We start from the raw sequence: 41,646 nt of genomic DNA, 5'->3' as shown, positions 1-41,646 counted from the left end.
TACCATCTTTAACAACAGTTGAAGTGGTTTGACCGTTGCCATCTACGATAGTAACTGTGTGTGTACCATTACCGTTGTTAACAACACTTGCTTCAGCGTTTTTACCGTCAGCACCTTTCGCACCGGTATCACCTTTCGCACCTGCTGCACCAGTATCACCTTTCGCACCAGTTGCACCATCTTTAACGATAGTGGTGGTAGTGTTACCGTTACCATCTACGACAGTTAATGTATGTGTACCATTACCGTTGTTTGTAACAGATGCTTCCGCATTTTTACCATCTTTAACAACAGTTGAAGTGGTTTGACCATTGCCGTCTACGATAGTGACTGTGTGTGTACCGTTACCGTTGTTTACAACACTTGCTTCAGCGTTTTTACCGTCAGCACCTTTCGCACCGGTTGCACCATCTTTACCGTCTTTACCGTCTTTACCATCTTTTACGATAGTAGTGGTCACTGAGCCTGTACCTAAATCAGTAATGGTAATAGTGTGAGTACCGTCACCGTTATCTACAACTTCACCTGTAATGCTGTCACCTTTATCACCTTTCTCACCAGTTGCACCAGTGTCACCTTTCGCACCTGCTGCACCGGTATCACCTTTCGCACCTGTTGCACCGGTGTCACCTTTCTCACCTTTTTCACCAGCAGTTGAGCTGATTTCAATGGTTGTGCCGTTACGTTTGATTTCGATGTTTTTACCTGCATTAATGTTTACAGTATTCGATGCTTTAACATCTGCTGCTTCAGTATCACTACCTTCAGTAATTTTACCGTTTGTACCTGTTACCGCAGATGAATTCAAATGCCATGAAACATTATTCACAATATCAGTTACAGTACTTACGTTAGTTAAACGAGAACCATAGTTACCGCCCGTTGCTTTATCACCATCTTTCGCATAGGTTGCAGCACCAACAGGTGTGGTAGAAATAGAACCGGTTTTTGCATCAACATTGTAAGTTGTTACATTGCCTGTAGTAGTATTCGTTACAGTTAATGCATCAGTAGTAGTTGTTGTCACTGCTGCAGTAGTATCTGTACCGCCAGCCACTTTCGCATTGATTTTAACTGAACCATCAGAGTTATAAACTACTTCAGTGTTGTCACCATTTACGATATTTGCGTGGTATTTAACCACTGTTTTTTTGGTTCCAGTACTTTGATCTAACGTTTCATTCGTTACGGTTGCAATCGTACCGTTACCATTTTGGAAATCAACAACACCATTGTTATAAATACTTGTATTGGCATGTTGAGCGCCCGCTGTTTGGTTACCACTTGCAATCCAGTGATGGTTATGAATTTTTTCATCTAATTTACTTGCAACAAAATAAAGTTGTGAACCATTCACTGCATCAGTTGAAGTATTACTTAAACGGCCAGCTGCTACGTTCTGAATTTGACGCTCACTACCTGCTTTACCAACAGAAACAACTGCACCGTCACCTAATGCACTTGTGTTACCCGCAAAACCGCTATAAGTCAATGTACCTACAGTCGCTGTATTGGTTGGAGCAAAACTCGAAGTTGTAGAGTTTGAACCTAATGCGACAGAGTCTTTGATAGAAGCTGTAGCATTTGTACCGATAGAAACGGCATTATCAGCAGTCGCTTTAGCCGCAGTACCTGCTTTATTACCTAAAGTACCATCTTGTGCTCCACCAATCGCCACAGAGTTTTCACCTGTTGCTTGAGCAGACGCACCACCTGCGAATGAACCTGCACCAGTAGCTTTCGTTAACACACCAATCGCTGTCGCACGTGCAGCAGTTGATTCAGCATAAGCACCGATACCAATTGCGTTATCACCTCTAGCTTCTGTTTTAGTACCAACAGCAATAGCGTTATTGTTAGCTGCAGTCGCAGTTTGACCTACTGCAACAGAGTTTGATTCAGCTGCAGTCGCATTAGAACCCATAGCAATCGCTGCTTCTTTATTTGCTTGAGCATATGGACCAACTGCAATAGTTAATTTATCTTCAGCTTTAGTATAAGAACCAACAGTAACCGATTGATAACCTGAAGCAGTTGTATTTGAACCTATAGCTACTGCATGATCTTTTGTTGCGTTAGTATCTTTACCGATAGCAATTGTGTTAGTCCATGCTGCATTAGCGCTATGACCAATAGCAATCGCATCTTGATGTTGAGCAGATGCAGCTGGACCAATTGACACTGCGTGTCGACCTGCTTGAGCACTTGGCACATTAGTTGGCCAAATATTAACCGCATCATTAGTATTCATATCCGATGCAGCCATTGCTGATTGAGATACCGCCAATGAACCAATTACAGCACCAGCAAGTGCAGTCAATTTCACGATTTTTTTAGATTTGGTTTTACCTTTAGCATGCCCAAGTTCAGAAACAGCTGTCCACGTTTGTGTCGCATGATTCCAAATAACTTTAAACACTTTGTTCATATAAATTTATTCCTTTTATTAGGATGATAAAGAAGCTGTCACTGATGCAACAGCGCCGAAAAATTCAACGTCAGAAAGGCGACGACCACAAATTTTGACAACAGTTCCCCCTTCCTTTCTGTTCGGAACAGCTTATTCTAAGCGAACTTTGTACAAAAAGGAAGCATAATAAAAAGGATTTACCAAAAATTACAATTAATTAAGATAAAACTTAAGTTATGTAAATATATGTAAAGATTTCTGGATTTTTTTACAAAAAATTTAAAAATATGTAAGTTTTTGTATGAAAAATAAGCAAAACCGCATACTAAAATCATTATACTGCCCTTCTTTTTTCTTTACGAAAGTGCTGAATTAGATCAAACTAACGCCATCAAATAAGATAAGGAAAAGTACATGGCAATTTGGAAAAAAACGTTCACCCTTGAGCAGCTTAATGAAATGGGGAAACATTGCGCTGTTGGGCATTTAGGGATTGAAATCTCAGCTTATGGTGAAAACTGGATTGAGGCAAGAATGCCGGTTGATCATCGCACCACTCAGCCTTTCGGCTTATTGCATGGTGGCGTGTCTGTGGCGTTGGCTGAAACCATTGGTTCATTGGCTGGATTTCTCTGTATAGAAGAAGGCCAAGTTGCCTTGGGATTAGATATCAACGCCAATCATCTTCGCCCAGTGAAACAAGGTTTTGTTACCGCAAAGGCAACGCCAATTGCTTTAAGTCAAAATAACCATGTTTGGCAAATTGACATTCGCGATGAACAAGATAAACTTTGCTGCGTTTCTCGATTAACGCTTTCTATCAAACATTTATGAATACAACAAAAAAAATCGGCATCATTTTAGCGAATCTTGGTACGCCAGATGCCCCTCAACCCGCAGCGATCTCTCGTTATTTGTGGGAATTTTTAATGGATCCTCGTGTGGTCGATTTACCTCGTTGGAAATGGTATCCCCTTTTAAAAGCTATTATTTTACCTATGCGTTCTAAACGCATTGCACGAAATTACCAATCTATTTGGACTGAACAAGGCTCTCCCCTACTTGCCATTACAAAACAACAACAAGCCGGCTTACAAGCGTATTTAAATGAACAAGGCATCAATGCCCAAGTAGAAATTGCCATGACCTATGGCAATCCTTCAATGCAAAGTGCGGTCAAAAATTTACTCAAAAATGATGTAGAACGCATGATTGTGTTGCCACTTTATCCACAATATTCCAGCACAACAACAGGCGCATTAATTGATGCCTTCAATCGAGCCATTGCACAAGAACGCAATATTGTGCCTTTTGAGTTTATTCATTCTTATCATCTTGATGAAAACTACATTAATGCCTTAGTGGATTCGATTAAAGTGCGGTTAAAACCCGATGAGTTTTTGCTTTTTTCTTATCATGGCATTCCATTGCGTTATGAGAATATGGGCGATTATTATCGTCAGCACTGTAAACAAACCACCATTGCCATCGTGGATAAATTAGGTTTAACGGAAAACCAATGGAATATGACTTTCCAATCTCGTTTTGGTCGTGAAGAATGGTTACAACCTTATACGGATCACTTTTTAGAAGAAGCGACTTCTCAAGGCATTCAAAAAATAGCGGTGATTTGCCCAGGTTTTTCGGTAGATTGCTTAGAAACCTTAGAAGAAATTGAGGTTGAAAACAAAGAGACGTTCTTAAATCACGGTGGTGTGTCTTATCACTATATCCCTGCATTGAATGCTGAAAAAGCCCATATTGAAATGATGGGGAAATTGGTTTTGGATAGATTGAAATAATCTCCTTTAATTAAATCTCCCCCTAGCCCCCTCTTTACGAAAGAGGGGGTATTTTATTGGCAAATAAATGCTCTCTGCTCTTAGCCCTCTCAAATACTCCCATAAAACATTAAAAGTAACTCATAAAAAAAGCCCCTCTTTCGTAAAGAGGGGTTGGGGAGATTTAAAAAGATAAACAAAAAGGCGAACCTTTCGATTCGCCTTTTTAGATCTTATCTAATCAAAGATTAGAAGAATACACGCATACCTACACCGATAGCTCTGTCTTTAACTTTACCATCGTAAGCATCGTTAGTATATTTTTTAGCTGTTACGTATTTACCTTCTACGAATAATACAACTTGTTTATGAAGTTTGTAGTCTGCACCAAGTAAGAAACCGTGAGTTTTCACTTTATCAGATTCACCTTTCGCGCGTTCATATAGGTAGTTACCATATACTTTAGACGCTGGAACAACTTGATATGCAAAACCTGGAGATACATAGAATTTATTTACTTTTGCATCGTCAAGTTTTTCATGGCCATAACCGAAGTCACCTGTTAATGTGAAATCACCAAATTTATAACCTAATGATGCTAAAACACCATCTAAACGGTGAGCGTATGATGCACCAGTTTCAAAGTTTGTGTGACCATAAGCTAAACGCGCATCTAAATCACCCACTGTATATAATGCACCTACAGCGTAAGCATTTTTGATACCTGGTTTAAGTGGATTGCCTTTTTCGTCATTTGTTTGACCAAAGTTATAGTTTGCACTTAATTGTAAACCTTCGATACCTTTATAGTCATAACGAACTACACCTGTACCTGCAGTAGGAATATATTCACTTTTTGGAATGAAACCATATTCATAGTCAACTGCTTGGCTTAAATCATCAGCGATAGTTAATTGACGACCGAATGTGATGTCACCAGTCGCTTTGCTACCTAAACCTACATAAGCACGTTTAGCATAAAGTCTACCAAATTTATCACGAGAAGTTGTGTCATCAAAACGGAATTCTAAACGACCTAATGCATAGAAATCGTTATCTAAGTTATGTTTTACAGTGATGCCGAAACGTGAGCCTGCATTACGTAAAGCAGAGTTAGCTTTTTTAGTTGATTGGTTAGCGGCGTTGTACACTTTTTTATCCGCTTTTTCCATGATTAAACGAAGAGAACCGTTTAATTCAACTTTAGTACCTTCGTTGTCATAAACTACTGCTGCGTTTGCTGCTGAAGCGGCAAATGCAGTAACGATTAATGCTGCTAGTGTCTTTTTCATAATTGTTATTCCTTTTGGTTGTTACCTATGATTTTTGATTGAAGCAATTTTTCATAAAAAGTTCAATCACCGAAATAGACGTCGCAAATATTACAAAATAAACCTATAGTGTCAATGGGAGGATCTCTTCCAATTTTCTAAAATTGGATCAAGATCACATTTTTTATACAAAAAAGGATGTTTTTTAATCAAAAACATCCTTTCACATCGAACTTTTCAGAATTTTGTCTATACAATGATCGCTCTATTTTGAGCAATTTATTTTTCTTTTTTTATTTATTCCAGAAGGAATAATGAATATTTTTTAAACAAACTAAGCACATTCCACCGAAAATGAAATCACTTCTTTAATACTTTCTGCACCTAATGCAATCATAATTAAACGATCCACACCTAAAGCCACACCAGAGGTATTTGGAATGCCTGCTTGTAAAGCTCCTAGAAAACGATAGTCAATTTCACGCTGTGGCAAGCCTGCTTTCTCCCGTAGGCGATTGTCTTTTTCAAAGCGGTATTGTTGTTCTCGTGCATCGGTGAGCTCATGGAAACCGTTGGCTAACTCTAAGCCTTTATAATAGAACTCAAAACGTTCTGCCACACGGCTATCTTCTGGGCTAAGTTGTGCAAGTGCGGCTTGGGAAGAAGGGAAATGATAAACCGCAACAGGGGCCTCTTGCCCAATTTTAGGCTCCACCACTTCACTGAATAGAAATTGTAATAAGGTATCACGATCTTCATCTTCATCTGCCATGAAGTTGTGTTTACGTGCTGCTTCCACCAGCTCTTGACGAGTGGCTGATAATGGATCTAATCCTACATATTCTTGGAAAACAAACTGATAACTTAAGGTTTCTGCGGGTTTACAATCGAGGATCTGTTGTAATAAATCATCTACTTCATTCATTAGACGATACATATCAAAGTGTGGTCGATACCATTCAAGCATGGTGAATTCCGGATTATGGCGATTCCCCGCTTCTTCATTACGAAATACTTTGCCAATTTGAAAAATTGGTCCACTGCCTGCCGCCAGTAAACGCTTCATATGATATTCGGGACTTGTAGAAAGCCAGAGCGTTTTCGAGAGTTCATCAAAAGGGGCAACAAATTCTGTATTAAAGGTGGAAAGGTGAAGATCCGTTACGCCAAATTCACTTAAAACAGGGGTTTCCACTTCTAATAATCCACGTTCAGTAAAAAACTGGCGGATATCCGCAATGATTTTGGCACGCGCCAATAGATTTTTAATTGATGCGGAAGGTTGCCATTCTGTTTTTTTATCGCTAAGTGCGGTCATTTTTTTCTCCGTTTTCACCTTTAAAATGAATTAGGCTATTGTAAACAAGAGTGATTTTTAACTCAATAATCCGACTAAATCATTCTTAAACGCAAACGGTTATCATCTATAAATATATAAAAAACTAACTTTTTTGAGTTAGATCACACTTTTGGTATTTTGTCCGTTTATTCCAGAAAAAAAGTTACTAATTTGTAAACAAAAATGGCAGAATGACAACATGCCCCTATTAATTTAGGGCGTTTTATTTTTTTACTTTCTATTGATTGGAGGATATCGTGCAAACGGTTAATGTCGATATTGCTATTGTTGGCGCTGGTGGCGGCGGTTTACGTGCAGCAATTGCAGCAGCAGAAGCAAACCCTAACTTAAAGATCGCATTAGTTTCTAAGGTTTATCCTATGCGTAGCCATACGGTTGCAGCAGAAGGTGGTGCGGCCGCAGTAATTAAAGAGGAAGATTCCTACGATAAACACTTCCACGATACCGTTGCCGGTGGTGACTGGTTATGTGAACAAGATGTGGTGGAATACTTCGTTGAACATTCTCCAGTGGAAATGACTCAACTTGAACGTTGGGGCTGCCCTTGGAGCCGTAAAGCAGATGGCGATGTAAACGTGCGTCGTTTCGGTGGGATGAAAATCGAGCGTACTTGGTTCGCGGCAGATAAAACCGGTTTCCACTTATTACATACTCTTTTCCAAACATCCATTCAATATCCACAAATTCAACGCTTTGACGAGCACTTCGTTTTAGACATCTTAGTTGATGATGGCCATGCTCGCGGTATGGTGGCGATGAATATGATGGAAGGTTCACTTGTTCAAATCAACGCAAATGCAGTTGTGATTGCAACGGGCGGTGGTTGTCGTGCATTTAAATTCAATACCAACGGAGGTATCGTAACAGGTGATGGCTTATCAATGGCATATCGTCATGGTGTTCCTCTTCGTGATATGGAATTCGTCCAATACCACCCAACCGGCTTACCGAACACCGGTATCTTAATGACTGAAGGTTGTCGTGGTGAAGGCGGTATCTTAGTGAATAAAAACGGCTACCGTTATTTACAAGATTATGGTCTAGGTCCTGAAACCCCAATCGGTAAACCTGAAAACAAATATATGGAACTTGGTCCACGTGATAAAGTTTCACAAGCGTTCTGGCAAGAATGGAAAAAAGGTAACACCTTAAAAACTGCAAAAGGTGTTGATGTGGTTCACCTTGACTTACGTCACTTAGGTGAAAAATATTTACATGAGCGTCTTCCATTCATTTGTGAATTAGCAAGTGCTTATGAAGGGGTAAACCCAGTTAATGAACCAATTCCAGTTCGTCCAGTTGTTCACTACACCATGGGTGGTATCGAAGTAGATTTCAACAGCGAAACTCGCATTAAAGGATTATTTGCTGTGGGTGAATGTGCGTCTTCTGGTTTACACGGTGCAAACCGTTTAGGTTCTAACTCGCTTGCAGAATTAGTGGTTTTAGGCCGTGTTGCAGGTGAATATGCCGCACAACGTGCAGCAGAAGCACAACCAGCAAACCGTGCAGCAGTTGATGCACAAGCACAAGATGTTGTGGCTCGCCTTGAAGCACTTTATAACCAAGAAGGTAATGAATCTTGGTCTGAAATCCGTGACGAAATGGGTACCGTAATGGAAGAAGGTTGTGGTATCTACCGTGACCAAGAAAGCATGCAAAAAGCAGTAGATAAAATTGCTGAGCTTAAAGAACGTTATAAACGTATTCGTGTTGCAGACCGTTCAAGCGTATTCAATACCGATGTGCTTTATACCGTAGAATTAGGTTACATCCTTGATGTCGCACAATCTATTGCAAACTCTGCAATTGAACGTAAAGAGTCTCGTGGTGCACACCAACGCTTAGACTACACTGAACGTGATGATGTGAATTATTTAAAACACACCCTTGCTTACTACAATGGCGATGATGCACCGCGTATTGAATACAGCCCGGTGAAAATCACTAAATCTCAACCAGCAAAACGTGTTTATGGTGCTGAAGCAGAAGCGGCAGAAGCGGCTGCGAAAGCTAAGGAGCAAGCAAATGGCTAATTCACCAGTAATGACTGTAGAAGTATTACGCTACAACCCAGAAAATGATCAAGAGCCACATTTAAGCTCTTATCAAGTACCTTATGATAACCAAACTTCTCTTTTAGATGCGTTAGGTTACATTAAAGATAAACTTGAACCGTCTCTTTCTTATCGCTGGTCTTGCCGTATGGCGATCTGCGGTTCTTGTGGGATGATGGTGAATAACAAACCTAAATTGGCTTGTAAAACGTTCTTACGTGATTACAGCGGCCATATGCGTATTGAACCATTAGCAAACTTCCCTATTGAACGCGACTTAGTGGTTGATTTAAGCCACTTTATCGAAAGTTTAGAGGCAATTAAACCTTATATTATTGGTAACGAAGCACCAGCATTAGATGGTAAACCACATCCATCAAAAGAATTGCAAGTCAGCCGTACTAAACAAACGCCGGCACAACTTGAAAAATATCGTCAATTCTCAATGTGTATCAACTGTGGTTTATGCTATGCGGCTTGTCCACAATTTGGTTTAAACCCTGAATTCTTAGGCCCTGCAGCGATTACAATGGCACACCGTTACAACCTTGATAACCGTGACCATGGTAAAGCACAACGTATGCCATTATTAAATGGTAAAAACGGTGTTTGGAGCTGTACTTTCGTTGGTTATTGTTCTGAAGTGTGTCCAAAACACGTGGATCCAGCTTCTGCAATCAACCAAGGCAAAGTGGAAAGTGCCAAAGATTATGTTATCTCAATGCTAAAACCAAAAGGCTAAGGGGAAGAATATGTCAGTAACAGTAAGTAAACGCAAAAAATATGTTCGCCCAATGACGGCTACTTGGTGGCAAAAATTGGATTTCTATAAAGCTTATATGGTACGTGAAGCAACTTCTATCTTTGCTGTGTGGTTCTGTATCGTATTGCTTTACGGTGTACTTTGCCTTGCAAGCAATCCTGTACCAGGTCTAGGCATTATTGATTTCATTAGCTTCTTAAGAAATCCAATTGTAGTGATCTTAAATATCATTACATTAATTGCGACTTTATATCACACTGCAACTTATTTCGTGATGACACCAAAAGTGATGAACATCATTGTTAAAAATGAACGTTTACCACATCACGTGTTAAGAAATGCACTTTGGGCAGTTACCGCTGTGATTAGTGTTATCGCATTAATTTTAGTTTATATGTAGGGAGAGAAAAAATGGTCGATCAAAATCCAAAACGCTCTGGTGAACCACCAGTATGGTTGATGTTTGGTGCTGGCGGGACTGTCAGTGCGATTTTCTTCCCTGTTGTGATCTTAATCCTTGGTCTATTGTTACCATTTGGATTAATTGATCCACATAACCTAATTACATTCGCTTATTCTTGGATCGGAAAATTAGTTATCTTAGTTTTAACCATTTTCCCTATGTGGTGTGGTTTACACCGTATCCATCATGCGATGCACGATCTTAAAATCCACGTGCCAGCAGGCGGATTTATCTTTTACGGCTTAGCCATGATTTACACAATCTGGGTATTATTTGCTGTATTAGGTTTGTAATTTAAAACACTAAATTGATAATAAAAGTGCGGTCAAAAATGACCGCACTTTTTTATTCTCAACGAATAACCAAAATATTTTCTTAATCTAGAAAAACAAAAAACCCGACATTACGTCGGGTTTTCTTTTATCAAAAACTTTGATAATTATTCTGCAACAACGATAACATCTAATGTTGCAAATACCTCGCCGTGAAGTTGGAAACGAACATCGTGGTCACCAAGAGTACGGATTGGACCGTTTGGTAAACGAACTTCGCTTTTCGCAATTTCAACGCCTGCTGCAGTTACTGCTTCTGCTACATCACGAGTAGTGATTGCACCGAATAAACGGCCTTCCTCACCAGCTTTAGATGCGATAGTTACAGAACCTAATGCAGTCACTTGTGCTGCACGAGCTTGAGCTGCTGCTAAACTTGCTGCTGCCGCTGCTTCTAACTCTGCACGACGAGTTTCAAAGTGTTCAATGTTAGCTTTAGTTGCCATAACCGCTTTACCTTGTGGGATTAAGAAGTTACGAGCGAAACCAGATTTAACATTAACTTGATCACCTACGTTACCTAGGTGAACGATTTTATCTAAAAGAATTACTTGCATTTCCTAACTCCTTCTTAATTGTGATGAGAATCAGAGTAAGGTAATAACGCTAAATAACGAGCGCGTTTGATTGCGCGTGCTAATTGGCGTTGGTACTTCGCACGAGTACCGGTAATGCGGCTTGGTACAATTTTGCCGCTTTCAGAAATGTAGTTCTTTAATGTAGCGATATCTTTGTAATCGATTTCAACAACATTTTCCGCTGTGAAACGGCAGAACTTACGACGACGGAAATAACGTGCCATTTGGCTGTCTCCTAATCTATAAATTCGATTTGCTCGGCATGCAATACTAACTGTGTTAAACCATTTGAGGTTTTATGTGAAGTTATAAACCCCACCACAAGAAGTTTACTGCCGACCGTAATGCTTTGAGTTTTTTCTATTAACTGATTGCCACTGACTTGAACTGGCATCTTTAACCACGCTTGGCGTGATAAACCACTTTCGACTTGTTCGGAACGATGTTCCAGCCAAAACTGGCAATGCGCAATCCCGTTAGGGCTTTTGCTTCGTTTAGGTAATTGACACACTGTGCCGATTAACGAGAAGCGATTATCAAGTTTTGAATTACTCTTCAGCATCCTCAAAATCGTTGTTTTCAACTTCAGCTAAAGGTTTACGTTCTTCTTTAGCCGCTTTCATTGGGGACGCTTCGGTTACGGCGTGCTTAGTATGGATAACAAGACTGCGTAATACAGCATCGTTATAACGGAAAGTCGTTTCTAGCTCGTCGATGACTTGTTGAGGCGCTTCTACATTCATAAGCACATAGTGTGCTTTGTGTAATTTGTTAATTGGGTACGCTAATTGACGACGACCCCAATCTTCTAGGCGATGAACTTGACCACCAGCTTCTTTAACAGAACCTGTGTAACGTTCGATCATACCTGGTACTTGCTCGCTTTGGTCCGGATGAACCATAAACACGATTTCGTAGTGACGCATTACTGCTCCTTACGGGTTAATCAGCCTTTGACGTAGATTAGCCACCAATCTGCAAAGGCAAGGAACGAAAAAATGAACGTGGCTAAGGGCGCTGATTATACAGATTTTTTTCCAGACTTCAAATAATTTGTACGCTTTTCAAACAAAAAAAGCCGATATCAACATATCGGCTTTTCTTTTATTTCTAAATTAACGGCTACGGAAAATGATACGACCTTTGCTTAAATCATAAGGTGTCATTTCTACTGTTACTTTATCGCCTGTTAAGATACGAATATAGTTTTTACGCATTTTGCCAGAAATATGTGCAGTCACCACGTGACCATTTTCTAACTCAACACGGAACATGGTATTTGGTAAGGTTTCCAAAATTGTGCCTTGCATTTCAATGCAATCTTCTTTTGCCATTTTATCCTCTAAAATTATGATTTTTTTGACCGCACTTCTTACGGTTATAAATGAAAAACGGGCGAATTATAGCCGTTTTTAATGTTAGACGAAAGATTAAAATGGTATTTTGTTTAAATGCACATTATTTTTTTAATAATTCGATTATAATGTTCCACTAAAGTCGATTAGATAAAGAATTTAATTTAGCATACGAGGCCAAGATGTAGCCTTATGCGGTATTACCTTTCCCAAGGTGGCACCCTACCTACTAAAAAGCTAAAGCAAACTTTACTATAATGTTCGTTAATCTGCATGTAAAACAATAACTTCAACCCAAGGGTTATTTATGGCTATACCTAAAATAATTGTAATTAGTTTAAAACATTCAACAAGAAGAGAAAATATTGCTAAGCGCCTTTCTGGTTTGGGGTTAGACTTTAGTTTTTTTGATGCGACAGATGGGAAAAAACTTCCTGCCTCCGTATTAGAATCTGTCGATTATGATTTCTATCCGAAACACTATTTATCACCTAAGGCCTTAACGCTCGGCGAAATTGGCTGTGCAATAAGCCATATTAAAGTTTATGAGCACATGGTAGAAAACAATATTAAAAGTGCCATTATTCTTGAAGACGATGCGATCGTTTCACAGCACTTTAAGGAAATTATTGAGGATACGCTCAATAAAATTAATAAAAATCATGAGCTGATCTTTTTTGATCACGGAAAAGTTAAATCCCATTTCTTTAAGAAACGGATTGTGGAAGGATATAGACTTGCACATTACAAGTCACCTTCAAAAAATTCAAGAAGATGTATTATCTATGCAACCGCTTATTTAATTACATTATCGGGCGCTAAAAAATTACTTAACTACGCTTATCCAATAAGACTGCCTGCTGATTATCTGACGGGATTAATCCAAAAAACACGTGTTGATGCCTATGGCATTGAACCACCATGTGTATTTAGAGGATTAAACAGTGACTCAGAAATAGACAAAATTGAACATCGATATGAATAAGCTAAAAGCACTAAGGTTAAAAATAGGGAAATGGATACTCGATAAATCATCAAGATCAGCCAATCCCCAAAGTTTAAAACATCCTAAGAGTTTCTTATTTTTGCGACAAGATGGGAAAATTGGCGACTATATCGTTAGTTCTTTTGTTTTTCGGGAAATAAAGAAATTTAACCCGTTGATAAAAATCGGTGTCATCTGCACGAAACAGAACGCTTATCTGTTTCAAAGAAACCATCACATTGATGAGATTTATCTTGTAAAGAAAAGAAACATTCTCGACTACATCAAGACGGCACTGTTTATTAGAAAAGAAAGATACGATGTTGTCATTGATCCAACTCTTGTACTTAGAAACCGAGACTTGTTGCTATTGAGAATACTCAATGCCCGTAATTATATCGGCTATAGAAAAGCAGATTATAATATTTTTAATATAAATATTACTAAAGACGGCCATTTTTCAGAAATTTACAAAGAAGCTTTAGCTCAGTCAAATATCAGTCTAAGTGATGATCGCTATGACATTCCGCAAGATGACTTAATTAAAGAAGAAATTCTTAAGTTTATTACGGACAACAAGTTAAATAACTTTATTACAATTAACTTCTATGGAAATGGCAAAAATAGAAAGTTTGATGACTCTCACATTGTAGATTATTTAACATATATTAGAGACTCGAATAAACATCAGCTAATCTTACTTGCAACACCTGATACTTATGAGCATTTAAGTAGAATCGCTAATCAATTTAATGATGTATTTGTTTATCCAAATCCTCACACAACGATCTATCATACAATTGAGTTGATTAGAAACTGTGCTCTACTTATTTCGGTTGATACATCAACGGTTCATATCGCTTCGGGGTTAAATAAACCTATGATTTGTTTTTACTCGCAAGACAAAGAAAATTTTACGCACTGGCATCCCAATTCTAAGAATGTATGCCATATTATTCATTACTACGATAATGTTAATGAGATCTCCCCGAGAGAAATAAAACCAGAATGGCTAGATATTTAAAGATGCCTGCCACAAACTTTATCATTTATTAGATTATTTTTATGAATTCAAAAAAACACTTAGGTCATACAGCCCGTAAACGCTTCGGACAAAACTTTTTACATGATACCTCCGTCATTCAAGGGATCGTGTCGGCAATTCACCCACAACCCAATCAATTCTTAGTAGAAATTGGCCCAGGGCTTGGTGCATTAACGGAGCCTGTTGGAGAGCTTGTCGATCATCTTACGGTGATCGAGCTTGACCGAGATCTTGCCGAACGTTTACGTCATCATCCATTTTTACATCAAAAGCTCACCGTCATTGAAACGGATGCGATGCAATTTGATTTTGGTGAGCTTTATACAAAAGAGAATTTAGCAGAAAAAGGTCAGAAGTTACGCGTATTTGGTAACTTGCCTTACAACATTTCTACCCCATTGATGTTCCACTTATTTAAGTATCACGATGTGATTCAAGACATGCACTTCATGCTACAAAAAGAAGTGGTAAAACGCTTATGCGCAGGCCCAAATAGCAAAGCTTACGGGCGTTTAACCATCATGGCGCAATATTTCTGCCAAGTGATGCCTGTACTTGAAGTGCCACCTTCGGCCTTCAAACCTGCACCGAAAGTAGATTCAGCTGTTGTGCGTTTAATTCCACATAAAGAATTGCCGCACCCTGTAAAAGATTTATATTGGCTGAACCGTGTTTGTTCTCAAGCTTTCAACCAACGCCGTAAAACATTGCGTAATGCGCTTTCAACATTATTTTCAGCCGAAGATCTGACCGCACTTGGTATTGATTTAAATGCACGCGCAGAAAATTTGGCTATTGCAGATTATGCGCGCTTAGCGAACTGGCTGGCGGATAACCCACCCGAAAATGATGAAAATAATCTTTTTGAATCAACTGAGCTATAAATTGCCCAGTACATATTAATTAACTTAAGGATTCATAATGAAAAAAATAAAAGTTGGTTTGATTATAGATGAGTTTTTTGGCGGTGCTGGAACTGCTTATGGTGGATATGGGTTTCTTGCTCGCCGGCTTATTGCTAAGTATATTCCCAATGATCTAATCCAGATTGATGTATTATTAGGCCGTAGCAATAAAAATCGTTATTTTGCAGAAAAAATAAAAGTTGATGATGTTAATGTTTATAAGCTCCCTAAAAGAAAACTATTTTCTAAATTGTGGCTTAAAAAGCAAAATTACGATGTTTACCTCTCGATTGAATTAACTTACGATTGGGTTCTAAAACATGAGTTAGATATAAATAAGAAACTTATTCTGTGGATTCAAGATCCAAGACCAGCTTACGAGTGGGATGAAATTAATACAGTTAAGCTTTTTCCTGAAACATCTTATTATAATCAAGATATTTATGATCTTGTTCATTCTATGTATAAACAAAATCGAGTGAAATTTATTTCACAAGGGTATTTTTTAAATAGAAAGGCAAAAGATCTTTATTCTCTAGATAATGATGTTAGTATCCAATATTTACCAAACCCAGTAGAAATAGATAATAAATTTGATTTTGATAAACATAATAAGAAGAATAATATCATTTTTCTTGGTCGTATTGAATCAGTAAAAAGAGGTTGGCTTTTCTGTGAAATTGCATCAAAGTTACCTGAATATCAATTTTATGTGTTAGGTCAAACCTTTCGTGAGTCTGATAAAAATACTAAAATTATAAATAAATATTTAAATATTAATAATTTACATTTTGTTGGGCATGTTGATGGTATAGAAAAAAATAATTTTATTCGAGATGCAAAAATCTTAGTGAACACATCAATTCATGAGGCACTCCCAATTTCTTTTTTAGAAGCACTTTCTTATGGAACCGTTCTTGTTAGTAACAGAAATCCTGAGGATTTAACCTCTAAATTTGGCATACATGTTGGTGATGTATTAGGAGATGGTTTTGACAAAGTTGAGCTTTATGTAGAAGCAATTCAAAAACTCATGCAAAATGATTCTATAAGAGAGGAAAAGGCTAAAGCTGGAATGGCTTATGTCAAAAATATTCATAATATAGCTGACTTCACAACAAACCTTAGAAAAATAATAATCGATACAGTTAAGGAAGACTAATATGAATGTCGCGTTTTCATCTGATAATAACTATGCACCATATTTAGCCGTCAGCATATTAAGTGTATTAAAAAATAATTCTGAATCTGAAATTTGTTTCTATATTTTGGATTTTGGCATTGATAATAACAATAAAGAAATTATAGCAAATATCGTTTACAATCATGGGAAAAGTATCAAGTTTATAAGTGTGGATAAAGATGAATTTGCTAACTTTCCCATTACAATAAATTATATTTCTTTAGCAACCTATGCCAGATTAAATATAACTCAATATATCCCTGATGTAGATAAGTTACTTTATATTGATGTTGATACGCTAACAAATGGCTCATTAGATGATTTATGGAATACTGATATCGAACAGTATTCACTTGCCGCATGTAAGGATTTTTTTATTGAAATTGAGCAAGCCGATTACAAGGCAAAAATTGGCTTAGAAAATCATCATTATTTTAACGCCGGAGTGCTTCTTATCAATATGCGAAGATGGCGAGAATTGAATGTGCTAGAGATGAGTCTGACGTGGTTAAATAAATATAAGGACGTTATAAAGTATCAGGATCAGGATATCTTAAATGGTATTTTCAAAGACGATGTTAAATTTATAAATACAAGATTTAACTTCACACCATCTGAATCTGGCTATATAAAATATCGAAAAGAACGAGAAATTCAATTTCCTGCAGTTATTTACCATTATCCTGGACCTGATAAGTTTTGGTCTAGCCGAAGCTCTCACTTAAAAGCTAATTTAGGGTATTCACTATTTAAGGAAATCTGCAATAGTTATCCTGCTTTTAAGGCTGATTTTGATGTTGTTGACTTTAGAACAAAAGTAAGAAGGCTCATTAGAGAAATTAAGTATAAATTTGTCTATCACATCTTTTAATTTTCTAAAATAACAACCTACTTCATTGATATTTAGCGTCTCATTACTTTGATTTTACGTGTTAACTGTTTTTACGAATAGGCTTAAGAGATTAAGCCTATACAACGTATTTCATCAACTTATCTACATAAAACGAACAATTTCTTTACCTTGCATTTCTTTCAGGCGCTGTTGTTCTTTCCATTTTTCTTTATTTAGCGCTCGTATAATATTTTCCTTCACCCGAATTAAACGCTGTTTCAATGTTTTCTTGGTGTGCACTGCCGTATTTTTTTTACGCTCTTGCTGCAAGTCACTTACCAATAAGCTATTCTCTTGATTTAATTGCAATTCTTGAACACAAATGGCAGGATTAAGTTGATATACTTGATAGACACCGACATTAATCTGTTCATTAAACATGATCTCATCAATTGCTTTGACTTCATCTACCGCGAGGTTTTGAAATAAATTAATGAGGTATTTCGCTGCGCCATTAGAGATAATATAACCAGCTGTACCAAAATGCTTTGATTTTAAAATATCAATGTTTCTTTCTTGGAAAGGTAAAATTTGTTGCTGATGTTCCAGCTGAACAGGCATTAAAAATGTTTCTAAACGCAAAACAAAAATCTCTTGAAAATTGAACCGCACTTTTAGCCATTCATCATTTGCAAGAAATTGTTTTGCATTCTCACCAAGCAGAATATCATCCTCAAAAATAGAAATATAATCTAAATTATCGTCAACACACTTTTTCCATAACATAAAGTGACTCACCAAACAGCCCTTTTCTCCTGCCGTGAGCTTTGATGTGTTTTCAACATTTGGAAGATAACGCTGTAAATGAGCATCAAGTCGATCAGAAGGTGTGAATGCATCAAAAAATTCAAAGGGAATTTGTTTCTGACCGAATTGATCGATAATGTGATTTCGACGTTTATCCGCCGTTGAAATACTAATCACTACATTTTTATGTTCAATAGAATACATAGAAAAACATCATATCTGCCTTAAATTGCAGGCTATCTTACTATTTTAAGATCATGAAATGAATAGTATCTTCACAAAAAATCTATGCTAGAATTTATGGTAAATTTTTAGCATAAAGACTGCCAAAACCTAATAACCACAACTGGAGCATTGTAGAAAGAATGGCAACCTATTTCGTTGGTGATTTACAAGGCTGTTATGATGAATTACAGCTTTTATTAGCGCGTGTAGATTTCAATCCTACGCAAGATAAACTTTATCTTGTGGGGGATCTTGTGGCGCGTGGGGATAAATCACTTGAATGTCTTCGTTTCGTAAAATCACTTGGTAATGCCGCGCAAACCGTGCTAGGAAATCACGATTTACACTTAATTGCGACCGCACTGGGTATTAAAAAAGTAAAACCGCGTGATCGTGTTAATGCCATTTTTAATGCGCCCGATTTTGATGAGCTGATTCATTGGTTACGCCATCAGCCCTTACTTGTGCATAATGAAGAATTAAACTTCCTGATGGCACACGCAGGCATTTCGCCTGATTGGGATTTAGAAACTGCGAAATCTTGTGCGGCTGAAGTGGAACAGATTTTACAAAATGGGGATTTTCATTATCTCATTGAAAATATGTATTCTGAACAGCCTGATCGCTGGTCGCCAGATTTGCAGGGCTTAGCGCGTCATCGTTACATTATTAATGCTTTCACTCGAATGCGTTTTTGTTATTTAGATCATCGTTTTGATTTTGCCTGTAAATCCCCTTTAAAAGATGCACCAGCTGAACTCACGCCTTGGTTTAATTTAGATAATCCACTTTATAAACAAATTCCCATTGTATTTGGACATTGGGCAAGTTTAGTGGATGAGCCTACTCCACCAGGTATTTATGCCTTGGATACCGGTTGTGTGTGGAATAATCGAATGACCCTATTGCGTTGGGAAGACAAACAGCTCTTCACACAAAGTGCGGTCAAAAATTACAGTGATTTTTAAGGAAACACTATGCTCTCGCTTACGGCTGAATCTTGCGAACTGTTCAATATTCCTTTCTATCAATTCGCCCAAATGAAAAAATTCTGTCCAGAAGAGATTCCGGCAATTAAAGCTGATTACAAATTACACTGGGATAACTGGAAAGCGATTATTCAAGAAGTCGCAAAGCAACTTGGCATGCCTTTTGCGAAACCGCATATTGAAAGTTGGACCAATGGCTGGCAGGTACGCGCGCATTTCTTTGCTTATTTTAAATACGAGTTCAACCAAAATTCTGCAGCAATCTTTTCTGTGCTATTAAATCGTCGCCGACTAAGAGTGTGTTTAGATTGGCATTGCTATCGTGCAGATCGCTCACAAATTAATCTGCAACAATATAATCAATGGCTTGATCAATTTGATTTCAAACAATTTGCCGATTTTGATATTTGGCGAGAAGATGAAAGCGAATATGATGATTTTCGCCAAGTGAAAACTATTTCTGAAAAAGATCTTCTCTTGCGTTCAGAGGACGATTTTTGGTGTATTGGGAAAAGTATTGAAAAAGATCAACTAAGCCAAATTGATCCTGTTTTATTTATCACGCAAACCATTCAACAATTACAACCGCTTTACGATTGCTGCCATCAATAAAGTGCGGTCATTTCCATTAAATTTTTTCGTCTTGTTTATTTGTTATGCTATCATTACATTAGTTTAACATTTTTAACAATTTTGCTTTTAGGAGTACTTTATGAAAAACGTCGTGATCGTTGGCGGGGGCGCCGGCGGCATTGAATTAGCGACATTTTTAGGCGACAAATTAGGTCGCCAAAAACAGGCTAAAGTGACGCTTGTGGATCGCAATGCGACCCACTTGTGGAAACCCTTATTACATGAAATTGCAACAGGTGTAATGGATGATGGCACAGATTCTCTGAGCTACCGTGCACACGGTAAAAACCACCATTTCAGTTTTGAGCAAGGTTCGATCACACGCATTAATCGAGAGCAAAAATATGTTGAACTTGCCCCTGTTTATGGGCAAGAAGGCGACATGCTCGTGGTTGCGCGTCGTATTCCTTATGATTACTTAGTAATTGCGATTGGCAGTAAATCGAATGATTTCAATACAAAAGGCGTCGCTGATAATTGCATTTTCTTAGACAGCTCTGATCAAGCTCTTCGCTTCCAACAAAGAATGTTGGAATTATTCCTTAAATTCTCTGAAAACCGTGTATTAGACGATATTGGTGAAGAAGAATTTAAACAGAAATTAGTGGATGAGAGTAAAGTCAACATTGCGATTGTTGGCGGTGGTGCTACTGGTGTGGAATTGACCGCTGAGCTTTATCATGCGACTGAAGACTTATCTTCTTACGGTTACGGTAAAATTGATAATTCTTGCTTACAAGTCACTTTAGTTGAAGCAGGTCCTCGCTTATTACCTGCTCTACCTGAAAATTTATCTGCAGCGGTATTAGAGGAATTGCAAGAGATGGGTGCAAACGTGAAATTAAATACAATGATCACGGAAGCCCAACCAAATACACTTATCACCAAAGATGGCGAAGAAATCAAAGCTGATCTGATTGTATGGGCGGCTGGTGTTCGCACCTCAACGGTGACACAGCAATTCGATGGATTAGAGCTTAATCGCATCAATCAATTAGTGGTAAAAGACACTCTTCAAACCACGGTGGATGATAGTATTTTTGCCATTGGTGACTGTGCAGCATTAATGCAACCAAACGGTAAATTAGTTCCACCAAGAGCGCAAGCAGCACATCAAATGGCAAAAGCCTGTGCAAAAAATATCTTTGCACTTTTTGAGCAAAAACCATTAAAAGCATTTAAATACAACGATAAAGGAACCTTGGTTTCTCTTTCAAGCTTTACCGCATTGGGTAGCATTTCAAATAAATTTGGGAAAAACCCACTGACTGTTCAAGGTAAATTTGCTCAGTTTGCGTATGTGTCTTTATATCGTATGCATCAACATGCTTTACATGGATGTATTAAGATTGGCTTGATTATTTTAGTGGATAAACTTAACCACTATTTAAAACCAAGATTGAAATTACATTAATACAAAAAGTGCGGTCAAATTTAACCGCACTTTTTTCATTCCTTAAACTAATTGATTGTTATGCTCATAAGCATAAAGAGTATTAAACATCAGCATGGCAACTGTCATTGGCCCTACTCCACCTGGTACTGGCGTAATATAAGCCGCTTTTTGTATCGCCACATCATATTCCACATCGCCCACTAATTTGCCATTGATACGGTTAATCCCCACATCAATGACTGTTGCCCCTTCTTTAATCCAATCGCCTGGAATAAACCGAGGTTTGCCCACAGCTACAACTAAAACATCCGCCTGACGAATATGATGCTCTAAATCTTTGGTAAAACGGTGTGTCACCGTGACAGTTGCACCTGCTAGCAATAATTCAAGCGACATCGGGCGACCTACAATATTTGATGCACCAACGATCACGGCATGTTTACCGTGTAAATCGATACCTGTGGTTTCTAATAATTTCATCACGCCATAAGGGGTGCAGGCGCGTAAAGTTGGAATACGCTGACATAAACGCCCCACATTATAAGGATGGAAACCATCCACATCTTTTTCAGGGCTAATACGCTCAATCACTGATGTACTATTAATTTGTTCAGGTAATGGAAACTGCACGAGAATACCATCAATGGTTTCATCTGCATTCAATTGATCTATCAGTTGCAATAGTTCTGTTTCCGAAGTGGTTTCAGGTAAATCATAAGATTTTGAAACCATCCCGATTTCCTCACAACTTTTTCGTTTACTGCCTACATAGACTTGAGAAGCGGGATCTGCCCCCACCAAAATTACCGCAAGTCCTGGGGCACGTTTACCTTGAGCACGATAATGTTCAATTTTATTGGCAACATCCGATTTGATTTTTTTTGATAGTTCAGTACCTGAAATAATTTGAGCAGTCATGCGTTTTTTCCTCAAGATGGCATTAAGTAAACGTTTGCTATTTTAACTGACAACGCCTTATTTTACAAAGACAACAAAAGTGCGGTTGAAAAACTGGAATAATTTTGAGCAATTGAAAGAGGAATCTAAAAAATTAATTGACTGAAAAGAAAAGCTCACTATAATTGTGCTCAATCGTCGGCGAGTAGCGCAGCTTGGTAGCGCAACTGGTTTGGGACCAGTGGGTCGTAGGTTCAAATCCTATCTCGCCGACCACTTCTTTTATATTTCCCTCGAAATTCCATACAAAAGATGTAACCCTTAAAATGCGCCCTTAGCTCAGCTGGATAGAGCAACGCCCTTCTAAGGCGTGGGTCAAAGGTTCGAATCCTTTAGGGCGTGCCATTATATACTTTCTCAAGCAAAGCATAAAACTTTACAAAACCATAAGTCATTGTTTTACAATGTAAATGTTTGTAAATTTTCAAGTCAAAATATTTACCAAATTATTTCATACAAGTATTATTCATTTCGTTTCATACCAAATGAAACTTTTATTATATTTCGGATATTTTTTATTTAAAGGAATTAAACCTAATGAAAAAAACACTATTATTTGTATGTTTATTTGGAAGTACATCTCTTGCTTTTGCAGAAGATACCGCTACAAAAACTGAAGTTTATGCTCAGGTAGGAAGACTCGACGATCGTATTACTGAAACTCGTTCAGTTCTTGATAATCGAATTACAAATGAGCGTAAAGAACTTGACGAGCGCATCACAGGTGTCGATGTTCGACTAAATCAAACGGACAAAAATTTAAACGATCGTATTAATGAAACAGATAAAAATCTCAACAACCGCATTAATGACGAAGTGGGGCGTCTTGATGATCGTATCACCAACGCTCAGAAAGATTTAAATAATCGTATTACTGGCGTTGACGAACGTTTAAACCAAACCGATAAAAACTTAAATGATCGCATTAATGAAACAGATGAAAATCTAAATAATCGCATCAATGATGAAGTGGGTCGTTTAGATGGTCGAATTACTGAAGATCGTCGAGCGCTCGATGAACGAATTACCGAAAATCGCAAAGATTTAGATAACCGTATTACGGAAAACCGTAAAGATTTAGATGAACGAATTACGGAGAATCGTAAGGATTTAGATAATCGAATCACCGGTGTAGAAGAACGTGTTACTGATACACAGAAAAATCTAAATAACCTAGATAACCAAGTAAAAAATAACACAAACAATATTCAAACAAACAAAACCGATATTGATGATCTAAAAAATAGAATCAGCCACAATTCTGCAAACAATACTCAGAACACCAAAGCTCTTGCTGATAAAGTAAACAATAATGTGCAAAATATTGCGAATAACGCTTCACGCTTGGATCACATGTCAAATCAAGTTTTGACAAATACGAAAGAGATTTCTGATTTACGTTCTGAAATGACACGTTCCACTGAATCATTACGCTCTGATTTAAAACACAACGTGAAAAAATTACGCGCAGGCATTTCAAGTGCCATTGCATTAACACAAGTCCCCCAAGCAATTACTTCTGGGGAAAGCGTGCTTGGTGTGGGGGCGGGAACTTTCCGCAATGAAAGTGCGCTAGCTGTCGGTTATTCTCGTGCATCTGATAATGGTAAACTGCTATTTAAAATAGGCGGTACTGCAAGTAGCCGTGGTGATTTTGGTGCGGGTGCAGGTGTTGGGATACGTTGGCGCTAACTAAATACTCGTATAAATAACAAAAGCACGCTTAAGGCGTGCTTTTTTATATCCATAAAATATCGAGAATCTATGATTAAAAAAATGATCGGATATTTATAAAGGATTGTAATTTGAATGGCGGTGAGAGGGGGATTCGAACCCCCGATGCACTTTCGCACATACACGCTTTCCAGGCGTGCTCCTTCAACCACTCGGACATCTCACCGTTTTGAAGTGCGTGAAATATAAAGATTTATCCAAGATTAGTCAAGTTTTTTGAGCTAGAACATAAAAAATCCTTTTCCTTTTAGCTAAAATATAAACTATCTTTTTTCTATCATCGTATTTTTATGCATATCAAATCACTCTTTTCTAAAAATGTGTTTTTGGCCGTAAAACCATTTAGCGCATTGAAAGAATCTTTCCGTGAAGGTTACGGAAAACAAAAATTGATTAAAGATATTATCGCGGGTCTCACCGTGGGCGTCATTGCGATTCCACTTTCCATGGCTTTAGCCATTGCTAGCGGTGTGCCACCACAACACGGTCTTTATACCGCTATCATAGCGGGGATCGTAATTGCGTTAACCGGTGGATCGCGTTTTAATATTTCAGGTCCAACCGCCGCATTTGTCGTGATTTTATATCCCGTCACCCAACAATTTGGGCTCAGCGGGTTACTTATGGCAACGCTACTTTCGGGAATTATTTTAGTCATCATGGCGTTGTCTCGATTGGGACGACTAATTGAGTACATTCCTCTCCCCGTTACACTTGGCTTTACCTGCGGGATTGGGATCACCATCGGCACCTTGCAAATCAAAGATTTTTTAGGTTTAGACATTGCCCAGATGCCACCTCACTATATTGAAAAAGTGCAAGCTATTTTGACCGCACTTCCGACGATTAACTGGGCAGACACTGCGGTTGGCGTGATCACCTTATTTGTACTCACCCAATGGCATAAACTTCGTTTACCCGTGCCGGGCCATTTACCTGCGGTCATTATTGGGACACTCATGGCATTAGCCTTAGGACAATTTGGCTTCTCGGTTGAAACCATTGGTACAGCATTCCAATATACCTTATCTGACGGTACAACAGGACATGGTATCCCTAATGTCCTGCCTGAATTTGCCTTACCTTGGAATATTCCTAATGCACAAGGTGAAGTCATCAATTGGAATTTTGATCGCATACAAGATATCTTGCCTGCCGCCTTTTCAATGGCTGTATTAGGCGCGATTGAATCGCTACTTTGTGCGGTCATTTTAGATAATATGACGGATACCAAACATCATTCCAATAATGAATTACTCGCCCAAGGTTTAGGTAATATTATTTCACCATTCTTAGGCGGCATTACGGCAACTGCAGCAATTGCACGTTCTGCAGCCAACGTTAAATCTGGAGCAGTATCGCCAATAGCCAGTGTCATTCATGCACTCTTGGTTTTATTCTCGCTATTATTCTTTGCGAATGCCCTGTCTTATTTGCCACTCTCTTCTATGGCTGCATTGCTATTAATGGTAGCTTGGCATATGGCAAATGTACCTGAAATTATTCGTTTGGCGCGTCGCTCCACAAAAAACGAAATTGCTGTGTTGTTCACTTGCTTAATTCTCACTGTGTTATTTGATATGGTAATTGCCATCTCTGTCGGCGTATTATTAGCGAGTCTCTTATTTATCCGCACCATTGCAGAAATGACAAAAGCGATTGAACAACCTGCACCAGAAGATTTAAATGATGTATTAGCTTATCGTATCAGCGGTCCACTATTCTTTGCTGCGGCGGATAAACTCTTTGCGGATTTGCATGATAAAACCGTCCATACGGATCACGAGATCAAACATATCGTGTTGCAATGCGATGCCGTGACTGTGCTGGATACCGGCGGTATTCATGCACTCACTCATTTTGTACAGCATATGTTGCCACATCAACAAATCTACTTGTGCAATATGCAATTCCAACCACTCAGAATGTTAGTAAAATCTAACTCTGTGCCTGAATTGCAAAAAATTAACTATGGTACAGATTTACAAGATGTGTTTAATAAAATTCGTGAGTTTGAACAAGCAAATCCATAAAACACTAAAAAGCGTGCTAAAATAAGCACGCTTTTTTATCAATAAAATAAAGGAATTCAGAATGCGTCCAAATAATCGTGAAAATCATCAGCCTCGTCCAATTAAAATCACCCGTAATTACACGAAACATGCTGAAGGCTCAGTATTAGTGGAATTTGGTGATACTAAAGTTTTATGTACGGCGAGTGTTGATGAAAACGTACCGCGTTTCTTAAAAGGACAAAATCAAGGTTGGGTGACAGCAGAATATGGCATGTTACCTCGCTCTACACACAGCCGTATGCAACGTGAAGCGGCAAAAGGCAAACAAGGTGGACGCACCATGGAAATTCAACGCTTAATCGCTCGCTCATTACGTGCTATGGTTGACTTAGAGGCTCTTGGCGAACGTTCTATTACCTTAGACTGTGATGTGATTCAAGCGGATGGCGGTACAAGAACAGCCTCCATCACGGGTGCTGCAGTAGCATTATGTGATGCTATCAATGGTTTGATTGCAAATGGCACATTAAAAACCAATCCAATCAAAGGTCTGATTGCTGCAATTTCGGTTGGGATTGTTGAAGGTGAAGCTGTGTGTGATTTGGAATATGTGGAAGATTCAGCCGCCGAAACAGATATGAACGTTGTGATGATGGAAGATGGTCGTATGATCGAAGTACAAGGTACTGCAGAAGGCGAACCATTCAGCCACGAAGAATTACTCACCTTATTGGGCTTAGCAAAACAAGGCTGCGAACAAATCTTCGCTGCACAACGTGAAGCATTAGGTTTATAGGAACAAAAAATGGAAAGCTACAAAATCGAATTTATTAAATTCGCCTTGAGCCGTAACGTGCTTAAATTTGGCGAGTTTGAGCTAAAATCAGGTCGAAAAAGCCCTTATTTTTTTAACGCAGGATTATTTAGCACGGGTGCAGATCTTGCTCGCTTAGGTGAATTCTATGCGAAAGCGATTCAATCAAGTGCGGTCGATTTTGATGTCATTTTTGGTCCTGCCTATAAAGGCATTCCGATTGCGACGAGCGTTTCCATTGCACTATTCAATCAATTTAACCGTGATACACCTGTTTGCTTTAATCGCAAAGAAGCCAAAGATCACGGTGAAGGCGGTAATTTGATCGGTAGCCCATTAACCGGCAATGTGTTGTTAGTCGATGATGTCATTACAGCTGGCACAGCCATTCGTGAGTCCATGGCACTTCTTGAAGCCAATAACGCGAGATTAGCGGCTGTCTTTATTGCATTAAATCGTCAGGAAAAAGGAAAAGGGGAACTTTCTGCCATCCAAGAAGTAGAACGAGACTATCAATGCCAAGTGCTTTCCATTATTGATTTGGATGATTTAATGCAATTTATTGAAAAAGAACCCGATTATCAGCAATATTTACCTGTGATGCGGGCTTATCGTGAAAGTTATGGTGTGTAATTTATTACTTGAAAAATAAGAATAAAGCCATATTAATGTAAGGGCAGACATTAGCGTCTGCCCATTATTGTCAAAAGACCTTTTGACCGCACTTTAGGGGAAAAGAATGTATTTTTTTGGAAAGATTATCGGCGTTTTTCTCGGTTTTAAATGGGGGGGCTTTTTCGGCGCTATCGCTGGACTTATTTTAGGCTCTATCGCAGATAAAAAACTCTATGAGCTTGGTTCGGTTAACTCTAGCTTTTTTAAGAAAAAAACGACCCGACAAGCACTCTTTATGCAAACTACTTTTGCGGTACTTGGGCATTTAAGTAAATCCAAAGGTCGTGTGACGGAAGAAGATATTCAACTGGCGAATCAGTTGATGAACCAGATGCAATTAGATGAGAGCCATCGCAAACTCGCTCAAGAGGCCTTTCGTCGCGGTAAAGAAGCCGATTTCCCTTTACGCCAGGTGATTCGTGAATTCCGCATTGGATGTGGACAACGTGCTGACTTACTGAGAATGTTCTTACACGTGCAAGTGCAGGCTGCCTTTGCTGATTCTCAATTACATGAGTCAGAAAAAGAAGTGCTTTATGTGGTAGCCGAAGAACTTGGTCTTTCCCGTATGCAGTTTGAGCAAATGCTGGCAATGGAAATTGCGGCTCGTCAATTTACCCAAGGTGGATTCTATCGCCAATACCAACAAGGCGGCTATCAACAGCAAGGTGGTTACCAATACCAACAACAAGGCGGATACCAACAATCTTCAGGCCCTACATTAAGCGATGCTTATAAAGTATTGGGCGTGAGTGAAAGTGATGATCGCAATGCGGTAAAACGTGCATATCGTCGTTTAATGAATGAACATCACCCGGATAAATTAGTCGCGAAAGGCTTACCGCCAGAAATGATGGAAATGGCTAAAGAAAAAGCGCAACAAATCCAAGCCGCTTATGATTTAATTTGTAAAGCAAAAGGCTGGAAATAGTGCGCGTTATCCTCGCCCCTATGCAAGGAGTGCTTGATCCTTTTGTTCGCCAGCTTTTAACCGAAGTGAATGAATACGATCTCTGCATCACCGAGTTTGTTCGCGTGGTGGATCAACTCTTACCCGAAAAAGTCTTTTATCGTCTTTGCCCTGAACTCAAAAATCAGGGCTTTACCCCTTCTAAAACACCTGTTCGTGTCCAACTTTTAGGTCAACATCCAAACTGTCTTGCTGAAAATGCTAATCGCGCCATTGAGCTTGGCTCACATGGTATTGATTTAAATTGTGGTTGTCCATCCAAAACCGTTAATGGGAGCAACGGAGGAGCAGCACTTCTCAAACAACCTGAATTAATTTATCAAGCGACTCTAGCCTTACGAAAAACCGTACCTAGTCATTTACCTGTCAGTGTGAAAGTGCGATTAGGTTGGGATTGTACTTCACAAGCGTTTGAAATTGCCGATGCCGTACAACAAGGTGGCGCCACTGAAATCACCATTCACGGAAGGACCAAAGCCGATGGGTATCGTGCCGATCGCATCAATTGGGAGAAAATCGGTGAAGTGAGATCTCGCTTGACGATCCCAGTGATTGCTAATGGTGAAATTTGGCGTTGGGAAGATGGTCAAGCATGTTTGAAAGCGACAGGTTGCGAAGATCTAATGGTCGGGCGTGGGGCATTAAATATCCCAAACTTAAGCCTTGTACTCAAACAAAATTGCAAAAAAATGCCTTGGGTGGATATTCAAAAAATCTTGCAAAAATATGCGAAAATGGAAAATTTCCATGATTCCGGTTTTTATCATGTTGCCCGAATCAAACAATGGCTACGCTATCTCAATAAAGAATATCCTGAAGCGGACATCGTTTTTGAGCGAATTAAAACCAGCAAAACAGCAGAAGATCTGAGAGAACGACTCTGTCAGTGCTAAAAAAGTGCGGTCAGAATAGACGGCTTTTTAGTATTATCCCCACTCGTACGATGAGTGCTTACACTCAAACAAAACTTGACCAAAATCAAAAAGTTATGATACAGAACCAGTAGAATCGATGAGGCATATACCACAAAAAAGGAGAGGCGCCTTATGAAGACTCGTCTATTGCTTTCTAGCTTAATTATCGCATTAAGCGCAACATCATTTGCCCAAACGCATAAAGCGCATTGGTCCTATAATGGTAAAGAAAGCCCTGAACATTGGGGTGATTTGCTCACCGAATATCAAACCTGTAAGCTAGGGAAGGTTCAGTCGCCTGTTAATCTGGAAGCAGATAACGGCATGAAAGTGGCAAATAAACCACTTAAGATGAATTATTTCCCTGCGGCTTATCAAGTAGAGAATAATGGGCATACCGTGCAAGTCAGCGTTGCACAAGAAAATGCGCCATTTATTACGCTCAACAATAAACCATTCTATTTAAAACAATTTCACTTTCACACACCAAGTGAACATACTTTTAAACGCCAACATTATCCTTTAGAAATTCATTTTGTTCATCAAAGTGAAGATAAAGCATTAGCGGTTGTTGCCGTAATGGTCAATGAAGGTGAAGCTAATCCAGCATTAGCACCAGTAATTGAGAAAAAACTCACCGTTGGACAAAAAGAAAAATTGGCTCAACAGATTGATATTAAAGCGCTAATGCCAAAAGAGATGGCTCGCTTCCGCTTAAATGGATCACTCACGACTCCACCTTGTAGTGAAAACGTGGCTTGGACCATTTTTAAATCACCAATTCAAGCAAGCAAAGCACAAATTGCCGCGATAGAAGAAATGGAAGGGAAAAACAACCGTCCAACGCAACCATTAAATCAGCGTGATGTAGAAGTTGAACAATAAATAAAAAATGCGTGGATAATCTCCACGCATTTTTTATTCAGATTAGAAAGATTAAAGGTGAATATTGCCATCATAGATATGAGTCGCATCGCCAGTCATATAAAGCGGTGAGCCTACGCCTTCCCATTCAATAAGTAAGCTACCACCAGGTAGATCGACTTGCACTTTGTTATCAAGTAAACCTTGCATCATCCCAACAGCTGCCGCTGCGCACGCCCCACTGCCACAAGCTTGCGTTTCACCAGCACCACGCTCATATACACGCAACTTAATGTGGTTACGATTGACGACTTGCATAAATCCAGCGTTTACCCTTTCAGGAAAACGTTCGTGGCTTTCTAAGAGTGGACCTAACTCTGCTACATTGGCCGTTTCAATATTGTCCACTTGAACAACGCAATGTGGATTGCCCATTGATACTGCACCACAAAGCACCGTTTGAACATCGGTACGTAAAATATAGTTTTTTTCAAATTTGTTGGCTGTAAAAGGAATTTTATTCGGTTCCCAAATCGGCTCGCCCATATTGACGCGAATTTGCCCATCTTCTTTTACCGTTAAAACCATCTTTCCTTTTTGCGTGCTTACTGCAATATTCTTTTTATTGGTCAACCCTTTTAAGGTGACAAAACGCGCAAAACATCTTGCCCCATTTCCACATTGCGACACTTCACTGCCATCGGCATTAAAAATACGATAATGGAAATCTAAATCTGGATCATAAGGTGGCTCAACGATTAAAAGCTGATCAAAACCAATACCACGATGACGATCGGCTAAGCGTTTAATGGTTTCAGGGGTAAAATAGGCATTTTGAGTCACAGCATCAACAACGACAAAGTCATTGCCAAGGCCATGCATTTTGGAAAACTGCATGTTTCCTTCCTTGATTTGAAAATTTTTTGGCATTATAGAGAGCAATAAGCCGAATGGCAAATAGCCAAAATAGACAAAGTGCGGTCAAAAAACACTTTATTTTATCACCGCACTTTCATCATTACATCCAAGCGTTATTGCGGATAATCCCTACTGCAATACCTTCAATTTCAAAATGAGGTTGTTCTTCAAGATTAACGACAATCGGCTTAAACTCTTCATTTTCTGCATGCAGATAAATAACGGAACCTTTACGTTCTAAGCGTTTTACTGTCACTTCATCTTCAATCCGTGCGACAACAATTTGCCCATTTCGCACATCTTTTGTGCTGTGAACGGCAAGAAGATCACCATCTAAAATGCCGATATCTTTCATAGATTGACCATATACTTTTAATAAAAAGTCAGCTTGTGGTTTGAACATATTAGCATCAACACGATAAGTGCCTTCAATATGTTGCTCAGCCAAAATTGGCTCCCCAGCGGCCACACGACCAATGAGTGGTAAGCCCTCTTCTTCCTCATCATTTGCACTATCATCAATAATGCGAATACCGCGAGAAGCCCCCGCAACAATTTCAATTGCACCTTTGCGGGCAAGTGCTTTTAAGTGTTCTTCTGCCGCATTAGGGGATTTAAAACCTAATTCGCGAGAAATTTCTGCACGAGTAGGCGGCATACCCGTGGTTTCTAAATGGCGTTTTAAGAGTTCCAGCACTTCTTGTTGTCTGGCAGTTAATGGTCTCATATACACTCCTGTTACTTTATACAGAATAACTGTTAGTATATACAGAAAGATGGCGATTGCAACAACTATTTTCTAGTCATAAAAGTGCGGTCAATTTTTTTCATATTTTTGCGTGTTCATCATAAATCTCAAATGTAAATTTTTAGAATTTGACTGGTCGAATGTGTTAAAATGCCTGACAATACCTAGAAATGTCTAACGAAAAGAGAATATTAATTATGTCTGGCATCGTAAGTACTTATCGTAAATTATTAGAATTACCGCTTTCGGTTTTAGTAAAAAATAATCCTATTCCCGCTCAACCCATCGAAGAGCTTCAACTCAATATCAATCAACCTATTCTTTATGTTTTGCCTTATACCTCTCAAACAGACTTCGTGATTTTCCGTCGTAACTGTTTGAGCGTCGGTTTGCCTGATCCAGCTGAAAAGAATGTGATTGATGGCGTAGCATTACCACGTTATGTCTATTTAGACGAAGGTCGCCGCTTTTTTAAATCAAAAGGCGCAAAAGATGAAACAGCCAAAGTCTTCAATAAATATTTAGAGTTGCACCGTGATGTTGCTGATTTAGATGTACAACTGATCCCTGTTTCTGTGCTTTGGGGGCGTTCACCAGGTAAAGAAGATAAAGCAAGCTTACCTAATCTTCGCTTATTAAATGGTCTTCAAAAAACCTTTGCAGCCATCTGGTTTGGACGAGACACCTTTGTACGTTTTTCTCAAGCGCTTTCTTTGCGTTACATGGTAAATGAGCACGGTTCAGATGAAAAAATTGCGCAAAAACTGGCTCGCGTGGCTAAAATGCACTTTGCTAAACAACGTATTTCCGCAACAGGACCTCGTTTGCCAAACCGCGAAGCGATGTTTAATAAACTACTAAATTCCCAAGCGATTCAAAATGCCATTGAAGATGAGGCAAAATCAAAAAATATCAGCCGCGAGAAAGCCTACGCGGAAGCCGAAAAAATTCTTCATGAAATTGCAGCAAATGTAAGTCATTCAAGCCTTCGTGCAGCGGATCGCTTCTTACGATGGTTATGGAACAAACTGTATTCAGGTATTGATGTACAAAATGCGGACCGCGTGCGTAAATTAGCATTAGAAGGACATGAGATTGTTTATGTGCCTTGTCACCGTAGTCACATTGACTATTTATTGCTTTCTTATGTGCTCTATCACCAAGGTCTTGTACCGCCACATATTGCAGCAGGGATCAACTTAAACTTCTGGCCAGCGGGTCCTTTATTCCGTAGCTGGGGGGCATTTTTTATTCGCCGTACCTTTAAAGGTAACCGACTTTACTCTGCGATTTTCCGTGAATATTTAGGGGAATTATTCCACCGCGGTTATTCCGTCGAATACTTCATTGAAGGTGGTCGTTCTCGTACAGGTCGCTTGCTTGCACCGAAAACCGGTATGATGTCAATGACACTACAAGCGCTTCAACATAACCAAACTCGTCCAATTTCTGTGGTGCCAGTATATATCGGTTATGAACACGTATTAGAAGTAGATACTTACGCGAAAGAATTACGTGGTGCCGCAAAAGAAAAAGAAAATGCTGGCTTAGTTTTACGTGTGATTAAAAAATTGCGTAATTTAGGTCAGGGGTTTGTGAATTTCGGTGAACCAATCACGCTTTCCAATTACCTCAATCACCATTATCCAGAATGGAAAGAACAACATCATGAAGATAAGCCACACTGGTTTAACCATGCAGTTGGATCTGTATCTAATCAAGTGATGGTAAATATTAATAAAGCCGCTGCTGTTAATGCGATGAATTTAGTGGGAACTGCCCTCCTCTCTTCTCGTCAGCGTGCACTTTCTCATGAGCAACTATTAGAACAACTCTCTAGTTATCAAGAAATGTTAAAGAATGTACCGTATTCTACTGATGTGGTACTGCCAACTGATACACCAAAAGCGATGCTTGATCATGTATTAAGTTTAGATCGTGTTGGCGTGCTAGTTGAAAAAGATAACTTTGGGGAAATTATTCGTTTAGAACGTAATTCTGCTGTTCTCATGACGTATTACCGCAACAATATTCAACACTTATTTGTGTTGCCTTCACTTGTTGCGAGTATCGTTTTACATTATGAAGCAATCCAAAAAGATTTATTATTGGATGCAGTACGTAAAATTTATCCATTCTTAAAAGGCGAACTCTTCCTTCATTTCACTGAAGAAGAATTAGATACACAAATTAAAGCCATTATTGATGAATTCGCACGTCAAGAAGTTATCCAAGCCAATGATAATTTATTATCTATCCACCGCGCTAAAGTTCGTATTTTACAACTTTGGTCTGCCGGTATGCGTGAAATCTTACAACGTTACTACATCACTGTGAGTATTTTACGTAGAGATCCTGGAATTGCTCGTGGCTTATTAGAAAAAGAAAGCCAATTAGTGGCACAGCGTCTTTCTGTATTACACGGTATTAACGCACCAGAGTTCTTTGATAAAGCGGTATTCTCAGCCTTCATTGCTAACTTAAAAGAAGAAGGTTATTTCGATGATGACAAAGAAAAATTACACGAACTAGCAACAATCTTAGAGCATTTAATTTCTAGCGAGATTTGCTTAACAATCAACGGCGCAGCAGATAAAGCAGATGAAGTTGAGATTGAAGTAGAAGAAGAGGATAAATCAAATAAAGATGAATAATCTTTACTGAAATAATAAAAGGGCGTGTTGAATATCCAACACGCCCTTTTCTTTATATGATTAATTCAACCAGAAATAATATCCTATTGTCGCGATAACGAGTATACACACAATATTTAAGATAAATCCAGCTTTAACCATATCGCTTTGGCGAACCTCACCTGTACCAAATACGATTGCATTTGGCGGTGTCGCCACTGGTAACATGAAGGCACAAGATGCACCTAAACCGATAATTAACGCAAGACCAATTTCCGGCATACCGAGAGATTGTGCGATAGAAATAAAGATTGGTACTAATAACGCCGCACTTGCCGTATTGGAAGTAAATTCAGTTAAGAAAATAATGAAGGTTGCGACCAATAAACCGATGAGGTAGTAATGTTGTCCTTGAACTAAGAATACAATACCGTCAGCTAACACTTTACTTGCGCCCGAATCTTTTAACACCGCACTCAAGGTTAAACCGCCCCCGAAAAGCATCAATACGCCCCAGTCAGTGCTTTCTTGGATTTGTTTCCAATTTGCCACACCGGTTGAACAAATAATGACAGCCGCAAGTAATGCGACGACGCTATCAAAACTACCGATATTTTTAGCAAGACCAAATACACCTGAAATGATTGGATTAATATAACTACTAAATACCCAACAAAGCGCAATAACACCAAAAATGACAAGCGTTAAAACGCGTTGGCCATTCATTTCAATACGTTCAAAGTTTTGTTCAAAATGTAAATTAAGTTTTGGTTTAAAGACAATGAAAAGTGTACCAATCATCAACGGCATCAAAATGAGCATAATTGGTAAACCATACCATAACCAATCAGAGAAGGTTAAATGTAAGTTACTTGCAACGATAGCATTTGGTGGGCTACCCACTAATGTACCCATACCACCAATACTCGCACTATATGCAATCCCTAATAATACGAAGACATAAGTATTATGTTCTTTTTCTTTATCAAGTTTGCTTAAGATCCCCATCGCTAGAGGCAACATCATAGCTGCTGTTGCTGTATTACTCATCCACATAGAAAGGAAAGCGGTAATTGAGAAAAGATACATAATAGCTACAAATAAATTACCACGGGCCATCGCCATGATTTTATTAGCAATCATTTTATCAAGCTTTTGCATATGCAATGCTGTTGCTAAAGCAAATCCACCAAAGAATAAGAAAATAGTTGGATCGGCAAACGCGACTAAAGCTTGCTTAGTTGTCACCAAATCAAGTGCAATCGCAAGTAATGGCACCAACAGAGCGGTTACTGTGACATGCAATGCCTCAGTTAACCAAAGAATCGCCACAAAGGCTAATAATGCTAAACCAGCATTTTCCTTAGGTGCGAAAGGTAAAGATTTTAATAAGATAAAAAAACAGGCTATCGCCAGCAGAAAGATAATCCCACTTTTATAATTTTTAGTTGTGTTTGTTTCGTTCATGAGTCCCTCCAAACTGATTACAAATGAACTATTTTCGATGTTAAATGAATGTTACAAACTTTCAACTAACAAATGTCTAAAATGTGATCTTGTTCAAAAAAATTTTAACAAAAAAAGTGCGGTTATTTCTAACCGCACTTTAAAAAGGTCAATAATTTCAAAATTATTCTTCTTCGACGTCTTCTAAATCTAATGCTTCCTGTGAAAGAATGATACCTGTTAAATCGGCATAAATATAATCTTCAGGGAAGAATGTTACACCACCAAAATTCACAGGAAGATCACTTTCACCATGATTATTTTCATCTGCACCAACTGGAATTGGGGCAAGCGCATGAATACCAATATCAATATTTTCAAGTTGTTGAATTTGACGCACTGCACCATAAACAATGATACCCGCCCAGTCATTATCTGCGGCAAGTTGTGCAAGCTCAGCATCAATTAAAGCACGGCGAACTGCACCACCACCATCTACGACAAGCACTCTGCCTTCTCCATTTTCTTCAAGAATCTTGGCAATTAATCCATTATTTTCAAAACATTTTACTGTCGTCACTTTACCGTAGAAATTGCTGACGCCACCAAAGCTAGAAAAAATTGGCTCAACCACATCTACTTGATCAGCATAAATATCACAAAGTTCTGAAGTATCGATATACATAATATACCCCTTGTCGTTAAAATTTTTTCTCTAGTATAAGCCGATTTAGCCGATAAGCAAGCCTAAACTAAACAAGATATTGATAAATAAAGAAATCATTGACATCTGTGCCAACATCGGACGCAACACTGCGGGCTCTTTGCTGCGATAAACAAATAATGCGTGTTTTAATAACAATGGAAATGCCAATAAAAATAAGAAATGCCAAGGGCTGAATGCTGTTGAGGCCGCAAATAGCACATAACATAAAGCGGCAACGCTTAATAAAATACAATGATAAATACGTCCTTTCTTCGGGCCAATACGCACAACCAGAGTATTTTTCCCTACTTTCGCATCTTGCTCAATATCACGTAAATTATTGATATTTAAAACGGCTGTTGCTAATAAACCTGAGCCTAACGCAGGTAAAATAATTAAGCTATCAATGCTGTGAGTTTGGAGATAATAAGTTCCACCCACACCTAATAGTCCAAAAAAGAGCAAAACAGACAAATCGCCTAAACCTAAATAACCATAAGGTTTCGCGCCTACGGTATAAGTAATGGCAGCAATAATGGCAAGAATACCCAAACCAGCAAAGACCAATAAATCAGTCAGACTTTGATATGCGATACCAATTAAGAATGCGCCGGAGAAAAATGAACCTACCGCCATTAAAATTAAGCCCCATTTAAGCTCATTCGCAGAAATTGCACCTTGCTGAATACCACGTAAAGGTCCAATACGTTCTTCGGTATCTGACCCTTTTTGATGATCGCCGTAATCGTTAGCAAAGTTAGAAAGTACTTGCAATAAAATAGTAGTAAGTAAGCAAAGTAACATTACGGTAAGATTAAAACTCTCTTTATCCGCCCAATATGCCAATGCAGAGCCGGTAAAAATAGAAGCTAATGCCAAAGGCAAGGTTTTTGGGCGAGCGGTTTCCCACCACATTTTCAATTTATGATTTGTCATTTTTTTTGACCGCACTTTTGATTACAATAAAGAGCGTATTTTACACGGAAATTGCCTTTTTATGAATGATTTAACACTGACTCTTCACCCAATTGCGGTGATTCACACCCCTTACAAAGAAAAATTCTCAGTACCACGACAGCCAGATTTAGTACAGGATGGCATTGGTATTGTGGAACTGCTCCCCCCTTATAATTCGCCAGAGGCAGTGAGAGGCTTAGAGCAATTTAGCCATCTTTGGCTTATTTTCCAATTTGACAAAGTGCCCCATGGGAAATGGCAATCCACTGTTCGCCCCCCTCGTTTAGGCGGCAATCAACGTGTCGGCGTATTTGCTTCACGCGCTACGCATCGCCCTAATCCGCTAGGCTTATCCAAAGTAGAATTACGCCAAGTGGAATGTATTCATGGGCGTGTTTTTCTGCATTTGGGTTCCGTGGATCTTGTCGATGGCACACCTATTTTTGATATTAAACCTTATATTGCCTATGCTGATAGCGAGCCTGAGGCAAAATCAAGTTTTGCACAAGAAAAACCACCTGCGAAATTAAGCGTTGAATTTACAGAAATCGCCCAAAGTGCGGTGGAAAAATATCATAAAAATCGACCGCACTTAGCAAGATTCATTACGGAAGTGATCGCACAAGATCCCCGTCCCGCTTATCAACAAGGTAAAGAAACCGATCGTATTTACGGTATTAGTCTGTACGAATTTAATATTAAATGGCGTATTAAAGCAGGGACAATAGATTGTGTCGAAATTCTGGATATCCAAAAATTAAAAGAACAAAAAAGCTGACTTTCGTCAGCTTTCTTTTTATCGTTTTAATCCTGTCTAATCCGGCAATGCATTTATCACAGCTTTGACGAGCGTTGCCAATGGAATCGCAAAGAATACGCCCCAGAATCCCCATAACCCGCCAAAAATCAGCACTGAAATAATGATGACTAAAGGGTGTAAATTAACGACTTCAGAGAATAAATACGGTACCAACAAGTTTCCATCGAGAAGTTGACTCACCGCAAAGGCCACAATTAAATACCAAAACGTTGGGGAAATGCCAAACTGGAACATCGCAACTAAAGCAACAGGAATCGTCACCAATACCGCGCCGATATAAGGCACTAATACAGAAAGCCCAACGGCAACAGAAAGCAAGAGTGGATAATTTAAACCAAAGCTTAAAAAGATGATGTAAGTCACCACACCGACAATCAAAATTTCCAACAACTTACCATGAATATAATTCGCAATTTGTTGCTGCATTTCATTCCATACTCTTGATGCCAAAATACGATTTTTAGGCAAAAATCGGCTCACACCCGCAAGAAGTTCGCTTTTATCTTTCAGCATAAAGAACATCATTAATGGCACTAAAAATGCATAAATACCCAGTGATACCAGGTTCATTAATGAACTAATCGACAATTTCACTGCAGACTCGCCATAGCCCAAAATCTTCGCACGAGCGGCACTGAAAAAGGTATCAATCATGGTGTAATCAATGAGTTCAGGATAATGCTCAGGAAGGGCTAACAACCATTCATGTAACTTATTGAACATGGCTGGCAAATCGCTTAATAAGGAAATGGTTTGATTCCATAATGTTGGCACAAGCCCGAAGAAAATTAATAACGCCAAGGTTATAAATCCACCAAAAATGACTAGCGTAGCGAGCATTCGAGGAAATTTTAATTTTTTCGTTAGAAAATTAATCGGCATTTCCAATAAATATGCTAATACAATGGCAATCAGCAACGGGGCGATTAAATCACTAAAGAAATAAATCGCAATAAAGCCAAACAACAAAATGGCAAGTAGCCCCATCGCCTGCGGATCGCTTAAGCGACGGCTATACCAATTTTTTAGCATTTCTAACATAAAGTCTTCCTAAACAAGTATTTTTTGTCATTATAAGTTAAAATTTGAATCAATCCTATATCCACTCATTCAACATAAAATAGAAGGAAACGTTATGTCTGTGACGATTTATCATAATCCGCGTTGCTCAAAAAGCCGTGAAACCTTAGCTTTATTAGAAGAAAAAGGCATTCAACCGACGATTGAACTTTATTTACAACAACACTACTCTGTTGAAGCATTGCAGCAACTGGCTAATAAATTAGGATTAGATGATGTCAGAAAAATGATGCGTACCAAAGATGAGCTTTATCAATCATTAGGGTTAGATAATCCAGCATTAACGAATGATGATTTATTAAAAGCCATCAGTGAAAATTCAGCCCTATTAGAACGCCCGATTGTGGTAAAAGGTGAAAAAGCTAAAATTGGACGACCGCCTGAAAGCGTACTCACCATTTTGTAATTCTATTCATTTTCGCTATAATGACTTGCCGTGAACGACTTCACGGCAATTTTTTAGAGGTAAATATGACGAAAAAAACAAAAAGTGCAGTTGAAAATCAGCCCATTTATCAACACACCAAAGGTGTCGTGAAAGATAATGCCGTGATGGCACTATTACACGACAAATTATTCCGCCAACGCGTTGAGAAAAAACGTAAAGGCAAAGGCAGTTACCAACGAAAAGCAAAATATGCGAGCAATTGGTTTGAAAAGCCCGATGATAAAGTTTTTGATTTCAGAAATTTTATCATCGGGTTTTTCGTTTCAATTTCAGTATAAAAAATAACAAACAGAGGAAGTCTATATGTCAATCAAAACAGAAGTTTTATTTAACAATACTTGGAATGTCCGTATCAGCGATCCAGGTGAAGAAGGGGCTCAAAGCCACTTTTTTGAAACCATTTATCTCACGCTCACGGCTTATTTTGAAGGCGAAAATGTGCGTTATGAATTTGTGCGTAAAGTAGAAGATCAAGTAAAAATCAAACGCTCATTTACAGAATTAAGCGAGTTATTCAAATTCTTAGGGGATTATTTGGACCCAGTTTCACTCGGTAACCTCGGCGTAAAAATGGGTAACTTAGGCGTGAAAGCCGAATAAATCTGTTTCCAATAAAAAAGTGCGGTCAAATTAAACCGCACTTTTTATTTATCAACTTATTATATTATTGCGCAAGTAACACACCTAGCGCGGAATAGAGGGATTGAGCCGCTTCATTTGGCAATGCCTTACCATCTTCATCAGTGATGACGACCGCACTTTGTTTACCCACTGCGGAGATTTGCATTTGGTAAACACCTTTTTCTAGATTAGGCGGATTCACACCTAAACGTAGCCACTCTTGTTTATCCAATGGTTTATATTTTAACTCGCGATAGCCACGGCCTGCCGATTCCGATGTAGATTTAAAGCCTAATTTAGGTAAAGTCGAACCTAAACGTTGCCATGCTTGACCAAAGCTTGCATCCATACCTAATGCCATTCTACCATTCGTATCAGTAATTAAACCTGATTGGAAAGGTCCTGCAGAAGCATTATTTAAATCTTGTTGTTGCTTGTTATAAGCATTAGTAAGCGCAGCAACAAAACGATTTAAACGATCCGATGCATAGCGTTGTTTATCTGCTTGATTTGGTGTGTAAATCACACCATCACGACGCATTTGCTCTACAGAAACCGCTAACGCACTTGCATCTTGCGCCGTAACTTGTTCAATTTTATAACGGATCTCTGTATTGGCTTTATCATCTACACGACCTGTTGGCGCCCAATCGCTAATTAATACTGCACCATTTAAAGTTGAATTCGTGCCTTCTTCTTTTAATAAACGCTCAATTTGTTTGAGATTATAAAGCTCTGCTTGCGCATCCGTATAAACAATCAATGCACGTTCGCCATCAAATTGTGTCAAAGAATTTTTGATAATCGCTAATGGGGTTGAAGGCGGACGAATATCCACGCGTTCTTTTTTCGCATTAAGCTGAGGAAGTTCATAAGTCGGATCGGCTTGCGGCAATGTTACACCACCACTTGCTAAAGGAGAAAAGCTCGGTATTTCACGATCAGAATTTTGGTAA

Annotated in this window: 43 protein-coding genes and 3 tRNA genes (1 of these 46 cut by a window edge); 28 read left to right on the top strand and 18 right to left on the bottom strand. The window is 38.7% G+C overall.

Annotation, left to right across the window (positions count from 1 at the left end; all coding sequences use genetic code 11):
• A partial coding sequence (locus tag HMPREF3279_RS06765; protein WP_180365032.1) for a collagen-flanked surface repeat-containing protein occupies positions 1-2,428 on the bottom strand: 2,428 nt, incomplete at its 3' end.
• 396 nt (positions 2,429-2,824) lie between these two features.
• On the opposite strand from HMPREF3279_RS06765, the gene HMPREF3279_RS06760 reads away from it, so the two are divergent.
• Together HMPREF3279_RS06760 and hemH are read left to right on the top strand one after the other, a co-directional pair.
• On the top strand, positions 2,825-3,244 hold the full coding sequence (locus HMPREF3279_RS06760; RefSeq protein WP_070868627.1) for a hotdog fold thioesterase: 420 nt from the start codon (positions 2,825-2,827) through the stop codon (positions 3,242-3,244).
• Positions 3,241-4,212, top strand: a complete 972-nt coding sequence (gene hemH, locus HMPREF3279_RS06755; protein WP_070868625.1) for a ferrochelatase — start codon at positions 3,241-3,243, stop codon at positions 4,210-4,212. The genes HMPREF3279_RS06760 and hemH overlap by 4 nt, the downstream gene beginning before the upstream one ends.
• A gap of 227 nt (positions 4,213-4,439) precedes the next feature.
• On the opposite strand, the gene HMPREF3279_RS06750 is transcribed toward hemH, so the two are convergent.
• Together HMPREF3279_RS06750 and epmA are read right to left on the bottom strand one after the other, a co-directional pair.
• On the bottom strand, positions 4,440-5,483 hold the full coding sequence (locus HMPREF3279_RS06750; RefSeq protein ID WP_070868623.1) for a porin: 1,044 nt from the start codon (positions 5,481-5,483) through the stop codon (positions 4,440-4,442).
• A gap of 313 nt (positions 5,484-5,796) precedes the next feature.
• Positions 5,797-6,780 carry an elongation factor P--(R)-beta-lysine ligase gene (gene epmA / locus HMPREF3279_RS06745; RefSeq protein ID WP_049373625.1) on the bottom strand — a complete coding sequence of 328 codons (984 nt, stop codon included), beginning with the start codon at positions 6,778-6,780 and terminating at the stop codon, positions 5,797-5,799.
• Positions 6,781-7,058: 278 nt separating this feature from the next.
• Between epmA and frdA the strand changes: the two genes are divergently transcribed.
• Genes frdA through frdD form a run of 4 tightly spaced genes read left to right on the top strand, consistent with a single transcriptional unit; the run spans position 7,059 to position 10,398 of the window.
• Positions 7,059-8,858, top strand: coding sequence for a fumarate reductase (quinol) flavoprotein subunit (frdA, locus tag HMPREF3279_RS06740; protein ID WP_032825757.1), 1,800 nt, complete (start codon positions 7,059-7,061; stop codon positions 8,856-8,858).
• Positions 8,851-9,621, top strand: coding sequence for a succinate dehydrogenase/fumarate reductase iron-sulfur subunit (locus HMPREF3279_RS06735; protein ID WP_005696861.1), 771 nt, complete (start codon positions 8,851-8,853; stop codon positions 9,619-9,621). The genes frdA and HMPREF3279_RS06735 overlap by 8 nt, the downstream gene beginning before the upstream one ends.
• Before the next feature lie 10 nt (positions 9,622-9,631).
• Positions 9,632-10,042, top strand: a complete 411-nt coding sequence (gene frdC / locus HMPREF3279_RS06730; RefSeq protein WP_049383891.1) for a fumarate reductase subunit FrdC — start codon at positions 9,632-9,634, stop codon at positions 10,040-10,042.
• 11 nt (positions 10,043-10,053) lie between these two features.
• Positions 10,054-10,398, top strand: a complete 345-nt coding sequence (frdD, locus tag HMPREF3279_RS06725) for a fumarate reductase subunit FrdD (RefSeq protein WP_005696863.1) — start codon at positions 10,054-10,056, stop codon at positions 10,396-10,398.
• A 146-nt stretch (positions 10,399-10,544) separates the two neighbouring features.
• Here frdD and rplI read toward each other — a convergent pair whose 3' ends face one another.
• The 5 genes from rplI to infA all read right to left on the bottom strand — a co-directional run bounded on the left by rplI (position 10,545) and on the right by infA (position 12,349).
• A complete protein-coding gene (gene rplI, locus HMPREF3279_RS06720; protein WP_049368816.1) occupies positions 10,545-10,994 on the bottom strand; it encodes a 50S ribosomal protein L9 in 450 nt (149 codons plus the stop codon).
• Positions 10,995-11,008: 14 nt separating this feature from the next.
• The gene (gene rpsR / locus HMPREF3279_RS06715) at positions 11,009-11,239 is read right to left on the bottom strand and encodes a 30S ribosomal protein S18 (RefSeq protein WP_005696867.1); all 231 of its coding nucleotides are present in this window, start codon (positions 11,237-11,239) and stop codon (positions 11,009-11,011) included.
• A gap of 11 nt (positions 11,240-11,250) precedes the next feature.
• Positions 11,251-11,577: a primosomal replication protein N gene (gene priB, locus HMPREF3279_RS06710; protein WP_005627623.1), complete on the bottom strand. Its 327-nt coding sequence runs from the start codon at positions 11,575-11,577 to the stop codon at positions 11,251-11,253.
• Positions 11,564-11,941, bottom strand: coding sequence for a 30S ribosomal protein S6 (rpsF, locus tag HMPREF3279_RS06705; protein WP_005627620.1), 378 nt, complete (start codon positions 11,939-11,941; stop codon positions 11,564-11,566). The genes priB and rpsF overlap by 14 nt, the downstream gene beginning before the upstream one ends.
• Before the next feature lie 189 nt (positions 11,942-12,130).
• Positions 12,131-12,349 (bottom strand): translation initiation factor IF-1, encoded by a 219-nt coding sequence (gene infA / locus HMPREF3279_RS06700; protein WP_005627617.1) that lies wholly within the window; start codon positions 12,347-12,349, stop codon positions 12,131-12,133.
• 328 nt (positions 12,350-12,677) lie between these two features.
• Between infA and HMPREF3279_RS06695 the strand changes: the two genes are divergently transcribed.
• Genes HMPREF3279_RS06695 through HMPREF3279_RS06675 form a run of 5 tightly spaced genes read left to right on the top strand, consistent with a single transcriptional unit; the run spans position 12,678 to position 17,359 of the window.
• Positions 12,678-13,355, top strand: coding sequence for a glycosyltransferase family 25 protein (locus tag HMPREF3279_RS06695; protein WP_049383890.1), 678 nt, complete (start codon positions 12,678-12,680; stop codon positions 13,353-13,355).
• On the top strand, positions 13,348-14,379 hold the full coding sequence (locus tag HMPREF3279_RS06690; protein WP_049383889.1) for a glycosyltransferase family 9 protein: 1,032 nt from the start codon (positions 13,348-13,350) through the stop codon (positions 14,377-14,379). Before HMPREF3279_RS06695 ends, HMPREF3279_RS06690 begins: the two co-directional genes overlap by 8 nt.
• 41 nt (positions 14,380-14,420) lie before the next feature.
• Complete coding sequence (gene rsmA / locus HMPREF3279_RS06685) at positions 14,421-15,284, top strand: 16S rRNA (adenine(1518)-N(6)/adenine(1519)-N(6))-dimethyltransferase RsmA (protein ID WP_070868622.1); 864 nt, start codon at positions 14,421-14,423, stop codon at positions 15,282-15,284.
• A 37-nt stretch (positions 15,285-15,321) separates the two neighbouring features.
• On the top strand, positions 15,322-16,467 hold the full coding sequence (locus HMPREF3279_RS06680; protein WP_070868620.1) for a glycosyltransferase family 4 protein: 1,146 nt from the start codon (positions 15,322-15,324) through the stop codon (positions 16,465-16,467).
• Position 16,468: 1 nt separating this feature from the next.
• On the top strand, positions 16,469-17,359 hold the full coding sequence (locus tag HMPREF3279_RS06675) for a glycosyltransferase family 8 protein (RefSeq protein ID WP_049365322.1): 891 nt from the start codon (positions 16,469-16,471) through the stop codon (positions 17,357-17,359).
• 123 nt (positions 17,360-17,482) lie between these two features.
• Here the strand turns inward: HMPREF3279_RS06675 and HMPREF3279_RS06670 are convergent, their stop codons facing one another.
• Positions 17,483-18,331 (bottom strand): glycosyltransferase family 25 protein, encoded by an 849-nt coding sequence (locus HMPREF3279_RS06670; RefSeq protein WP_070868619.1) that lies wholly within the window; start codon positions 18,329-18,331, stop codon positions 17,483-17,485.
• Between the two features lie 161 nt (positions 18,332-18,492).
• Between HMPREF3279_RS06670 and apaH the strand changes: the two genes are divergently transcribed.
• From apaH to HMPREF3279_RS06655, 3 genes are all read left to right on the top strand, one after another.
• A complete protein-coding gene (gene apaH / locus HMPREF3279_RS06665) occupies positions 18,493-19,320 on the top strand; it encodes a bis(5'-nucleosyl)-tetraphosphatase (symmetrical) ApaH (RefSeq protein WP_070868618.1) in 828 nt (275 codons plus the stop codon).
• 9 nt (positions 19,321-19,329) lie between these two features.
• Positions 19,330-19,953 carry a glucose-6-phosphate 1-dehydrogenase family protein gene (locus HMPREF3279_RS06660; protein ID WP_070868617.1) on the top strand — a complete coding sequence of 208 codons (624 nt, stop codon included), beginning with the start codon at positions 19,330-19,332 and terminating at the stop codon, positions 19,951-19,953.
• 100 nt (positions 19,954-20,053) lie between these two features.
• Positions 20,054-21,388, top strand: coding sequence for an NAD(P)/FAD-dependent oxidoreductase (locus HMPREF3279_RS06655; RefSeq protein WP_070868616.1), 1,335 nt, complete (start codon positions 20,054-20,056; stop codon positions 21,386-21,388).
• 42 nt (positions 21,389-21,430) lie between these two features.
• On the opposite strand, the gene folD is transcribed toward HMPREF3279_RS06655, so the two are convergent.
• Positions 21,431-22,288: a bifunctional methylenetetrahydrofolate dehydrogenase/methenyltetrahydrofolate cyclohydrolase FolD gene (folD, locus tag HMPREF3279_RS06650; protein WP_070868615.1), complete on the bottom strand. Its 858-nt coding sequence runs from the start codon at positions 22,286-22,288 to the stop codon at positions 21,431-21,433.
• A 178-nt stretch (positions 22,289-22,466) separates the two neighbouring features.
• Here folD and HMPREF3279_RS06645 point away from each other — a divergent pair.
• The 3 genes from HMPREF3279_RS06645 to HMPREF3279_RS06635 all read left to right on the top strand — a co-directional run bounded on the left by HMPREF3279_RS06645 (position 22,467) and on the right by HMPREF3279_RS06635 (position 24,019).
• Positions 22,467-22,543 (top strand) — tRNA-Pro (locus HMPREF3279_RS06645).
• A 52-nt stretch (positions 22,544-22,595) separates the two neighbouring features.
• Positions 22,596-22,672 (top strand) — tRNA-Arg (locus HMPREF3279_RS06640).
• Between the two features lie 192 nt (positions 22,673-22,864).
• Positions 22,865-24,019, top strand: a complete 1,155-nt coding sequence (locus HMPREF3279_RS06635) for a YadA C-terminal domain-containing protein (protein WP_070868614.1) — start codon at positions 22,865-22,867, stop codon at positions 24,017-24,019.
• A gap of 118 nt (positions 24,020-24,137) precedes the next feature.
• On the opposite strand, the gene HMPREF3279_RS06630 is transcribed toward HMPREF3279_RS06635, so the two are convergent.
• A tRNA-Ser gene (locus HMPREF3279_RS06630) sits at positions 24,138-24,227 on the bottom strand.
• Positions 24,228-24,351: 124 nt separating this feature from the next.
• On the opposite strand from HMPREF3279_RS06630, the gene dauA reads away from it, so the two are divergent.
• From dauA to HMPREF3279_RS06600, 6 genes are all read left to right on the top strand, one after another.
• Positions 24,352-26,094 (top strand): C4-dicarboxylic acid transporter DauA, encoded by a 1,743-nt coding sequence (gene dauA / locus HMPREF3279_RS06625; protein WP_070583544.1) that lies wholly within the window; start codon positions 24,352-24,354, stop codon positions 26,092-26,094.
• A 61-nt stretch (positions 26,095-26,155) separates the two neighbouring features.
• Positions 26,156-26,872 (top strand): ribonuclease PH, encoded by a 717-nt coding sequence (gene rph / locus HMPREF3279_RS06620; protein WP_070583542.1) that lies wholly within the window; start codon positions 26,156-26,158, stop codon positions 26,870-26,872.
• Between the two features lie 9 nt (positions 26,873-26,881).
• Positions 26,882-27,523 carry an orotate phosphoribosyltransferase gene (gene pyrE / locus HMPREF3279_RS06615; RefSeq protein ID WP_049380142.1) on the top strand — a complete coding sequence of 214 codons (642 nt, stop codon included), beginning with the start codon at positions 26,882-26,884 and terminating at the stop codon, positions 27,521-27,523.
• A gap of 106 nt (positions 27,524-27,629) precedes the next feature.
• On the top strand, positions 27,630-28,496 hold the full coding sequence (gene djlA / locus HMPREF3279_RS06610) for a co-chaperone DjlA (protein ID WP_070868613.1): 867 nt from the start codon (positions 27,630-27,632) through the stop codon (positions 28,494-28,496).
• Entirely contained in the window at positions 28,496-29,428 is a 933-nt protein-coding gene (gene dusC / locus HMPREF3279_RS06605; RefSeq protein WP_070868612.1) for a tRNA dihydrouridine(16) synthase DusC, read from the top strand. The genes djlA and dusC overlap by 1 nt, the downstream gene beginning before the upstream one ends.
• 153 nt (positions 29,429-29,581) lie before the next feature.
• Complete coding sequence (locus HMPREF3279_RS06600; RefSeq protein ID WP_070868611.1) at positions 29,582-30,334, top strand: carbonic anhydrase; 753 nt, start codon at positions 29,582-29,584, stop codon at positions 30,332-30,334.
• A gap of 51 nt (positions 30,335-30,385) precedes the next feature.
• Here the strand turns inward: HMPREF3279_RS06600 and dapF are convergent, their stop codons facing one another.
• A complete protein-coding gene (gene dapF / locus HMPREF3279_RS06595) occupies positions 30,386-31,210 on the bottom strand; it encodes a diaminopimelate epimerase (protein WP_070868610.1) in 825 nt (274 codons plus the stop codon).
• Positions 31,211-31,331: 121 nt separating this feature from the next.
• Entirely contained in the window at positions 31,332-31,958 is a 627-nt protein-coding gene (gene lexA, locus HMPREF3279_RS06590; protein WP_070868609.1) for a transcriptional repressor LexA, read from the bottom strand.
• Positions 31,959-32,176: 218 nt separating this feature from the next.
• On the opposite strand from lexA, the gene plsB reads away from it, so the two are divergent.
• The gene (gene plsB, locus HMPREF3279_RS06585; protein ID WP_070868608.1) at positions 32,177-34,633 is read left to right on the top strand and encodes a glycerol-3-phosphate 1-O-acyltransferase PlsB; all 2,457 of its coding nucleotides are present in this window, start codon (positions 32,177-32,179) and stop codon (positions 34,631-34,633) included.
• A gap of 60 nt (positions 34,634-34,693) precedes the next feature.
• Here plsB and HMPREF3279_RS06580 read toward each other — a convergent pair whose 3' ends face one another.
• From HMPREF3279_RS06580 to HMPREF3279_RS06570, 3 genes are all read right to left on the bottom strand, one after another.
• Entirely contained in the window at positions 34,694-36,079 is a 1,386-nt protein-coding gene (locus HMPREF3279_RS06580; protein WP_070591801.1) for a DASS family sodium-coupled anion symporter, read from the bottom strand.
• A 163-nt stretch (positions 36,080-36,242) separates the two neighbouring features.
• Positions 36,243-36,743, bottom strand: coding sequence for a ribonuclease E activity regulator RraA (gene rraA, locus HMPREF3279_RS06575; protein ID WP_070591803.1), 501 nt, complete (start codon positions 36,741-36,743; stop codon positions 36,243-36,245).
• Between the two features lie 45 nt (positions 36,744-36,788).
• Positions 36,789-37,700 carry a 1,4-dihydroxy-2-naphthoate polyprenyltransferase gene (locus tag HMPREF3279_RS06570; protein ID WP_070591806.1) on the bottom strand — a complete coding sequence of 304 codons (912 nt, stop codon included), beginning with the start codon at positions 37,698-37,700 and terminating at the stop codon, positions 36,789-36,791.
• A 61-nt stretch (positions 37,701-37,761) separates the two neighbouring features.
• On the opposite strand from HMPREF3279_RS06570, the gene tsaA reads away from it, so the two are divergent.
• Positions 37,762-38,499, top strand: a complete 738-nt coding sequence (tsaA, locus tag HMPREF3279_RS06565) for a tRNA (N6-threonylcarbamoyladenosine(37)-N6)-methyltransferase TrmO (RefSeq protein WP_070868607.1) — start codon at positions 37,762-37,764, stop codon at positions 38,497-38,499.
• 36 nt (positions 38,500-38,535) lie between these two features.
• Here the strand turns inward: tsaA and HMPREF3279_RS06560 are convergent, their stop codons facing one another.
• Positions 38,536-39,582: an AI-2E family transporter gene (locus tag HMPREF3279_RS06560; RefSeq protein ID WP_049371486.1), complete on the bottom strand. Its 1,047-nt coding sequence runs from the start codon at positions 39,580-39,582 to the stop codon at positions 38,536-38,538.
• 94 nt (positions 39,583-39,676) lie between these two features.
• Here HMPREF3279_RS06560 and arsC point away from each other — a divergent pair, with 94 nt between their 5' ends.
• From arsC to HMPREF3279_RS06545, 3 genes are all read left to right on the top strand, one after another.
• Positions 39,677-40,027 carry an arsenate reductase (glutaredoxin) gene (gene arsC, locus HMPREF3279_RS06555; protein WP_049371485.1) on the top strand — a complete coding sequence of 117 codons (351 nt, stop codon included), beginning with the start codon at positions 39,677-39,679 and terminating at the stop codon, positions 40,025-40,027.
• A gap of 65 nt (positions 40,028-40,092) precedes the next feature.
• Complete coding sequence (locus HMPREF3279_RS06550; protein ID WP_014064744.1) at positions 40,093-40,347, top strand: alternative ribosome-rescue factor A; 255 nt, start codon at positions 40,093-40,095, stop codon at positions 40,345-40,347.
• 25 nt (positions 40,348-40,372) lie between these two features.
• On the top strand, positions 40,373-40,669 hold the full coding sequence (locus tag HMPREF3279_RS06545; RefSeq protein ID WP_049371484.1) for a DUF5377 family protein: 297 nt from the start codon (positions 40,373-40,375) through the stop codon (positions 40,667-40,669).
• Positions 40,670-40,733: 64 nt separating this feature from the next.
• Here the strand turns inward: HMPREF3279_RS06545 and bamC are convergent, their stop codons facing one another.
• Positions 40,734-41,646: the 3' portion of an outer membrane protein assembly factor BamC gene (bamC, locus tag HMPREF3279_RS06540; RefSeq protein WP_070868606.1), read on the bottom strand. Its footprint extends 89 nt past the window's final position; 913 of the gene's 1,002 nt are visible here — the last part of the coding sequence; its start codon lies beyond the right edge, outside the window; it ends in the stop codon at positions 40,734-40,736.

This window comes from Haemophilus sp. HMSC71H05, assembly GCF_001838635.1.
GTDB lineage: Bacteria > Pseudomonadota > Gammaproteobacteria > Enterobacterales > Pasteurellaceae > Haemophilus_D > Haemophilus_D parainfluenzae_R.
Note: the sequence above shows the minus strand (reverse complement) of the source record. Positions and strands in the feature narration are given on the sequence as shown.

Coding starts and splice junctions, on each gene's coding strand:
- frdD (WP_005696863.1), top strand. CDS start 10,054: ATGGTCGATCAAAATCCAAAACGCTCTGGTGAACCACCAGTATGGTTG.
- HMPREF3279_RS06680 (WP_070868620.1), top strand. CDS start 15,322: ATGAAAAAAATAAAAGTTGGTTTGATTATAGATGAGTTTTTTGGCGGT.
- HMPREF3279_RS06655 (WP_070868616.1), top strand. CDS start 20,054: ATGAAAAACGTCGTGATCGTTGGCGGGGGCGCCGGCGGCATTGAATTA.
- HMPREF3279_RS06570 (WP_070591806.1), bottom strand. CDS start 37,700: ATGACAAATCATAAATTGAAAATGTGGTGGGAAACCGCTCGCCCAAAA.
- HMPREF3279_RS06675 (WP_049365322.1), top strand. CDS start 16,469: ATGAATGTCGCGTTTTCATCTGATAATAACTATGCACCATATTTAGCC.
- infA (WP_005627617.1), bottom strand. CDS start 12,349: ATGGCAAAAGAAGATTGCATTGAAATGCAAGGCACAATTTTGGAAACC.
- apaH (WP_070868618.1), top strand. CDS start 18,493: ATGGCAACCTATTTCGTTGGTGATTTACAAGGCTGTTATGATGAATTA.
- epmA (WP_049373625.1), bottom strand. CDS start 6,780: ATGACCGCACTTAGCGATAAAAAAACAGAATGGCAACCTTCCGCATCA.
- rraA (WP_070591803.1), bottom strand. CDS start 36,743: ATGTATATCGATACTTCAGAACTTTGTGATATTTATGCTGATCAAGTA.
- HMPREF3279_RS06760 (WP_070868627.1), top strand. CDS start 2,825: ATGGCAATTTGGAAAAAAACGTTCACCCTTGAGCAGCTTAATGAAATG.
- HMPREF3279_RS06560 (WP_049371486.1), bottom strand. CDS start 39,582: ATGTTAGAAATGCTAAAAAATTGGTATAGCCGTCGCTTAAGCGATCCG.
- arsC (WP_049371485.1), top strand. CDS start 39,677: ATGTCTGTGACGATTTATCATAATCCGCGTTGCTCAAAAAGCCGTGAA.
- rpsR (WP_005696867.1), bottom strand. CDS start 11,239: ATGGCACGTTATTTCCGTCGTCGTAAGTTCTGCCGTTTCACAGCGGAA.
- lexA (WP_070868609.1), bottom strand. CDS start 31,958: ATGAGACCATTAACTGCCAGACAACAAGAAGTGCTGGAACTCTTAAAA.
- HMPREF3279_RS06580 (WP_070591801.1), bottom strand. CDS start 36,079: ATGAACGAAACAAACACAACTAAAAATTATAAAAGTGGGATTATCTTT.
- rph (WP_070583542.1), top strand. CDS start 26,156: ATGCGTCCAAATAATCGTGAAAATCATCAGCCTCGTCCAATTAAAATC.
- plsB (WP_070868608.1), top strand. CDS start 32,177: ATGTCTGGCATCGTAAGTACTTATCGTAAATTATTAGAATTACCGCTT.
- folD (WP_070868615.1), bottom strand. CDS start 22,288: ATGACTGCTCAAATTATTTCAGGTACTGAACTATCAAAAAAAATCAAA.
- hemH (WP_070868625.1), top strand. CDS start 3,241: ATGAATACAACAAAAAAAATCGGCATCATTTTAGCGAATCTTGGTACG.
- HMPREF3279_RS06660 (WP_070868617.1), top strand. CDS start 19,330: ATGCTCTCGCTTACGGCTGAATCTTGCGAACTGTTCAATATTCCTTTC.
- HMPREF3279_RS06735 (WP_005696861.1), top strand. CDS start 8,851: ATGGCTAATTCACCAGTAATGACTGTAGAAGTATTACGCTACAACCCA.
- rsmA (WP_070868622.1), top strand. CDS start 14,421: ATGAATTCAAAAAAACACTTAGGTCATACAGCCCGTAAACGCTTCGGA.
- dauA (WP_070583544.1), top strand. CDS start 24,352: ATGCATATCAAATCACTCTTTTCTAAAAATGTGTTTTTGGCCGTAAAA.
- djlA (WP_070868613.1), top strand. CDS start 27,630: ATGTATTTTTTTGGAAAGATTATCGGCGTTTTTCTCGGTTTTAAATGG.
- HMPREF3279_RS06750 (WP_070868623.1), bottom strand. CDS start 5,483: ATGAAAAAGACACTAGCAGCATTAATCGTTACTGCATTTGCCGCTTCA.
- rpsF (WP_005627620.1), bottom strand. CDS start 11,941: ATGCGTCACTACGAAATCGTGTTTATGGTTCATCCGGACCAAAGCGAG.
- HMPREF3279_RS06635 (WP_070868614.1), top strand. CDS start 22,865: ATGAAAAAAACACTATTATTTGTATGTTTATTTGGAAGTACATCTCTT.
- frdC (WP_049383891.1), top strand. CDS start 9,632: ATGTCAGTAACAGTAAGTAAACGCAAAAAATATGTTCGCCCAATGACG.
- HMPREF3279_RS06550 (WP_014064744.1), top strand. CDS start 40,093: ATGACGAAAAAAACAAAAAGTGCAGTTGAAAATCAGCCCATTTATCAA.
- HMPREF3279_RS06670 (WP_070868619.1), bottom strand. CDS start 18,331: ATGTATTCTATTGAACATAAAAATGTAGTGATTAGTATTTCAACGGCG.
- tsaA (WP_070868607.1), top strand. CDS start 37,762: ATGAATGATTTAACACTGACTCTTCACCCAATTGCGGTGATTCACACC.
- dapF (WP_070868610.1), bottom strand. CDS start 31,210: ATGCAGTTTTCCAAAATGCATGGCCTTGGCAATGACTTTGTCGTTGTT.
- rplI (WP_049368816.1), bottom strand. CDS start 10,994: ATGCAAGTAATTCTTTTAGATAAAATCGTTCACCTAGGTAACGTAGGT.
- HMPREF3279_RS06545 (WP_049371484.1), top strand. CDS start 40,373: ATGTCAATCAAAACAGAAGTTTTATTTAACAATACTTGGAATGTCCGT.
- pyrE (WP_049380142.1), top strand. CDS start 26,882: ATGGAAAGCTACAAAATCGAATTTATTAAATTCGCCTTGAGCCGTAAC.
- HMPREF3279_RS06690 (WP_049383889.1), top strand. CDS start 13,348: ATGAATAAGCTAAAAGCACTAAGGTTAAAAATAGGGAAATGGATACTC.
- priB (WP_005627623.1), bottom strand. CDS start 11,577: ATGCTGAAGAGTAATTCAAAACTTGATAATCGCTTCTCGTTAATCGGC.
- HMPREF3279_RS06600 (WP_070868611.1), top strand. CDS start 29,582: ATGAAGACTCGTCTATTGCTTTCTAGCTTAATTATCGCATTAAGCGCA.
- HMPREF3279_RS06695 (WP_049383890.1), top strand. CDS start 12,678: ATGGCTATACCTAAAATAATTGTAATTAGTTTAAAACATTCAACAAGA.